The sequence below is a fragment of the Leptospira chreensis genome (assembly GCF_016919165.1).
GTDB classification, from domain to species: Bacteria; Spirochaetota; Leptospiria; order Leptospirales; family Leptospiraceae; genus Leptospira_A; species Leptospira_A chreensis.
The window spans coordinates 170,806-228,476 of sequence record NZ_JAFFPS010000008.1; the positions used below are offsets into that span (position 1 = coordinate 170,806).

Genomic DNA, 57,671 nt, shown 5'->3' on the forward strand with positions numbered 1-57,671 from the left:
GACGACGATCTACGGTTATGCGAAGAAAAAGGTGTAGACTTGGTGTTTTTACCGGACGTAAAAACCATGTATCCGGAAACCAAAACTCCTATTAGTTTGAGCATTCCTGAATTACAAAAACATCTTTGTGGTCGCACAAGACCTGGTCATTTTGAAGGAGTGTTACAAATTGTATCCAAACTCTTTCATTTGACAGAACCAAACAAAACTTTTTTTGGATTGAAAGACTACCAACAATTCCGAGTGATTTCGGCGATGGTTGAAAATTTGAATTTTCCTTTGGAAGTCATTGGAGTTCCAACTAGAAGAGAAGAGGATGGACTGGCGATGAGTTCGCGAAACGTCCGTTTGTCTAGAAAAGATAGAGAAACAGCAAGTCTCATCCCTCGTATGTTTGCCCTTGCAAAAAAGACCATCCTTGGGGGGGAAAGAGAGATTCGTCTTTGGAAAGAAATTCTAAGAGATTTTTTACTGACTGGGTCTTCTTTGCGTATTGATTATTTAGAAGTAGTCGATCCGATCGATCTCCAACCGAAAGAATCATTAGAAGGTGAGGTTCTTTTGGCCATTGCCGTATTTGTAGGGGACGTCCGCCTCATTGACAATCAAATCATCTCCATCCCTAATTAAACATTCATGTCCAAAGAAATAGAAGATCGTAAATTTAGTCCCAAACCAGTAATCGCTGATTCCAAGTCATCTTTAGTCAATTTAAGTGGAATTCCCGAATCGGCCCATTCCTTTGTCACTGGATCTTTGTATGAAACTCTCAGCGCTGATTCCACATACCTTGTGGTGCTTCCAACAAACCAGGATGCAGAAAGTTTTTCTCGGGAACTCCTTAGTTTTTTACCACAGGAAGAGATTTTCTATTTTCCAGGACCTGAAAATATTCCTTATGAATATACAAAATGGCAAATGGAATGGAAAAGAGATCGCATCCTTACTATCAATCGGATCTTATCGGGAAATCGTTGTTTGGTGGTCACTTCTGTTTCGGCATTATTACGAAAACTTCCCATCAAAGAAAGCCTCAAAGGGAAATCTATTTCCTTGCAGTTAGGGAAGGACTTTCCCTTAGAAAAATTATTATCGGAGTTAGTCCATTTGGGTTATCATAGGGAAGAGGTTTGCGAACAATTTGGCCACTTCAGTTTGAAAGGGGGTATCCTCGATATTTACACTCCTTATTTGGCAAACCCTGTGCGAATCGATTTTTTTGGGGATACCGTAGATGAAATCAGAACCTTTGATCCCAATACCCAAAAATCCATAACAAAAATTAAAGAAATCATCATCACTGCAGCTAACGAAACGATTGTTAGTCGAGAGGAAAAGGCCAAATACCAAGAAGTATTAGAAGAAAACAAAGACAAACGCCTTCCCATAGATTCGGAACTAGAGGTCATTGAAGAACATTTGCCTCTCGTTCGTAAACATGAAGGTTTCCTAAAATTCTTTCCAAAAAAACCAATTCTAATTTTTCCCAGGTTTTTTGATACGAAAGAACGTTCCTATGGAATGGAAAGGGAATACAACACTCTCTTTGAGAAAAAGAAAGAAGAGGCATTCTGTTTAAAACCAGAGGAACTACTTTCATTTGGAGAGGAATGGGAAACACTCACTTCCGAAGAAACTCCGGGAATTCGTTTTTCCCTTCTTCCCGATAACCAAAGAAATTATTCTTATGAACCAATCACTGAAGTGCGTGGGTTTCGAGGAAAGATTCGTGAGGCCAAAGAACATTTTTTAGAACTTCTATCAGAAGATCCAAAGAATAAAATTTTTATCACTTCCTCATTTTCTGCACAGATGATGCGACTGAAAGGCCTTTTTGCAGAAGATGAACTCGAGACCGTTCATTCCGATTCGGAAGATCCACTTCCCATTCCCTTTCACAATGTAAAACCAGGAATTCATCTTGTGATCTCGGATCTCAAACGAGGATTTCACGCTTTAGAAGAGAATGTTTATATTTTTACGGACAACGATCTATTTGGTCGCCAATACAAACGTAAAACTCGTTATAAAAAACAAGCCTCGCAAATGATCGAATCTTTCATTGATTTGAAAGAGGGAGATTATGTAGTTCATGTCAATCATGGTGTCGGTCGGTTTGTTAAAATTGAAAGGACCAAGGCCGATGGAAAAGAAAGAGATTTTTTAAAATTAGAATATGCTGGCGGGGATAGTTTATTTGTTCCTCTGGATCAAATTTCTTTGGTTCAAAAATACATTGGAGGAACCGATTCTCCGAAGCTCGACACTCTCGGAAAAAACTCTTGGAAAAAAGCCAAAGATAGAGTCCAGGAATCAGTCGATAAACTTGCCGAAGAACTAGTGTTACTCTATTCCAATCGTTTGAAACTCAATGGATTTGCATTCCCTCCAGATACCATTTGGCAGGAAGAATTTGAAGCTGCCTTTGAATTTGAAGAGACCCCTGATCAAATTTCTGCCATTGAATCCGTAAAACAAGATTTAGAATCGGCAAGACCAATGGACCGGTTGGTTTGCGGGGATGTGGGATATGGGAAAACAGAAGTTGCCATTCGGGCTGCTTTTAAAGTGATTATGGCGGGAAAACAAGTGATGCTTCTCACTCCCACAACCATCCTTTCCTTACAACATTTTAATACTTTTAAATCGAGATATGAAAACTATCCTGTAAAAATTGCCTTTGTATCGAGGTTCCGGTCTCCGGCAGAGATCAGAGAAGACCTAAAGAATTTTTCCGAAGGGAAAATTGATATGCTCATTGGAACCCATGCCATTTTGTCTTCCAAGGTAAAACCAAAAAACTTAGGGCTTCTCATCATTGACGAAGAACAGAAGTTTGGTGTAACTCATAAGGAAGCGATTAAAAAATTCAAAAACCTTGTGGATGTTTTGACTCTGACAGCGACACCCATCCCTCGTACATTACATATGGCCCTGACTGGAATTCGGGAATTGTCCATTATCTCTACGGCTCCTAAAAATAGACAAAGTGTAGAAACCTATGTATTAGAAGAAGATGATACTCTCATCCAAGAAGCCATTCGGAAAGAAATCGAAAGGGGTGGTCAGGTATTTTATCTCTATAACCGTGTGGAATCCATTGAAGAGGAAGCCGCTTACATTCGTTCCCTGGTTCCAGAGGTTTCTGTCGGAATTTTACATGGCCAATTGACAGAAGATGAAATTGAGGAAACTCTTGTTGATTTTTACGAACGTAAATATGATATTTTAGTCACAACTACAATCATTGAATCGGGAATTGATATGCCCAATGTCAATACTCTCATTGTCAAAAGGGCTGATATGTTTGGACTTTCCCAACTCTATCAAATCAGGGGCCGGGTGGGGCGTTCCGATAGAAAGGCCTATGCCTATATGTTCTATCCTTCCAAGAAACTCATGACAGAACTTGCGGAAAAAAGACTCAATACCATCTTCGAATATCAAGAGTTAGGTTCTGGTTTTAAGGTAGCCATGCGGGACTTAGAGATTCGGGGAGCAGGGAATTTACTCGGTAAAGAACAATCTGGCGACATTATGGAAGTTGGGTTTGATCTTTACGTGAAGATGTTGGAAGAGGCAATTTCACGGATCAAAGGAGAAGAGGTGCGGGTGGAAGTTCGTACTGCCGTGAATTTAAAAACAAACTTCTATTTACCGGATGATTACATTCCGGACACAAAACAAAAAATCGAATTTTACAAACGATTTGAAGGTTCTGCGAACCTGGATGAAATCGAGGAACTCTCCTTGGAGATGGAAGACAGGTTTGGAGAACTTCCGCAGATTGCCAAAACCTTTGTGGAATTAGAAAAAATCCGAACCCTGGCTTCTAATTTAGGGTTCGAGTTTGTGACAGAAAAACCCGAAGAAATCTTGTTTAAATGTGGAACCTATTTCCGTGGAGATCCAGATCGTGTGATCCAGGCGATGGCTAAATTTAAGGGACTTCTTATCTCTCCACAAGAACCATCAGTACTCCGTTATACGATTCCGGAACGGGAAGATCTGCAAAAAATCAAGAAATTGCTTTCTCTATTGGAATTCCTGGCCGCTTAATTTTTAGGCAATAGATTCAAGCTCCTGTGCCTAAAAAAGGATAGACATTGCGGGAATTGGCGAAACCATCATCACAAATCCTTTCAGGCACTAAAATAATATGACTAAAATCCTTCCTTTGTTTGTTTTTTTGGCATCCTTTTTCCTCGTTCAGTGTTCGGACTCCTCTCCAGTCATTGAAACTTTGGATAACCATAAAATTACCGTAAAAGACTTTGAAGCGGCTTATGATACAGCTCTTGATTCTATCAGCCGATTGCAAAATATTGAAAAAAAGACTCTTCTTGAGTTCATCGAAAAAGACATCAGCGAAGTTCCACAAAACTTCCAAGATTTAAACTACCAACTCCAAAAGAAAAACTTCTACCAAACTTACCGCCAGATGATCATGACTCGCCTTGTTGCTGAGAAAAACGGTTATATCTCTCGTCCAGATGTAGCAGAAGTAATCAAACAAGTAGAAATGCAAACCATTGCACAGATGTATGTTTCAGAACAAGTGGAGAAAAAAATCCAAATCACTGACGAACAAGCAAAAGCAGAATGCGAAAGACTTCGTGGATTGGATCGAAATATTGCAAACCTAACTATTGATAAATGCCTTACATTTGCAAAAGCACAAATCAAACAATTACAAACCAGAGAACAACTTCCTTTGGTAGTAGAGAGAATCAAAGAAGAAGTAACCATCAAACGTAACGATAAATTTGACTTGGATGCCTACCTTGCACCTAAGAAAAAAGTGGAAGAACCAGCCAACCAACAAAAATAAGTCGGAATGGACAATACTTTAAATGCGTTTCTCCGTGGCATCATCGAAGCTGCCACGGAATTTCTGCCCGTTTCTTCTACGGGACATCTTTTCCTCTTTAGTTACTTTTTCCCCTTTCAAAATCTAACAGTCGATCATGAAGCTTTTGAAGATTTGTTTGATATCTTTATCCAAACAGGGGCCATCCTTTCTGTTGTTGTATTGTACTTCCAAGTTCTCTGGAAACATACCAAGTCGGCAGCTTTATTTCTCACAAAGAAATCAGAAGACAAATCGGGATTTGCTTTCTACAGCAATCTCATTGTAGGTATCCTTCCCATCCTAATTCTCGGATTTGTTTTTAAAAATAGTTTGGACCAAATCAAAATGAGACCAGACCTTCTTCTCATCCTTGGGTTATCTTGGCTCGTAGGTGGACTTGTGATGGTATTTGTAGAGAGATGCCACTACGATGAAAGCGAAGGGAAAACCATCGGGATCAAAGAATCGATTCTTGTGGGTTTCTTTCAGTGTTTTGCATTGATTCCTGGTGTTTCCCGGTCAGCGGCAACCATCATCACAGCAAGAACTCTTGGTGTATCCAAAAAGGATTCTGCGGAGTTTTCCTTTTTTTTGGCGATTCCCGTTTTGACTCTCGCAGGGATTTATAAATTATACAAACACAGGTCCATTTTGAATTCAGAAACCATCGGCCTTCTTCTTTTTGGAAGTATCGTATCGTTTATCATTTGTTACTTTATCATCCGTTTGTTTATGGCTTTTATCCGTCGTAGAAGTTTTATTTCTTTTGGAATTTACCGAATTCTACTAGGTATCCTTGTTATCCTATACTTTGTTCGTAGTTAATAAATTCTAAATAAAATTCTTTTTTATCTATATTGTTTGTTCTATCTAGCAGATGCAAAAATAACTTTGTATTCTGCTGGTAGAGTTTATTTCGCAGAAACAATCGTTCCGACCAAATCACTGCCTCTCCCACCTGTTCATTTTTATACAAAGCTTTTGCTGTCATATAGAGATAGTCTTCGCGATTGGGATTTTCTTTAGCGGCTAGTTTGAGATGTTTTGCGGCCTCAGACCAATTCTTTAATTGAAAATACAACTTTCCCGCTAAGGCGTGAAACGAAGGATGAGGATAATTTTCCATAAGGAGCAGTAATTTCGCAATGGCTTCCGTAAAATTCCCGAGCTTCGAGGTGGATTTGATTTCTAAGTATTCTGTTCTGATGGCTTCCGGAAGAGACATCCTTTGGTTTTTTGGTTGGTATACAATTTTTAGAAAAGAAAGATCATCTGTGATTTCGCCACTAGATTCAATTTCATGAACAAGTTCCTTTAGGTTTCCTTCCGAACGTTCTACAAAACGTAAAATCAAAGTTTCATCTTCATTGATGAGACGTATGGATTCATCTTGTTGTTTCAGTTCAATATCATCTCTTCCATCCGATCCAATGAGTAAGGTATCACCTGCCTCTAAGGCAAAGGTTTTGATTTGGAAGTAATGATCGTTTTTTGGAAATCCTAACTTTCGCATGGAGAGTTCTGTTTCGATAAAAGAAGCCACGCCGTCCCGGTAAAGAATACTCCAAGGATGTTCTGCATTGATATAATAAACAAAACCGTCTTTAGCCATCATACCAAGAACCACACTGGATAACATGGACCCATCAAAACTAACGAATACGGATTGTAGTTCGACATAAAGATCCTTTAACCAAAGTTCGGGGGGCCTTGACTTGGTATAACTGGATTTGGCCCGGGAAAGAACGGCTTGAAACACAACGCCGAGTACCAAAGCACCACCAGCACCTTGGATGGATTTCCCCATTGCATCTCCATTGGCAAAAACAGTATAGTCACCAGAATCCAAATGGACCGTTCCGACAATGCAGATATCTCCACCGATCTCTCCATCTTTTCCCCGGAATTGAAACTTTTTCTTTTGGTCTACATAGGTTTCGATTTCTAGCTCCGAAATTTTGTTTTCGATGCGAGCTAAAGGTTGGATGAGAAGGGAAGTTAAAAAATAATCACCATCTTGTTTTTCTTTTAGAATCTGCAGTTGGCTTAAGGATTCGTTTAAGGCATCCGTTCTTTCTTCTACCTTTTTCTCTAGGTTTTTGTTTAAATCTTCGACTTCTTCGTTTAGTTTGACAAAGGAATTGGCAAGGATGATGGCAAGAGAGATATTAAATACAAGAAATGTATATCCCATAATACGTGGAAAGACCCAATAGTTTCTGTTGGTGGCTGAATCAATAATGGCAGCAACCAAAACAATGGAAATTCCAATCGTGATGTAAAAGGCTCTGCGTTCTTTCTTTTTTAAATTTTTGAATAAAATGGAAAAAATAAGAACCACATAAACGATCCAAGTGGGTTGGATAAAATTGGTGAGTAAAAAACTAAAAGTTTCTATGTCTTTTGAAAAAGCAAAGTAAAGAAAAAATCCCAGCTGTAATCCATCCAAAATTTTCCCTAAAATATGATATCGTTCCTCAAACAAAGTCCGAAGGAAGTGATACATGAATGGGATAAGAAGTAAAATCACCATATACTCAAACTTCTTCATTTCCAAAAAAGGAAATCCGAATTCGTATTTGAGTTGGTTTCTTAAAAAATTATAAATGACAAAGGAAAAGGAAAATAAGGCGAAGAAAAAGTTTTCTCTATCTTTTTGCCTTCGGATGAATAGAAATAGAAAATAACCACCAACTGTTGCATAGATGGTAAGAAAAATTAATTTTATAAATTCATCTTTATAAAATCTAGAATCGATTTTTTCAGAAGGCCCAAGAATGGTTTCATCTTGTTCAATCCCACCAGAATTTCCAAAGTAAGGTTGAATTTGAATGAGAAGTAAGTTCTTTTTTCCATATTGAATGAGATGAGAGGGAACTCTATAAATTCTGAGTTTGTCATAAGCTTGGGGGTCACTTGCATTCCATACACCTGTATGTCCGATCAAATGTCCATTGAGATAGGTTTTATCTCTATCATTGATGATCCCAAGTCTTAGGCTGTATTGGGTGGAGGGATCTTTTGTGATATGGATCCATTTCGCAAGAAAGACTGTTTGTTTTCTTTTGTTATCTTCCTTATTTTTGTATAAGTTTCCTGGAATGGCAATTCGTTTCCATTTCCTTTGGAGAAAGTTGGACTCTGTGAGAGACTGAATTTCTAAATCACTGAGGTCCTCTTCTGTCATATACCAGAAAGTAGTGGGGTCTTCCTTCTTTGTATCAAGTGAAACCAGCTCTTTGGAATTGGTTTCTGTAGTGGAATCTGGTAAGGTTTGTGAATGGAGTAGGGAAAAAGAAAAGACAAGAAAAATGAGTACGATTTTTATCATATATAGACGAACCCTTACGTTCTTAACTCTGTTACCTTTCCAAATGGATGTAAAATGGTCATTCGATTAAAAAAGACTAAAGAAAAAGCTGTATTAAATTTTCATCCGTGGATTTTTTCCGGAGCCATTGCTTCCGGAGAAACAGGCCTGGCTTCGGGAGATACTGTCCGAGTGGAATCCTCTTCCGGTGAGTTTCTTGCCTGGGGTCATTATGATCCTAAAAGTCAAATCCGTCTTCGTTTGTTCTCTTTTGATTCATCAGAAGATGGTTCCTTGGAATCTTATTGGACTTCTAAGTGGGCTGCAATCTATGAATCCAAACTCAAACTTCTTCCCAAAGACACAACGGGATTTCGTCTCTTCCATTCAGAAGGAGATTCTGTTCCCGGGATCATTGTGGACTGTTACCAGAAAACAGCTGTTATGCAATTGAAAACTCCTGGTGCCTTACGATTACGTGAATGGCTTGTTTCGTTTCTGACAACAAAAGGATTTGAAACCATATTTGAAAAAGGTGACAAACCGGACGAGAAATCAGGGGGAGATTCAATCTTTCATAAAGGAGAGGAATCGGAACCCATCTTTACAGAACACGGAATCCAATTCATCGCTGACATCTCCAAAGGACAAAAAACAGGATTTTTTCTCGACCAGAGAGACAACAGGGCTTTAGTTTCTCGTTACGCATCGGGAAGAACGGTTCTCAACACATTTGCCTATTCGGGAGCTTTTTCCGTTTATGCACTATTAGCTGGTGCAAAAGCAGTACATAGTTTAGATATTTCAAAACAAGCAATCGAACTTTGCGAAAGGAACTTAAGTTTAAATGGGCTTGGTTCCCCCAAAGAACTTTCTCGGCATAAAAGTTTGGTTTTGGATAGTTTCGACTATTTAAAAACAATGGACGCAGACTTTTATGATTTGATCATTCTCGATCCGCCTGCCTTTACCAAAAGCATTGCCACAGTCAATCAGGCCAGTCGGGGCTACAAAGACATCAATATGCGAGCGATGAAAAAAATCCAAACAGGAGGACTTATTTTTACCTTCTCTTGTTCCCAACATATTTCTTTTGATTTGTTTAAAAAAATTGTTTTCGGGGCGGCAAAGGATGCCAAAAAAAGAGTTAGAATTTTGCACCATCTAACCCAGAGCCCAGACCATGGATATTCCGTCTTCCACCCGGAAGGAGAATACTTAAAAGGCCTTGTGATTCAGGTTGATGGTGATACATGATCTCATACATTGGTGAAATCTTAGAATGAAATTTACATCCCTTAGTTTTCTTTTGTTCTTCCTTGTCGTATATTGTTTGCATTGGATCTTCCGTGGCAAATTGCGATTGGGATTTCTGTTTTTGGCATCGTTTGGATTCTATGCGGCCTGGTCGATCCCATTCGCCTTCCACTTCCTAACAATAGTTTTATTAAATCATTTTTTTAATAAACAAATCTTAAAAAATAAATCCACATACTGGTATCCCGTTTCTCTTTTTGTAAACTTTGGAAACCTTTTCCTCTTTAAGTATTTTTATTTTCTTTGGGCTCAGCTTTTCCAACTGACGGGAAATATTTATTTCGCACCAGAATCTGTCCAAAGTTTCCTTAACTCGCAATTTGGTGTTTCTTCGATTACTTTGCCTCTTGCGATTAGTTTTTATACATTCCAGATGGTTGCTTATACCATTGATATCAAACGAGGGAATGCCGAAGAAAATCCCAACTTCTTTCAGTTTGCTCTTTTTATCTTTTTCTTTCCGCAATTAGTTGCAGGCCCCATTGTTCGACACGGAGAATTCTTTTATCAATTAGAAGTTTGGAATGCAAAGAAAGAACAACTCTTTGAAGGTTACTACTTAGTATTTCTCGGACTTTTTAAAAAGGTAGTTCTTGCGGATAATCTCTCTCCAGTCATCGAACCGATCTTTCAGAATCCAGAGTCCTATGATGGACTTACCAACTTCATTGCGATGTTTGGATATGCGGCCCGGGTTTTCTGTGACTTCAGCGGGTATACAGATTTGGCCCGGGGACTTGGAAAACTTTTGGGAATCAATCTACCAGAAAATTTCCATGCACCGTATTTATCTGCTTCCGTTCGAGAACTTTGGACTCGTTGGCATATGACCCTGGCTACTTGGATTAAAGATTACATTTACTTTCCGTTAGGTGGATCTAGAGTTTTTGAATATCGTGGTTATTTGAATTTAATTGTTACCTTTACTCTTGCTGGTTTTTGGCATGGAGCCAATTTTACCTTTATCATCTGGGGATTTTTGCACGGACTGATGCTCAGTATTGAAAGAAAAATTGAACTCATTCGAAAACCAGACAAAACAATCAAAACTTCCCAGTGGAAAAAGTGGATCGGAGTCATTTACGCATTTGGTTTTTTTGTTTTCACCATTCCTTTTTTTAATGCGCCATCAGTACAGAACGCGGTCACTATGTATGTTCGATCTTTTACTGGCGCTGCGGGAGAAAGGACAAATAAACTCGAACTCATCCTTTATAGTTTGATCATTACATTTCTCTTAAACTATTTACAAACCAAACCTAGCTTTCCCAGGGAAAATTGGTCAACGAAAACCTCTCTTAGTTTTCTCCTTGGTTTTTCCTTAGTCGTTACTATTTTGTTAGGTTATCTTGCTCCGGGAGGAACGGAATTTATCTATTTCCAATTTTAATATGAAATACCAATTTAAATTTCCTATCGTCCTCTATCCGATCCTACTGGCACTCAGTCTCTTTCTTTTGGATAAAATTTTCTTTTTACCCATCATTGTAGAAAATACATATAGTTGGAAAAAAATCGAAAGAAAGTTTTATGAATTAAAAGAAGATCTTTTTGAAGTTATGTTGGAAGAGAGGGAAAAAAATCCTTCCAAAGAAATTGGACTCATTCTCGGGAGTTCTCGTTCAGGAGAATTCGATTCGGAGATGTTGGAGAAATTTTTCCCCAATACCAACTCCTTTAATTTTGCAGCTCCCTTTGGTCCACCTAGTTTCCAGGCCTATTGGCTAGAACGAACTCTTAGTTCCAAACTTCCTCTTCGTTATGTATTGATCGAAGTAGATCCGCTTTTATTTTCCCAAGCAGCCATTGATTATTCATTAAACGGATCCTATGACAATGGATACGTATTAAGCCAGATTGATTTTTATAGAATCAAATCGAAAGATCCTTGGGCAGTGGATGCGAAAGGATTTTCTGCCGATGAAGTCGAGATTTATCTCTTAAAAAAACTATTTGCTTTATACAAATATCCTTTAGATCCCACAGCAATCAAAGCGAACAATAAAGAAATTGAAGTTGGATTTTTCCCTGGTATGTCTGTGGGAATCACTGGGAAAGACCACAAACGCAATTATATTGACAAAATCAAAATGGTAAACCGGGTTAAGTTTGGTGCCCTACCGAACGAAATCAAGTTTGCGAATATGGATGTTTTTTTAGAAAGAGATGCAGAAGCCATGTACAATCAGTATCTAAGAGGACAGGCTCTCGCTCCGACACAAATCTATTTTTTTAAGAAGATGCTTACTCTACTCGAAGGAACAGGAATTCCTGTGATTGTTTATTTTCCTGCGGTTTCTGATGCACTTCGAAGAAGGATGTCGACGGATGGACTTCTGGAAGGATTCAATTTGGAAATCAGAAAAGCCGTAGAAAAATCACAAAAGATTCCGAATTCCAAATTTACAGTGGTAGATCCGAGTTCTGATCCTCGATGGGTTTGTAAGGATTTTGTGGATTCTCTCCATTTGAGTGGAGCTTGTTTTCCCAACCTTTTGCCTATTTTGTTTCCGAAAGACGTTCGTTAGGTTCTCCTTTCTTTCCGTTTTTCTAATTCTTTTTTTAGAAAACGGAAACGAAAGAATAGGTAACCAACCCCACTTAAGATAAGAAATAATCCAGATCCCCAACCCGAAGCCGAATCGGAGATTGTTTTTTCGGTTTCTGAGGTTTCATTCCAGAGGGAATGAAGGAGAACCAGTCCCGAATACAAAAGTAGATTGAGAACCATGTAGATGGTGGTTTTTTTTAAGATCCAAAGAGTATCTCCCATTTCTTCCCGGAACCTAGTGAATTCACTGATGATCTCTTGGTAGGTTTTATGATGGCCCAGTCGGTAAACATCGTAGGCTTCTTCCATTTCTGGATCTTTCGCCTTTCCATCCAAAAGCACAAATTCAAAGTCCAATTGGGAATCGTAATCCTTTCGTTTTTCGGGATCTGCCAAAGTCAAATAGGCACGTGTTAGCTCGAGGATTTTATCCTGGGCTTCGGAAACTCCCGCCGCCTGTAACCTCTCCCAAAACTCTAATTCCTTTAAATAAATGGCCTCGATGGTCTCTGGAGTGGATTCCTTAGTCACCCCTAGAATTGCATAAAATGTTTCCCGTTTTGTGCGAGCCATATAGTCTTTTTAGTTCCCATCTTCTTTGCTTTACAAGGAAATTTTCTGGAAAAACATATCATTATGAACCCATCCTTGACTGAAATCCCAACTACAGAAAGCCCCATCCAACTCGGAAAGGTCTATGTGGAGACCTACGGATGCCAAATGAACGAATACGATTCAGGGATCGTCAAGGAGCTGTTTCGTAAAGAGAACTATGAATCGGCAGAATCCATCGAAGAGAGTGATATCATCTTCCTCAATACCTGTGCGGTCAGAGAAAATGCCCATGCCAAAATTTATGGTAGATTACAATCTCTTGGGTATTTAAAGAAAAAGAATCCAAACCTAGTGATTGGAGTCCTTGGCTGTATGGCACAGAACCTAGGGGAAGATTTGTTCCACCAGGAACTTCCTTTGGATTTGATTGTTGGACCAGACAATTACAGAACTTTACCAGAACTCATTCAAAAAATCCGAGGAGGGGAACGTGATGTCCAACTAACACGCCTTTCTCGTACAGAAACATATGATGAACTAGAACCCAAAGTAGTCAATGGAATCCAAGCCTTTGTTACCATCATGCGTGGTTGCAATAATTTTTGTACTTTTTGTGTGGTGCCTTATACGAGAGGGCGAGAACGGAGTCGAGAGCCCGGTTCTATTGTGGCTGAAATCCTCCAACTCGAAGCGATGGGCGTAAAACAAATCACACTCCTTGGCCAAAACGTAAATAGTTATTCTCATGAAGAAACAGACTTTTGTGCCCTTGTGGAAAAGATCCTTGCAGAAACAACAGTGGAACGAGTTCGGTTTACAAGTCCCCATCCCAAAGATTTTCCGGACCACCTAATCTCTCTTATGGCAAAGGAACCGCGGTTCTCTTCTCAAATCCATATGCCTCTCCAAGCGGGAAGTTCCAAAGTCCTTCGGGATATGAAACGTAGTTATACCAAAGAAGAATATTTAGATTTAGTCGCAAGCATCCAAAGTCGAATTCCTGATATAGGAATCACTTCTGATATTATTGTTGGGTTTCCGGGAGAAACAGAAGAAGAGTTTCAAGAAACCTTAGAAGTGGTTAAAAAAGTTAAATTTGATATGTCCTATATGTTCAAATATTCGGAACGGGAAGGTACGATCGCAAAACGAAAGTTTATCGATGATGTTCCCGAAGAAGTTAAAAGTAAACGACTCATTGAACTTGTTGAACTCCAAACCAAAATTTCTCACGAAAAAAACCAATCCAAAATTGGGAATGAATTTTCTGTCCTTATTGAAAACACATCAAAAAAATCCAAACTCGAGTTATGTGGTAGATCTCATTGCGGAAGGATGATTGTATTCCCAATTCCGGAAGGTCTCTCCAAAGATCCTGCAGATTGGATTGGGAAAACCGTTACGGTGAAAGTAGAATCGGCAACCAGTGCCACTCTCAAAGGAAAACTCGTTGGCTAAACCAGTCGATTTACGAACCGTTCGAGTCTTCTCCAAGGATGACTTACCACCTGGATTTATGGTGGATACGGATCGTTTGGGCAAGTGGAAACGATTCAAACCGTCAATTCTTAGAATCTATATTCTAAAGGAAATCTTAAGTCCCTTCCTTGTTGCTTTATCCTTTTTTACCATGATCTATATGGCGGTAGCCATCCAAAAGATGATCGGACTCTTTGTCGGTAAGGGAGTTGATTTCTTTCGCCTTTTGGACTATATGGGTTACGTTTTTGGAAACACCCTTCCGATGACCATTCCCATGGCTTGTTTAATGTCTGGAATCATGGCTGCCGGTCGTTTGTCTGGCGATTCCGAAATCACGGCGATGCGAGCCTCCGGTGTTTCTTTTCCTTATATCTATTCCAACTTTCTGGTGTTTGGTTTTCTGATGACTCTCATTGTTGGTTACTTAAATTTTTATCTAGGTCCAGAGAACACCCGTAAGATGAAAGATTTTGATAACTGGATTGCCACTTACAATCCTTTACTTGCTATCCAACCAGGTCAGTTTTCGGGAGACAAAACCCAGGACTTTTTCTCTGAAAAGGGGAGGACTATGTATTCTGGTGGAATCGATGCCGATGGGAATTTGAGTAATGTCCAAATCCGTGAATGGGCTATCTCTGCCGATGGAACCGATTTTATTATGGTGAATAACTTGGCAGTCCCTATGGGGGGATCGCGGATGTTACAAATCATCAATGCGAAAGAAGGTTATTTAGTTGAGAAAAAAAATCTAACCGGCGAATATGAAAAGTCTGTACGTCTTAGGAAAGGTTATGTAATCGAATGGGATCCGGAAACGAGTGCTATTGGAATTACTAACTTTATGGATGGGGAGATGGACTATAATACCCCGGCAAAGAAGGAAACAAAGACATTGAGTATCAATGTAAAACCGGATACCTTTTCTTTGCCCATGCTCATTGAAATTCGAAATGCCATTGAATCCGAAGGACTCGAAAAAATTCCTGGGTTAGAGATTTTAAAAGAATATGGGCTTTCGATTAAGGGTGTCGGTGGTTTAAAACAAATGGTGGAGCAGTTTAAGTACGAACTAATCATGGGTGCGAGTTCGGGAAAACAAGAAGATATGGCTCAGAAATTTGCACTCTTCACTCAACTTTCCGAACTTCTCAATGAATCCAAAAAGACTCTCACCGGTTTCAATGTAGAAATCCACAAACGATTTGCCACTCCCTTGTCTTGCCAGATTTTTTTCTTTTTATCCTTTCCGCTGGGACTTGTCGTCAAACGATCCGGAAAAGGAATGAGTTTTACACTCGCTGTTATTTTTTTACTGATCTATTATACCTTTTTTATCTTTGGTTCCGGTATTTCTTACAAAGAGAATGTTCCTGACTGGGTGGGGCCTTGGTCTGCAAATATTGTGATTGCCACCCTATCCATATACATTATGATTTCACGCACTGATGCTAAATTGCCTGAGTCCATCCGGAGCCGATTGGGATTTTACTTTCGATTTCGGGACCTGTTGGAAGAGAAAGTGGAACTGGTAAAAAATCGGTTCCGAAAAGCCAAATAAAACAAAATTTGCTAGAAAATTCCCCTCATTGCAGTCCTATAGAATCAGTAGTTGTAGTTTAGGAGATATGGTTTGAAAACTTCTTACATTTGGAATATATCTAAAGGACGCCCCTTTCCGGTAGAACTTTGGAAACATTCAAAGATCAAAGTTCAAGTCAACCAAATGCAATTGGATGAGTTGGATCGTATTTCAATTACTGCCAACGACATTCATATTTTGTTCCTTCAGGTAACTTTTACCGAATGGAAACAAATCCAGGCAACCATCGTTTCAACTTTTGAAGCGAGTCCCTTTGTATCATTAATTTTAATTTCTTCCGAAGATGGAGTCGAACCAATCCAAGAGACAGTGCAAGGGCACTTGAAGTATTTGGTTTTAGAAAATCCACTCCATGTTCGGGAACTGCGAATGATTTTAGACAGAACCATCCAATCGGAATCTTACAAAGCGGCGGCTTTGGATATTGGAAATTCCTGTTTGGAGAATGTTGGATTTTTTGAAGGTGTTTTTTCTCTAGCACACCAAGAATACGAAGAATCTAAAAAAGAAAATGAAGCCCTCCGTTCTATTTTACAATACGAAGAACTAGTGAAACGTTCCCAAGCGGGTATCAGCACTGCTTTAGAAAAAGTAAATGATATGAAAAACCAAGAATTGATTGAACTTCATGAAAGAGTGAAGGCAAGCCAACAATTGGATGAACTCCGCGAAAAGGAACTAAAACAAGCTCTGGAATTACAAAAAGCTACCGAACAAGTTTTAAACTATTCGCGTATTGAAGAAATGAACTTAGATAAAATTCTAAGAGCGCAAGATCGGCTTTTCGAATATACCGAACAAGAAATCAAAGAACTAGTAGAAGAAAACAGATCTTTAAAAAAGAAACTGGGTTTGAGTTAAAAGTCCTTTCCTACCTTTTCCTCTATTTTCGCGTATTCTTTGGAATCGCGACCATAGTGAATCTCAGCAAATCGCAATAGATGTTTTTTCTTTAATTCTTTGAACTCGTAATAGAGTTCTTGGTTTTTAGAGCGGATTGCTGTTTGTTCCATTTTTTCATAAGAGAGGGCAAGGAGTCTATGTGGTTCCGCTTCTCCTTCATTTTTGGAAGAGAGTTCAATGTATTTTTCCGCAAAATCAATGACCTGGAGATAATTTTTAAAAGCTTCTTGGTGTTTGATATACTCTCTAAAGATTCCCGATTTTAAATCCAAATAAGGCGCACTTTCCTTAACTTTTGGGTTTTCGATTTTTTCGAGAAGGTTCATTCCTTTCACAAGTCTGCCGACCGTTTGTGATCTTAAATCAAAAAGTTGTTTTTGAAATTCCTTTTCTTTGTTTTCTTTTCTGATTTGTTTTTGCCATTCATATCGATCTTCATAATAGATTTCTTTTTTCGAGTCTTCCTTTCGTTTCTCTATGGTTTTCCTTCCTAACTCAAAATGGTCTATCGCAGTAGAGTATTCTTTACTGGCATCTTGCCACCGTTTTTGGGAATTCTTTTCATCGATCAAATTGAGGAGCGGGATTGTTTCCAAACGTTCGGAACTATCACCCCAAGGAGAGCCTGACTCTGGTGTTGTGGGAAGGATGGATTCCACCCGATTTTCTGTGGAGGATACCTGTTTTGTGTCTTTGGAGATTAGTGACAAAGAACAAAGGAAAATCAAAGAAATCCATAAAAATAGGATGGGAAATTTCATTTACAGGGAAACTTTCCTTGAATCCTGGATATTGGCAAGAACTATCAATCTATGATACTAATTCAAAGAAAAATGGATATCACCAAAAAGATCGTCCTCATTGCCCACGATAACAGAAAGGAAGATCTACTCGATTGGGTAAAATACAATAAAGGAACCTTAAGTAAACACCATCTATCCGCAACAGGAACCACAGGGAAACTGATCCACGAACAAATTGGACTTCCTGTGTTTCGATTCATCTCTGGTCCACTTGGTGGAGACCAACAGATTGGATCGAAAATTGTCGAAGATGGAATTGATTTTATGGTTTTTTTCTGGGATCCGCTTTCTGCCCAACCCCATGATCCTGACGTAAAGGCATTACTTCGGATTGCAGTATTGTATAATATTCCAATGGCTTGTAATCGTTCCAGTGCTGATTTTTTAATTTCATCTCCTCTGATGGCAACAGAATACAATCGACAGTTGATCGATTATGGATCAAGAATACCGGCAAAGAATTAGACTTTCCTTGACTCCAAAGTAATTCGCTGTTAGTTTATGTCTTTTTCGAAACATTAGGAATAAGATTGGAAAAAGAAAAATACGAGAAATGGGCCATAAGTAGTAGTTTATTTGAACTTCATCAGATAGAATGCTGAAGCCCTTGTCTTGTTTATCGTCAATAAAATGATGTGTGTGTTGGAATTTTAAGAAAGGACCTTTGATTTGGTCATCTTGAAAGAAATTGTTTTTGTTATAAGTTGTGTGTTTTGCAATCCAGATTTTTTTCCAAAAAGGTAAGATCGTAACTTTTAAAATCACTTCTTCACCTACTCGCAAAGACCTGGGCGGTTTGATCACCTTTATTCCTTTTGATCCACCTACTAAAGTTTCAAAACCAATGGGGGATTCATGAAATTTAAATAAAGTTTCTTTTGATAAAGGAAATTTTGATCGATAGATGAATGTATTCATAATGATTAGAAGGTAATTAACTGAAAATGACTTGGTTTCACTTTAAAAAAAAGAAGGTAGAACTACAGATTTCTATAGAGAGCCTCCAAAGACTGGAAGACGAATCGAAGAAGCTAAGCCGGCCTCAAGTTTTGGTTTTGGATTTAGAACGAAACAGAAAAGGTATAGGCAATGTCCTTGTTGGGTTTGCCGACAAAACTCCCGATGATTCCGGTTACATTCGTTGGAAAAAGAAAGAGGCAGAATCACTTCTTTCTTTTGGCGAGTTGCGATTCGAACTGGGGAAATTCTTTTTTTATCTGAACATTGATTTAGAATGGGAAAAAACACCACGTCCCCATATTCACAAAATTACCACCAATTACTTGTTTAGCGAAGAACCAGTATATTTAGAATCAAAAGACTTTTTTCGATTACGTCCGATTTTACATCTTTGTTTTCAAAGGGAAGGTGTATCTTCGTTATATTTAAAAGGAAATTTATGCCAATTAGAAATTCAGAGTCTCACAAAAGAGAAAGAAGAAAGAATTTCTGAAGATCTTCTTACTTATCTTTCGTCTCTTTACGAGAGTCCGTGGGAAGAATGACATCATCTCCTGTTGCCAGTTCTTTTTCCCATCCACGAACATTTGGTTTCACTGAAGAAATGGATTTTCCAAGTTCAGTGATCTCGCCTTGAAATAAAGGTTTTCCTTTTCTTTGGAATTCTAGTTTTGAATTCTTTTGTAATCCATCATCTTTCCCAAGAGAGACAATCACTTCATCCTTTTTGACTTTTAAGATTTTTCCTTCTTTGGGGAGTAAATCTTTGATCCGCTCTGCAATTCGGTGGATGATGGTGGGGAGACTATCCCTTCCTCTTTGGTTGGTTGACCAGGAGGCAATATCCCTTAAACTATCTCTATCATAAACCGAAACATCCAAACGAATGTCCCCGTCTTTGATTTGATACTTCCCATGAACCACATAACGAATCTTTGTGGCATTTCTTCTTTTGGAATCTAAAAGATGTAAGTTATCGATGGTAAAGGGAAGAGTTTGGGAAAAGGGATGGTAACTTGATTCTTTGAGTAGTCCCCGAATTTGTTTGAACTCATCACCCTCGACAACACGTACCGCTTGAATTTGTTTTAAATTATAACGAAATGCTTCGGATAAAAGCCTGCCCGCTTGTAAATGGTAAGGAAAAGGCAAACTCGATTCCATATCAAAGACATAAACTTCCGGACTATAACGGACTGTGTTTTCTTGGATGGAATTAGGATCGATTTGTAAGTAACCTTCTCGAAATTCCAGAGATTCCTTTAGGTTTTTAATAGAAAATTCCAGTTTATTTTGGAGTTTGAAGGAGTTCGGATCTTCTTCACGAAGACGGAGTAGTAAATTTGTATACTTAACAGCCTCTCCCGTTTGGTTATAGAAGTCTAATAATTCTCTTCGGATAACAGGTGTTTGTGAGCTTAAATCTTTTGCCCTTTTTAAGTGGAATAGAGAACTTTTGTGGTATAAAGAATGTTTTTCAGAATAAAAACGATCCCTTCTATAATCACCCAATTCTCTGCGTAATTTTGACTCTTCCTTTTCCTGCGCAATCGTATACTCTTCCGCTTCGAATCGCAATATTTCATCCAAATCATCTAACTGGAGAGCTCTTCGGTAATGGTAAGTTGCAAATTTTGGTTCTCCCAATTCCCAAGCCAGGTTTGCTTCTAAACTATGGTAGAGTTGGTTTTCCGGAAATTCTCTAGCCAGTTCGTAAATCGCGCGAAAAGCTTTCTTTTTTACATCTTTATCGGAAGTGAAATTAGCCAAAATGATATCATGATAAACGGAATAAAACCGAGCCTGTTCTCCCTTGGGATCTAGGTTGAGTGAGTTTTGCAAAGCTTCTTCCACCAGAGGTAGAACCGATTTTAATTGGTTGGGATGGAAATAGTTTTGGTACAAAAGGACTTTTGCTTTGAAGGCAAACCCTTCTGGATCATTTGGTTCTTTTTTAGTATAAGAGTCTATGGAGTTGTAAGCATCGCTATAGTTCTGCTTTGTAAAATAAAGCTCCGCTAACATTCGTAACAGGTCAGAAGGCTCATCCAACTTTGTTGTGAGTGTTTTGATTTTGTAGATGGCGGAATCTAGTTTTCCTTGTTTTTGAAGCGATTTTGCTTCCGCAATCCGTAAAGCTGTATGGTTTGGAAACTCAAGTAATAATGGATCAATTAACTTTGTTATGGCGGGGAAGTCAGAATCGAGTAAATAAATCTCAGAAAGCCCTGTGACAGCAGGGATATGTTTTGGTTCTCTATCTAAAATTTCTAAATAGAACTTTTTACTCTCTCTGTAGGCTGCGAGTTTGAAACTACAATCGGCAACACCTAATTTGGCATCGATCGAATTTCGATTTTTCTGTAATGCTGTTTGGTAGAACTGGATGGCCTTACGACAATTGTTTTCAGATTGGTATCTTTTTCCTTCAGCAATATCTTCTAAGGTGGTTGTCTCTGCATTTAAGAGAGAGACCGAGACCAAAAAACCAATGGTAAGGATAAAGATAAAAAAAGATTTAACGAGGTTCTGGAACAAAGTACCCTCCTTCATCTCGACCCTTTACACCTCGATGTTCCACACCAATGGCTAGTTTGATATAACGATTGATCAGTTCTGGATTTGTATCTGTTTTGTAGGAGAGAATGTATCTGTAATCAACATGTGATTTAAATTTTTTATATAGTTCTCTTTCTTCACCTTCGCCGTCGAGCACAATGTAGCGACCGTTTGTTGGTCCAGTCATGTCCGACCAAGATTCTTCCAATGCGATATTTGGATTTACTGTTAAAACATAAATAGGAATGGAATGCGCTTTCGCAAAGGAAACAATTCGGGATTTTTGGTATTGTAAAAAACTATCTTCTCTACCTTCCGCAGAAACCAAATACACTAGGGCCTTGGGACCTGTTTCTAGGGACAATTTTTGTAAGGCAGTAATACTTGCTTTTCCGAAATTGAATTTTTCTTCCGGAATACTATCTCTAATTTTGGCCAGAATGTCTCTAAGGGAAACTGTTTCCGGTAAAATCAAACTACTATCTTTGCCTGCACGATAGAGCGAAATTTTATCTGTATCACGAAGGGACCGAAAGAAAGGAAATAGCCCATCTTCCAATGCCAATTTCCCCTTTTTTAAACCTTCACTATTTTCATAGACCATAGCAACCGTGAGTTTGTCGTTCAGTTTGTTTTTGTTTGCCAATGAAAAAAGAGGAGTCATGTTTTCGTTTTCAAAAATACGAAAACTAAGTCGGTCAATACCTACAATTTCTTTTCCTGCACGGTTACGAACACGAGTATAAATATGTATGTCCGGAAATCCAGAGGTATCAATAGATTCAATTTTTAAATCTAAATTGGAAAGTAGGTGGTTCTTTTGTGAAAATATATCAACTCGATGTTTTCCGAAATCAATAAAATACAAACTTCCCGTGGAATCCATGTTCGTTGCAAACGGTCGGAACAAAACTCGGTAAACACCCTTTTTATCTCGAAATTTGCTCTGTTGTTTCCATTCACCATGTAACAAAGAATAGGTCCAAATCCCTGTCAGTTCGTCTGTTAAAAAGATTTGGTTGTCTAAGACACGAATGCTTCTTGGCTTTTTCCATTCCGGTTTTTCGATTGTACTAATCGTATTACCATCACCATCAAAAATCACTACTCGAAGATTTTCTTTATCTACTACGTAAATTTTGCCATCATGAATGGTAATTCCGGAAGGATTCCCTAGTTTGGAATTTCCTGAACCTTGAAACTCTAAAACAAATTTTCCATTGGAATTGAATTTTTGAATTCGTGCATTTCCCGAATCAGCGACAAAAAGATTTCCATTCGGATCAATGAAAATGGAAGAGGGACCTCGAAACTGACCTTGGCCTTTTCCTTGTCCACCGAAAGAGGAGATAAAACTTCCTGAAAGATCAAAGAGTAATACTTCATCACGTGCAAAATCGGCAACATAGATCTTTTGGTTATAATAAGCGAGAGATACCGGTCGATCCAGTTTTCTTGTGATTCCTCCGCGCCAATTGGAAATGGGGGAGCCAGCTGCATTGAATTTAATGATATTGGATGTATCGAAGCCGGCAACATAGAAGTTTCCGTCTTCATCGAAGGTAATGTCTACAGGATTACGAAACCGGTAGCCGCGAATGGAATCACCTTCAATCGTTTTGAAATAAACTTTCTCTCTATCGGTAACTCCACCGGCTATGGCAAGACGAAGTGCCTCAATTTTATTTACGATCAAAAGATCATTTTTGGCTTTAGTGGCAAGAATTTCTAATTCGTCGAGAGCTTCTTCCCATTCACCTAACAAATAGTAGTTGTTGGCTAGTTCTAACCTTGCTAGATGAAAATCTTTCTTTAAGTTTACGGCTTTTTGGAACCGTTCTTTGGCAGCAGAATATTCTCTTAAATTTTTATAGGTTAAGCCCCGTTTGAATTCTTCCTTGGCATTCTCTTCGCCCAAGGAAAAGTTGGGAAAGTCCAGAGGGAAAATTTGTGTGCTCACCAATAGAAAGAAAAACGATAGTAACTTTCTCAAAGACACTCCCTCCACCCCCAATCTAATGGGACATAATCTACAAGTCAACCCCTTCCTTTGGATTCGGAACCTAAGTTTTCTCTTTATTCTCGACAGAATCTCAAATTTAGACAATATGGAACTCAAGTTATGTCCCCTGAACTCATAGAAAAAGAAGTTCGTCGTCGAAAGACCTTTGCCATCATTGCCCATCCCGATGCGGGAAAGACCACACTCACTGAAAAACTCCTGCTTTACGGGGGTGCTATTCAACTTGCTGGAGCCGTAAAGGCCAAAAAGGAAGGGAAGTCGGCAACCTCCGATTGGATGGCTATGGAAAAGGAACGAGGGATTTCAATCACCTCAGCCGCTCTCCAGTTCGAATACAAAAATAGCATTTTAAACCTTCTCGATACACCGGGTCACGAGGACTTTTCGGAAGACACCTACAGAACCCTGATGGCAGCAGACACCGCTGTGATGGTGCTTGATGCGGGTAAAGGGGTCGAACCTCAAACCATCAAACTATTCCGTGTTTGTCGGGATCGGGGCATTCCCATCATTACTTTTATCAATAAAATGGACAGACCGACTAAGGATCTGTATGCGCTCCTGGATGAAATCGAAAAGGTTCTCGGGATCAAAGCTGTACCAGATGTTTGGCCCCTCGGAACGGGTTTTGATTTTAAGGGAGTGTACGACCTCCGCGACCAACAACTCTATTTGTTTGATCGGACTCCCGGCGGAAAACAAAAAGCCTTCTTTCGTATGGCAGGCCCCAATGATCCAAGTCTTGACGAACAATTTGATGAGGAGATAGTGACTGCTTTTCGCGAACAAATTGATCTAGTACAGAATGGGATTGGCCAGTTGGACAAAAACATGTTCCTACTTGGAAAAGAAACACCAGTTTACTTTGGTTCGGCGGTAAATAACTTCGGGATTGAACTTTTTTTAAATAAATTTTTAGAATTGGCTCCGGGTCCAGATCACATTCCTTTGCGAGATGGAAATTACCTAGATCCAATCAATGCGCCTTTTAGTGCCTTTGTTTTTAAAGTCCAAGCCAATATGAACAAAGCTCATAGAGACCGGATTGCTTTCTTACGTATTTGTTCTGGTGTCTTTGAACGGGGGTTAAACGTAAATCACAACCGGCTCGACAAAACAGTCAAACTCTCTTCCAGTTTTGCTTTTTTTGGACAAGATCGAAACACGGTCGATACTGCTTATCCGGGAGATATCATAGGGCTTGTCAATCCAGGAACTTATAAGATTGGAGATGTATTGTCGACAGGAAATACACCACCTCTACGTCCTCTTCCTAGTTTTGCCCCAGAGCTTTTTGCTACGATCTCTTGTAAGGATACATTACAACTAAAGTCCTTTAAAAAAGGCCTGGATCAATTGGCAGAAGAAGGAATCTTACATCTTTTCACCTCACGAACGATTGGTGGTGGTGTTCCCATCATCGGCGCTATGGGAAAACTCCAGTTTGAGGTCTTCCAACGCCGCCTAAAGGATGAATACGGTGCCGAAACTTCCATCCATATTCTCCCGTACGGAATTTCTCGTTGGGTAAAAAAAGAAGACAGATCCAAAATTCCATCCAATGCTAATTTGGTAGAGGATTTATTTGGGAATATGGCTCTTCTTTTTGATACAGAATGGGATATGAATTATTTCCATAAAAATAACGAAGGAATCGAACTTTTAGACAATCCTCCTTTGGAAGATTAGTTTAAATCACTTCAATCCCGATCCAGGTGATATCATCTAGGAAAGGGATTCCTTCGGAATAAGATCTAATTTTTAATTCTAACTCTTGTTTGATGAGAGACATATGGTTTTCTCCCATAGAAGAAAAGAACTGGAGGAGTTCCGCCTCCCATAATTTTTCCCGCTTCGAGTTTTCCACATCTTTCAATCCATCGGTAAAAAGATAAAACCGGTCCCCCTTTTGGATTGGATACTCTAAGATTTTAGGTTCCCTGTTCGAAATCATTCCAAACATAGGATTCAATTTTTCAGGACATTGTATCCCCGATGGAGAAAGGTATAACATACCCGGATGACCGGCATTTCCGTAATGAACTGTGTTCTCATTAAAATCAAATAACAAAAAGATAAAGGGAACAAAGGCATAGGGATCGGGGAAGTTCGTTGATACCCCTTCATTCATTTTACTTAGGATTTTTTTTGGATCGGATTCTGTTTTTACGATTTGATGAAAAAGCACGCGAAGTACAGTCATCATCATTGCAGCCTTCACCCCATGACCAATGACATCCCCAAGTGCAAATATATAACGATTGTTCCCTAAATCAATATAGTCATAATAATCACCGCCCACTTGAATGAGAGGTTTGTATAAAACTTCATAGTCTAGATGGGGAAGGATGAGGATTTTGTTCGGAAGGTATTTTTTTTGAAGGTCTTTGGCATAATCCATTTCCTTTTCAAATTCCAAACGTTTTTTAGTTACATTTTGAACAAGGACGATGGCCCCGCTAGTAAATTGATAATTTTGTTCTAAATACCAAAGTTGATAGGTGATATCGAGTAGATAAACAGATCCATCCGCAGAATAGAATTCGGATTCTTCTTTTCTAAGTTTTGTTTGCCCATTGGGATCCGTAGCGACAGCTTCTAAAAATAGAGTGACTTCTTTTTCAATCCATTCTTTTACCGAAAGTTGATCCCGAAAAAGTTCGGTTACTAAAATTTTCGGTTCAATTTCAGGATTTTCTAAAAGAATCTTTCCTTTCGGATCAAAGAGGATGGCAGCATGAGGGAATTCTTGTAATAACAGTCGCAGCTTTTGTTTGGATTCAATTTCTCTAAGAGAAATGAAAGTCGAAAACAAAAAGGATAAAACAAATAAAGAGAATAGGATGATAATATTTTTTTTTAAAGACTCTTTAATGGGAACAAGGACCAAATCCTTCGGGCTAACGATAAATAGGTGGAGAGGAAGTCCATACATGGGAAAACTAACCACAAAATAATTCATTTCATCCTTCCAAGCTTCGTGTAAGGCTGGAAGATTGGAATGGGTTTGGAGGGAGGACTGGACATCCGACTTCCAAAAATCAGAAACTAAAAAATCATCTTCAATGAATCCGGAAATTCCAAAATTTCCGTCACTATTCAAAACAAAGAGACCTTCATTCGGATCACTAAAGGGAGAATCTAGAAGTGCATCTTCTAAAAACTTAGCAGAATGAATCGTTATGTGACTTCCATCCAGAACAAGAAGATAGGATTTTTTTTCAGAATCCCAGTCACAATGTGCCAGAGTCAACTCTTGTAGTCCTTTTCGATTTTGACGTACTGGTTGGCAATGATTCGTAATTCTTTGGAGTTCAGAAATGGGAAGGCTCCCAAGGATTCGCTTTTCGTTGATATCAGAATTGATTTGTTCCCGAATTTGATTTTCTAAGTCAATAGCAAGTAATTGGATTCGAATCAATTGGAATCTTTGGTTCCAATCCAGTGCTTCTTTATACTGGGAATGGATCATGGAAGCTACGAGTAGGAAATAGGGAATAATTAGAAAGCTGACAATGGATAAAAATAATTTAAGAAAGGATTTGGTTTGGATGACAAAGAGAAAATTCCCATACAATTCCCGTAACCAATTGGCATTGTACACAGATTAGTTTCCTGGATTGGGTTTTTGGATGCGAATGATTTTGGGAATTTCTTCATTTCCTAACCTGTCGGTGGCAGAAATTTCTACTTCCAAATCTTTCGAACAAGATTGGATTAATGTAGTCCAAGAAGATTTTGGATCCCAAAGATACCAGTCACTCCTAACTCCGGTGCCACATCTACTCCGAAATCTGATCGTATCCACCCCAGAACCATTGTCATCCGATTGAACCTGGAGAGCCGTCCTTGAAGATATAAAATACTTACCTTTGTTTCTATGAGTGATCGGTTCAAAATGGAGTTCCGTATTCGGTGGGGTATTGTCCACACTGAAATCCCAAATCTGCATGGAATCAGAAACACCAAGTTCATTGGTCACTTGGTATTCCAAGCGGTAGTCCCCGTCTTTAGAAAAAGAAAGTTCGGGAACCCCGGTCACTTTCCATGGACCATGATTGATACGATAGCGGACCGAAGTTTTTATTTTTTCTTTGGCCAAGGGCCTTACTTGGATTTTATTTTCCGTTAAGAAGAAATGATTGGTTCCTTCTTTGGTAGGGATTGGGACAAGCACATCCGTTTTATCTGTTTTACGTGGAACGGCCTTAGTTACTTCTTTTGGTTTGGATTTACCAAAGGAATTCACTTCGAATAAATCCGTCCAGAATCCACGCACTTGGCGTTTGGCAACCGCACGAATGCGAAAGTATTCATATCCATCGGGAATATGGAGTTGGATTTTGCCTGGATTCGAGACAACTCGAAAAGGAATTTCTAAATCAAAGGAAGTTCCTTTCCATAATTCCATTTCGTATTGGATGATATCATCTCGTTCTGGCTCTAAAGTAAAACGTATGGTTTTGGAATCCGAAAAAACGGAAGAGGTAACTCCACAGAACAGTAGTAGATAGAGAGAGATTCCCGTTTTTAATTTAGTTCTCATTCTTCTTTTGGTTTTGGTGGATCGGGAACAGCAAATGGTTTTAAAGGTGGTTTTCCTTTTTCGACAAAGGTAGCAAAACCTGAGGCAACGTTGACTGTGACATTCTGTGCGCTTACGGCAACCAAACCCTCGTAACAACTGAGAGTTGTGTTTCCTTGTCCGTCCACTTCAGTAATAAAGTCTGTGCCTTTCACTTCAGAAACAGCAGCATCTGTTTTCAAAAGAAACATCCTTTGGTTCGAGGTAGGTTTTTTCAATACGATAGAGCGAATCCGCCCTCGACGAAGATAAAGTTCATCGGGTTCCGTGTCGGATTTTCCTTTTTCCATAATGACATGGCTATTTTCTGTAATTTCAAACCGTGATCCCGAGAGCAAAAGAAATTGTGCTTCGGATTCTTTGAAGGTTCTCACTTCATCTTTGGCATAAAGTCCTTCCCCCACACTGGCTCCGGTCCAATCCAATTGTTTTTGCGAAACTTTAAGAACTTCTGTTTTCCCCGAATATCTTTGGATGTCTGCCAGTGGCTTTTTTCCTAAACTTTTCGGAATCCAAAGTTTCATCCCAGGAATGATGAGGTTGGGATTATCAATTTGGTTGGATTTGAGTAGTTCCTTCCATTTCCTGGGATCATCCAAATAGGTTTTAGATATGATACTTAAGGTTTGTCCCTTTTCCACAACGATAGTGATTCCATCACCTTCGGGAGGATGAATGAGATTCTGTTTGGTTTGCGAGATAAGGGGTGTTAGGTTAAAAAAGGTAATAAAAAAAACAAGATAAAAAGATAAATTAGAAAAAGAGGGAGTTGTAAATAAGAAGGTGGGGGAATGATCCCACCTTCTTATTTGAAAAAAAGAGAGTTGTTTGAGGAAATTATGAATCTTCATTTTCTCCTCAAAGAATCTTGTTAGTCGATGTTCTCGGCTACAAGTTCCGCAATGTCTTTTACTTTTACGGAGTCAATTTTTTCTGCCGCTTTGACACCGTCTGTAATCATTGTGATACAAAATGGACAAGCAGTAGCGATCGTTGTAGCACCCGTATCGAGGAGTTGTCCTGTACGTTTGCTATTGACACGAGTACTTTCTGGATTGGATTCATCTACGTGTTCTTCCATCCAATACTGCGCACCACCCGCACCACAACAAAGTCCTTTGGAGTGATGGTCGACTGCTTCTTCGATTTTTCCACCAGATACTTTTTTCACAACATCACGAGGGTTCTCATAATTATTGTTATAACGACCAATGTAACAAGAGTCATGGTAAGTATATTTTCCGGTGCTCGCATCATCAGCAACTTTTACATCAATTTTACCGTCTTTAGAAAGTTGGTTGATGTATTCCGAGTGGTGGATGACTTCAAAATTTCCGCCGAACTGAGGGTATTCGTTTTTGATTGTGTTGTAGCAGTGTGGACAAGCAGTTACGATTTTTTTGATTCCGTAACCGTTGATTGTATCCACGTTGGTTTGTGCTAATGTTTGGTAGAGATATTCGTTACCACCGCGGCGTGCCGAATCTCCCGAACATCCTTCTTCTGTTCCAAGGATACCAAAGTTAACATCTGCTTTTTGCATAATTTTAACAAAGTCACGAGAGATCTTTTTGTTTCTTTCATCAAAAGCACCCGCACAACCTACCCAATAGAGTACATCTACGTTTTTGTCTTCTGCTTCTGAAAGAACTTTTACACCAAGTCCGTCTGCCCAATCTGCTCTTGTATGAGCTCCCACACCCCATGGATTCGAGTTGTTTTCCATGTTTGTGAAGGCTTTTTGAAGTTCTGGACTCATTTTTGATTCTGCAAGAACTAAGTGACGACGCATCTCAATGATGGCGTTGACTTGGTTGTTTCCCACAGGGCATGCTTCGACGCACGCATAACAAGTAGTACATCCCCAAAGTGCTTCTTCACTAAGGCCCTCATGTGAATTGATCACACCGGTGTCTAATGCCGCCACTGCTTCTGCACCTTCTTCAGGAGTTTTTCCTGCACGTGCTGCTGCTACTTCTGGCATCTTCTCTAACATTTGGTGTTTGAGTTCTACGATGATAGCTTTAGGGTTTAGAACTTTTCCTGTTCTGTTGGCAGGACATTCTACTTGGCAACGACCACATTCAATACAAGACATACCGTCGAGTAGGTTTGGCCAAGGGAAGTCTTCTACTCGGTTGGATCCCCAAACGGCATTTTCATCATCTAAGTTGAGCTTGGAAAGTTGGCCTTTAGGAGTGTCAGTTGCAAGGAAGTAGTTAAATGGAGCAAAAATTAAGTGAGCGTGTTTTGATGTAGGAACATACAACATAAACGAGAACACAGTAATGATATGTCCCCACCACATAATTTGAAATACAACGTCTGCAGTAGAGTTGGAAACACCAATGGATTCCCAAAGGTTTCCAAGAAGTCCGTCAATCAAACCTGCATGTGTGTAATAGGTTGCCGCAACAGTCTTTGCACCATTACCGAGTAAGGTGGTGACCATTAGAGTTGCAATCATACTGATTACTATGGCAGAAGCTGGAGAGTGAACATCCAAACCTTTTGCTTTTTTGATCCAACGTCTCCATGCGAAGAAACCGAGACCGGTCAGTACAAGGATGGATACATAGTTCACTGCTTGTTCGTAGATATGGTTTGCTGCTTCGCCAAAAAGAAAATTGGGGAGGGCAAACTTATACGGGTCGTCCATTACGTAACCAAAAATACCGGCTACCATTTGGCTTGTTGTATGGATGGTGTATACGAGGAATCCGTAGAAAACAAATGCGTGCATGATTCCACGTACAGGTTCCCGGAAGTTTTTCTTTTGAAGGACTACGTTGATTAGAAAGCTTTTCAAACGGAATCCAATGTTTAGGTTCTTTTTTGCATCTTCATTGAAGAATGCAGGACGACCGTTGAAGATCAGTCCGAGCCTGTAAAGGATGGCGCGGACAAACACTACGTTTGCCACGACGAAAAAAGCTGTGAATAATAGGTGAAAGAGTATTCTTCCGATATCCATTTATGTTTATGCCCTTAAGGTGTTTGGTATTTCCTAGGATTTGTATAGAAAAATGAATGTCCAGGAAAATTCGGTTTTTACAGGGATCTGTAGGCAGATTTCCTGTCCAAGTAGGTAGATCATGAACTTAGACTCGTTTTCATTTAGCCCGAGTGACCCCAGTGATGCCATCCTTTTGCGTGCCGCAGAGGGAAAACGCATCTCTCCAGAAGAGGCCATTGTCCTCTATAAGGAAGGTGATTTTTTAAAGATCCAAATGGTGGCCCGGTCCTTACGAGAAAAAATAAGGCCCCATACCCAGGCCAGTTACACAATGTTCCGAGTTGTGAATTATACGAACTATTGCAACGTAGAATGTAGTTTCTGCTCCTTTATGGACGAAATCGGAAATGGAAAAGGTTACGTTCTCTCCAAAGAAGATATTTTGCAAAAAATGGATTATGCCGTGGAAGAAGGAGCCGACCAAATGTTCCTCCAAGGTGGGGTCTATCCAGACCTTCCTTTCGATTATTACTTGGATGTGATTCGAACCGTAAAATCCAAATACCCGAAGATGCACATTCGTGCCTTTTCCCCAGTAGAAATCATCAATTTAGAAACCATTACCGGAAAACCATTGAAAGAAGTGCTTTTGATTTTAAAAGAAGCAGGCCTTGATTCGGTTCCCGGTGCTGGCGCGGAAATTCTAACCGAAAGAATGCGCCAAATCATCTCTCCTAAAAAAGCCACTGTATCCGAATGGGTGCGTGCTATGGAAACCTGTCACGAAGTGGGACTTCTCGGATCAGCCAACGTAGTCTTTGGTTCGGAAGAAACAGAAGAAGAAGTGATCGAACATCTATCTGTCGTTCGTGATCTCCAAGACCGCACCGGTGGATTTTTGTCCTTCATTCCTTGGACTTTCCAACCGCAAACCAAACGATTCAAAGTGAGACCAGTTCCTACGCATGAATACCTAAAGGTTTTGGGAATCTGTCGGATCTTTTTGGATAATATCAAACATATCGAAACCTCCGTAATGGTGCTTGGGAAAGGTGTCGGGCAACTGGCTCTTTATTCGGGGGCTGATGATATTTCTTCAGTGGTGATTGAAGAAAATGTCCTTCGTTCCTTTGGACTAAAAACAGAAAAAGAAGCTAGGAAATTTCTCACCGAGGGCGGATTCCAACCCATTCGCCGGAACTTACTCTATACAGAAGAATACGACTGCAACCAAGTAGGAGTGGACTAAGATTATAGAATTCTTTTAGGAAGGCCTCTGCCGGTGCGGAGGCAAAAAAAAAGATGGGGCTTTCACTCCCATCCTTCGAAATTTTACACCTTATCCGTAATGGACATAAACTGAGAATCAGTCTCAATTTCAATACTACAGATTTTCATAAAACTTGTCGATCATTTTTTTACGATTCAATCAGGGTAATTCGGTTTCTGCCCTCATTTTTTGAGGTATAGAGAGCCGTATCGATTTTGTGGTAGAGTTCGTCAAAACTCGGGTCGTCCTCTGGGCGAAAGAGTGTGGCTCCAATGGAAACCGTGAGTGTGAGTGATTCCCCAGGTTGGTTGTAAATTGGGATCTGCAAACGTTCCAATTTTTCCCGGATGGATTCGGTAAGGATATGTAATCCTTCTTTATCAATCGGTGAAACAAGCAAACAAAATTCATCCCCGCCGATCCTTGCGGCAATATCTGTAATCCTTGTCCTTGACTTTACGGTTTTTGCAAAGGCTTGAATCGCAAGGTCTCCCTGTTTATGACCGTATTTGTCATTGATGGCTTTCAGGCGGTCCAAATCCAAAATCACAAGCCCAATGATGAATCCTTCGCGGTTGGATCTTTTTTTATAGAGATCAAACTGTTCTAACAAATGACGCCTGTTAAAGAGCTCTGTCATCGAATCCACACGAGAAAGATCTTCTATCTTTTGGTTGATGCGAAGGAGTTTGCCTACTGTGATTCGTAATCTTGATTTGACTCGGTATTCTTCAAACCGCCAATAGTTGATGAGAAGGTTTGCGACAAATCCAAAGGCCAGCAAAAATAAAACAATGAGTATGTCTTGGTAAAAGACAAAACGATCAAAACCTTGGATTCTTGAGAAGTTTAAATGTAAGGGAATGAAAACAGCAATATACAAAATAGATAATAATAAAATGCGAATGGGCTCGATCCATAATAGGATGGAGGCACTCGCAATGACAATGGCAGATCCAAAGAGATAATAAGCATGGTTTGGTTTGTCATAAACCATCATGGGGATATAAATTAAAATCAGACCAATGAGTACGATACTTGTGATACCATAGATATGCCTTTCGTAGAGTTTAATTCTTTTTTTTCCAAAAAGATAAACAAAGAAACAAATGGCCAGCGAAGAAATTCTAAAAAAGGCAATCCAGAAACTGGCTTCTTTGGTGCGAACCAGTGAATCCACGAAAAGAAGAGAGATGATGGAGGTGAAGGCTGTCATCACACTAAAGATCTGTAAGGAAGATCCAATATCAGAAAGGTTTGTGGATGTGAAACTGGGATGGTAGGCTCGTAAAAACAATTTACGAAATACAAAAAAATATCTTTTGAATGTATACCTACGCATGAGGGAGCCGGAATTCAGAATACAGGAAAAATCCTGCCTGTAAACCATTTACTGGACTAGAAAATGATTACCTTTCTTTGGGATTTGGCCAGAACCTCAGGAATTGTCAAACCATCACTTCCTAAAGTGCGAATGCGTTCTCCATTGGTGTAGAGAACCACACCTTTGATTCCAAAATTACCAACCAAGGTAAAGGAGATTTGATCCAAACGGTCTTTTAGAATTTCCATACTTCCCCCGTAACTGATATCTTCCGAAACGGAAATATGCAGGATTCCATTTTCCAATCGGTAGTTTGGCTCCATACGAATTCGTTTGGAGAGAGCCGAAAGAACACCTTTTCCTTTTTCTTCTGGGTTCGGACCTTTCGTGAGTTCCTGGAACAAAAAGGGAATAGGATCTCCACCCTGAAACTCGCGAGATAGTTTCACGAGTTGGGACTGGCTATTCTTTCCCGTGCCATAGAATTTTAAGAAATAGACGGGTAAGTATCCGGCGTCAGCTTGCAGGCGTTTGCCGGCACCAGGAAAACGATCTTCGGGAAGTGTGATTTCGGGAATGGTATCATCTACCAATTTTGTGCGGTTTTTTTGTTTTGGTTCGGAATCAGGAAAGGTCTGTGTGAGAACTTCTTCTTCCCAATTCAAATCATCTTCCCAGGTCTCTTTGCTGAAAGGATCTGAGGGTTCTGCAAATTTGGATTTTTCTTGGGACTTACCGATGTTTCGAAAGCCTTGTTTGGGAAATAAATTTCCACCTGCCTTCGGATCAAATCCCATCGACTTTTCAATGAGAACCAGTACAAGGAAAATCCCGCCAAGCAAATAGCGCAAAGATTTCCATTTGTCTTCTTGGATTTGGGGAAGTACCGCCACACTAATAATGTCGGAGAAGGGACAAAAAGGGAATTTAAAAAAACTCTTTTAAAGCAGGTAAATCGTCAAATTTCCAATGGAAATCGGGAATTTCGCCGGGAACTCCGTGGCCATAGGTGCAGAACCCAAAAGGGCAACCGTTTTGTTTGGCAGCTTCCCAATCGCTAAACCGGTCTCCGATCATGGCGATGGCAGTCGGTTCTAAATTGTATTTACGAACATACTCAGCTAAGATCTCACCCTTGGTATGGATGGTGTCTTGGTTGATGACAACAATGGGTTCAAAGTATTGCAAAACACCGGCTGTGTCTAAAACCGTTTCAATATAAGCCTTTCTGCCGTTTGAAGCACAAGTGATGGTATAACCTTTTTCTTTTAGGTAGTGGATGGTAGAACCCACGCCGGCGTAGAAGTCTCCACCGCCGCTACGGATGGCATCACAAAGAAGATCGAGGACTCTTGCGGAGATGGTATCCCGTTCTGTTTCGGGTAAACTCGGGAATAGGTTCGCAAAGATCGTTCGCACCGGTTTCCCAATTTCATTCATAATCTGGTCATGGGTCGGTAAGGACGTGATTTTTCCCGTCTTGCCAGCAAACTCTTCGATTGCCTGCACATAGGTCTTAAAGATTATGGATTCTGAGGAAAATAAGGTCCCGTCGACATCGAAGGCGACCATTCGGATTTCCCCCAGGCGGTTTTCTTGCATTACCACCAGAAAAGAATTTGGTGGTCTCTTGGCAAGTAAGGAATTGGAAGTTATGCTCGTGCAAAGCAGTTTAAAAGAAGTACTTCGGGCGCGCGAAGAGTTGTTTTCCCGGACAAATTGGACGGATCCAACCTCTCAGTTGCAAAACCGAGTGAAAGGCGAAGACCTTTCCCAATACTTTGTACTCACCGAATCCGAGACCATTGGAATCAGGGAAACGATTCGTCTGCATGTATCCACAACTCCGTATTATCTTTCTCTTTCTGATCCCAGTGATCCCAATTGCCCCATCCGCCGAATGATTGTTCCTAGGTCAGAAGAAGCAGTTCTTTCTTCTGAAGAAAGCTCCGACCCATTAGATGAAGAACGACTGAGTCCTGTTCGTGGGCTCACTCATATGTATCCCAATCGGGTTCTTTTATTTTCGAATCATTCTTGTAGTGTGTATTGCCGCCATTGTATGCGCGGTCGGAAAGTTTCTTCGAGTGATGAAAGAATGGAAAAAGGAGATTTGGAAAGAGCCTTCGAATACATTCGAAACCATTCTGAAATTGAAGATGTTGTGATTAGCGGGGGAGATCCTTTAAATCTTGCTGACTCTAGATTAGAGTGGATTCTTTCTGAACTAAATTCCATCCCCCATGTAAAAATCTGTCGGTTGGGAACAAGAAACCCGGTCACTCTTCCCTTTCGCATAACAGATGCATTATGCAAAATCATTGAAACTTATAACGATGAGAATCTATCCATTTTTTGTAATACGCAGTTCAACCATCCGAAAGAATGTACGAAAGAATCGAAAGAAGCCATCCTTCGGTTATTAAAGGCCGGAGTATCTGTCGGAAACCAATCCGTACTTTTGAAAGGAATCAATGATGAGGAAGAGGTCATGCTCACTCTTCATAAAAAACTCTTAGAGATGCGAGTTCGTGCTTATTATTTATATGATCCGGAACTCATTCCTGGTTCCAGAGGATTTCGAACACCACTGGCACGGGGGATTGAAATTGTAGAGTATATGCGGGGAAAAATTGGAGGAATGGGAATTCCTCAATTTGTAAATGACCTTCCTGGTGGCGGTGGAAAGATCACCATTGCACCTAACTGGTATTTAGGGTATTATCCCAAAACACGCCAACACGCTTTTCGTTCCGCAGTCACAAAAAAAATCCATCTCTCCTTTGAACCTGTTGGATCGGATAGAGAATCCTATTATCCTACAATCAGCGATTCCGATTGGGAGAAACTCACTTCATGAAACGGACTGTGATTCTTGCCTGTGATCTCTATGACCCGAATACGCCGGAACTTTGCCAAGAATGGGAATCGGAAGAAACTGTTCAAAATATGGAGAAGGTCATCCGGGAACTGGGTTATGATGTGGCCATCTTATCCCATCCTTCGGAGATTGCTTCTGTTTTGTCCGGAATTCCGAGAGGTGAAAGGGAAAACTGGATTGTATGGAATTTGGTCGAAGGATATCATTCTCCCAACAGAGAAGCCTACATACCAGCGTTATGCGAATATTTAGCAGTTCCCCATACCGGTAGTTCTGCCGCAGTCCAAACTTTAACTTTGGATAAATACAAAACCAAGCTATTTTTGAAATCCTTTGGAATACCTACCACCGAATCTTGGTTGGTTACAGATCCTGAATGGATTCCGAAAGACCAGTTTCCTTTGTTTGTGAAACCGAATGGAGAAGGTTCCAGTCTTGGAATTGGGGAAGGAAACCGGATCGATTCCTTATCGGATTGGGCAAGAGTAACTCCTCCGCTTTTAGAAAAATACAAAAGTTTACTTTTAGAAACCTATCTGTCGGGCAGAGAACTTACTATTGCCGTTCTTGGAAACCAAGGGAATTACAAAGTCACACCGCCTGCATTTGTGGACTATCCAGGTTCTGTTTACAGTGATCTTGTGAAATCCAAAGAAAGTTTTGTGGAGTCTTTGGATTTTTCGGTTCCCGAAGACTTATCAAACTCTTTGAAAGATTACTCCTCAAAAATAGCGGAACTTCTTGGATGTTCGGGTTACATTCGTTTGGACTTCAAACTAGAAAAAGATTTACCCTTTCTTTTAGAAGTCAATGCCACACCTGGATTTTCTCATATTTATTCCACCTTGCCCCTGTTATGGGAAAAAACGGGGCAAACTTACTCCGAACTTCTAAATCATTGTTTGGATTTGGGATTCGAAGAATACCATCATCATTTTCGTTATCAATATGCAAAGGATCGAAACCTATGAACATCGTCGAAACTTTAAAAAAGGATGTGGAAACCCATCCAGTCCTTAAGTCGCAGTGGTTATTAGAACGGAATCTTTCTATGAGTTTTAATGACTTAATTTTATGGCTGAGCCAAGAATACTTTGTATCCATTGGCTTTGTAGATTGGTTTTTGCAAGTGGCGGCCAAAACAAGAGACCAAAATGCAAAGATTGTCCTTGTGGAAAATATTTGGGGGGAACTTGGGGAAGGAAAAATTGCGGATACCCATGTTTCTATTCTCATCGAATTTTTAACCAAATTGAATTTTGATTTTTCAAACCATAACTTACTTCCAGAAACCAAAACCTATTTGGATAAAATGGAAACCATCATTGGAAAAGGTTTTTTCTATGGGCTTGGGGCACTTGGACCTGCCAATGAATACCTTCTGAAACTAGAATACTCGCAAATCTCCGATGCTTATCAAAAACTAAAAACAGAAATGACTCTTCCGGAAGGGAAATTCTTCCAAGTGAATTTGGATGCTGATGAAGGCCATAGCCAACGAATGTTTGAGTTGATTGCAGAAACCGCAGTGACGGAAGAATCCAAGAGCCAAGTGATCGAGGGGAATTTACTCGCTCTTGCGGCCAGGGAAGATTTTTATATAGGGCTCACAAGGCTCGACCGCGAACGGTTGACTAAAGTTTAGAGCGAAAACGTTTTAAAAAATACATCGTCGCCATCCCCAAAAAAGGAATTAAGGGCAAATACAAAAGAAAGGCAAAGTATTTGTATTTGTCCACTTTCCAAAGGATCTGCCTAACAGCAAAAAAACCAGGATAGCGATTTCCTTCTGTAATGAATTGAACCTCACCTGCGCAAAGTTCTCCTGATAGCTGTTTGTGGATCGATTCTAATTCAGTCTTTGATAGTTTGTGGTAGGAAACAATGGCGATCTTTTCGTTTGATTTTTCTCGGATGGACTTAGCAAGCCGAGTACAAAAGTCACAGTTCCCATCATAAACAAGTATCGAGTCTTGGGATTGCATAGAATTCTTATTTAGGAAAAAAATCTTCCGGTTGGTCTTTTAATATTTGTATGGTGGCAGGAATTAAGGACTGATCGAGTCCTAACCAATAATAAAACCAACTTTCATCTTTTTCAATTCCTTGGGCCACAGACATATACCATTTATTGATATTGTTATCTGGTTTACTGCGCCAAAAAAGAGGACGGCAATGGGTAAGGATCTGGTCCCAGATATCACGTCCAACGCCTGCCCCGCGTGCCACACCATTCACTGCAAATTTAGAAAGTAGGTATCCATGTTCTGTTTTTTGCATCCAAGCACAGGCCCTATAAGACTCTTCTAAAAATAAAACATCGAATTTGGTTTGATAGAACTCTGGTTTTAATGGTTTTCCGAAAGATTCTTCGATGAGTTGAAACACTCGTTTCATATCCACATCCTCTGGGGAATGGCAAACTTTGATTTTGTTTTTTCGCTTAACGAGAGTTCCGCTTCCCTTAACCGTAAAAAGTTCGGTAAGTAAAGTAAAGGGGGATGTGAGTACAATACTGAACTTTGGATCTTCAGTTTTGGAAAGTAATCCTTCCGACAAATTGACAAACTCTTCCTGGGAACGGGAAAGTGAAATTCCTTCAGGTAGAGAAAAGGACTGGTCTCTTTGTAAAATGGATTTTACTTTTCCTGTGGTTGGATCTTTTAATGGACCATCAATGGAAACATAAATGACCTTGGAAGAATGTAAAATGGAACGACAACGGTCCAGGAGAGCCGAAAGTTTTTCCGAGTCATCATCCCAAAGTAAGATGGGAATTTTTTTCTGGCGGATACTTTCTGTGACTTCTTCTTTCAAAGGAAGGTTACGGTCAACGACCTGGTAAGAAAAACCAAGGCTTCTTTCGCCTTCGGCATTCAATTGTTCTAATGGAAAAAAAAGTTTTAAATATTGGAAACTGTCTACTTCCAAAACAACAAAGGGAAATAAATCCAATTGGTAGAGTAGTTTTAGATCAGAGAATAGGGCTTCGGAACTATTAAAAATGGTTTCGGAATCTGCATAAAGAATGGCAAACGATTCGGGAGAAAGAGATTGGAATTCCTTTAAGAATAGAAGTCCATCTCTTGGATCTCTCGTGATTTCAAAAACTCGGCTGAGTACGTCTTTTGAATTCATTTCCCCCCTCGGATTTCGTAGTCCACAATCTTTGCCTTTAGATTCGCATGTTTCAAACTTAAATGAGAATTTTCTTTTAAACCGAACTTTCCTAAAAGAGAAAAATCGGCAGAGAGAACGGTAAACTTCCAACCACCAAATTCGTTTTTGATGACCCTTCCAAATTGAAAGTACATCTCTCTCAAATCTTCCATTGGTTTTCCAATTCTATCCCCATAAGGTGGATTTGTGACTACGTGGCCATTGTTTCCAAAATTGTTTTTTAGTTCCAAACAATTTCCGACTTCAAATTGCACAAAGTCTTCCACTCCTGCCTCATAAGCATTTTCTTTTGCTATGCGAATGGCTTCTGGATCCACATCAAATCCAAAGAGATGAGGTGATTCCGGTTTCTCTTTCTTTTTTTCCGAAAATACATAGGTCGGAAATAGAATTTGGAAAACCGGGGATTCTGCAAATAGAAACCGATTGATTTCGCCGTAGAGACGTTCTCTAAGGGCAGCCTCAATGAGGATGGTTCCGGATCCGCACATAGGATCCACTAAGGTGTTTCCTTCCTTCCAACCAGAGGTTTCTAACATAGCTTGTGCTATGGGTTCTCGCACGGGAGCGTTGCCTGCAAATAAGCGGTAACCACGTCTTCCTACCGGATCCCCGGAAAAAGAAAGTTCAATGCTAAACCGGTCGGTATGGGAACGAACCACAATGGTGACATCTGCCATTCGTTTTTCAATTTCAGGTAGGGGAATTTTTTTACTGCGAAGTCTGTCGAGAACCGCATCTTTCATTCGATGCATGGTAAATTCAGAATTTCTTAGTTTGTCTTTTGTTTCTGCATCAATGCGAAAACTCACTTCCGGGCCAATGTATTTTTCCCAGGGAAGTTCACTTGCTTTGGCATAAAATTCATCGTAATCATCTGCGTTATCATGTAGCAGCTGTAAGTTGATTCGCGAAGCAAATTTTGTATGGATGGCAAAATTGATTACATCTTCTTTTTTTCCAGAAAAGAAGACTCCACCTCGGTTCGAACTATCAATTTTGAGATGGTGAGTTTTTAATTCGGATTCCAAAAGCGGAGAAAGACCTTCTCCGCAAATGGCATGGTAAGTAGGGTGAGTAGGTTTTATTCCGAGTCTCCTAATTTCTGTGACAAGTAGTTTTGGATACTGATCGTTTCGATAATGGATTTTTGAGTTTCAATCCAATCAATATGTTCTTCTTCGGAAACAAGGATTTTCTCTAAGAGTTCTCTGGTTCCGTTGTCTTTAGCAGCAACACAAATATCGATTCCTCGATTCAGTCTTTCCACAGCACCATATTCCAACTGTAAGTCATGGTCCAACATTTCTGGGACAGTTTGTCCTACATTGATTTTTGAGTATTTTTGTAAGTCCGGAATTCCATCGAAATACAAAATCCTTTCGATGATTTCGTCGGCATGTTTCATCTCTTCAATGGACTCTTTTCTGAGGTAGTCCGCAAGTTCCAAATACCCCCAGTTTTTACAGAGTTTTGCATGAATAAAATACTGATTGATGGCTGTGAGCTCTGCTGTGAGAACTTCCGCTAAAATGTCTATTACTTCTTTCTTTCCCTTCATATGGGTGGCCTCATTTTATTGCGTTCAAATGGAAAGATAATTGGTTTTCATAGAATAGGCAAGCTTAAAGTATATTCGTATGAATAAAGTTTACATTCACAATCCTGCATTGAGTGTATTCGGAAAACACAAAGGATCACAGTTAGATTTATCCTTTGCGACCGCAAAACAATCTGTACATGAGTTTCAATCTCACAAGATTCAGTTCATTATCTATGCAAGTTTCTCTCCTGATTCTTATAATAAGGAATATCACTTATCTGCAAAACTTGCCGCTAGGCTTGGACTTCGTGATTTGTATTCCGTACGAATGGAAACAGCATCTTCTTCAGGAGCTGCTGCCTTTCAATTGGGAGTGAATTTAATTCTCAGTGGCAGATTTGATCATGGTTTGGTGATTGCCACGGAACTCATGTCAGCACTCAGTCGAGAGGAAAGTAATCTTTTGTTAGGTTCTGTTTTATCCGATTCACAAAGAGCACTGGGAATGTCTATGGCACAGGGTGGGGCCATGATCACTCGTAAGTATTTAGATGATTATGGATACAAAGACGAAGACCTTTATGCAATCGCAAAGAAACTTCATGACAATGGGCTAAAGAATCCAAAAGCCCATATCAAAAAGAATCTAACTTGGGAAGAATACCAGAACCAACCCAAAATCACAAGTCCCTTAGGATTGTATGATATCTCACCACTATCAGATGGATCAGCAGCCCTCATCCTTTCCAAGGATCCGAGTTCAATTGTTGTGAAAGGAATGGGTTCGGGAACAGCTCCCTTCTTATCTTCTGCCGATCCCAGTTTTCTTGCCAATCGCATCGCTTTTGAAAAAGCTTACAAGGAAGCAGGAGTCAGTCCCAGTGACATTGATTTTGCCGAATTACACGATGCCTTCACTCCTTTTGAGCTTGTGGGTGCCGAAGATGCTGGATTTTTCAAACGAGGAGAGGCCCTGTTCCAAGTGAAGGCGGGTCTCACCCATCCCAAGGGCAAAATCCCTATCAATTCTTCGGGAGGCCTCAAATCGAGGGGCCATCCGGTGGGTGCCTCGGGGCTCGCACAAATTGTAGAACTTTGCCGGTTCTTTGAGGAATGGCCGGAAAAGCAGTTGGCAGTAGCACAAAGTATAGGTGGACTTGCTACAAACAACTTTGTGTCGATACTAGAAAGAGAGTGATGCCCGAAAAAATACTGATCATCCAAACCGCCTTCCTCGGAGACCTGATTCTATCGACTTCGTTTTTTCATGCAGTAAAAACAGAACATCCGGGAGCAGAACTTCATGTGTTAGTGAATGCTGGCACGGAGTCTGTTTTGGAGAATAATCCCGATATAACAAGAGTTTGGTCTTTAGACAAAAAACGGATCAAAAAAAATCCGTTTGCGTTTTTACATTTTGCCGGTTTGTTAAAAAAAGAAAATTTTAATAAGGTATACTCTGCTCATTTTTCTTTCCGCTCGAGTTTACTTTCTTATCTTACGAAAGCTCCTATACGTATCGGATACAAAGAGTCGGGATTTTCTTTTTTACATACCAAAACAATCCAAAGACCCAAACAAGGTCCACACGAGGTAGAAAAACTTTTTTCATTGTTATTCGAAGCCTATGATTTTCCCAGTGGTAGGGAAAGAAGACCTTATCTATTTCCTGGAGAAACAGAGGAAGGTACTTTTCTTACTAAAAAAAAGGCGATCCTTTCCAACGAAGAAGGTTATATACTAATCGCCCCATCTTCTCTTTGGGAAACCAAACGAATGCCTGAGGAAAAATTTGTCAGTGTCATCACACAAATCCTTCGCAAACGAAAAGAAACTGTGATTTTGATTGGAAGTAAGGCTGATTTAGAAATTGAAAATACCATATTCCGTCTGATGAAAACAGAACCCTTACAACTTCGGGAAAGGGACCGTCTCTTATCCCTTGTGGGAAAAACAAATCTAAAGGAACTAATGGTTTGGATTCGGAATGCAACAGCAATCATTTCCAATGATTCCAGTCCCATCCATTTTGCATCTGCCTTCAATACACCCACTGTCATGTTGTATGGGGCAACCATTCCTGCTTTTGGTTATGGAAGTCTTTCTGATAGACATAAAATTATGGAAGTCCAAGGTCTAAATTGTAGGCCTTGCGGAATCCATGGAGGACGAATTTGTCCAGAAGGACATTTCCGTTGTATGATGGACCAAAACCCTGTCCGCATTTTTGAAGCCCTAGAGGAAGTCATCAAACCATGAAATTGCCTGATAAAAAAACAAAAGAATACAATTCGAAATTATACCGCAGCCGGATCCAACACATCCAAAAGAAGTTAAAAAAAGGAGAGATCTTTTTACTCTTTGCCGCAAGCCATAAAATTAGAAATCGAGATGTAGAGTATAAGTTTCGCCAGAATTCAGATTTTTATTATTTAACGGGAATCACAGAAGAAGATTCCATCCTTGTCATCACGAGTGAAGTTGCGGGAATGTTCTGTTTGCCTAAGGACAAAGAAAAGGAAATTTGGACCGGAATTCGTTTGGGAAAGGAAAAAATCAAATCCATGTTAGGTTTGAATTTTTCTTATGACTTAAGTGATTGGGAAAAAGAAAGACCAGCTATACTCATTGGAAATCATACCCTCTATTATTTTTTTGGAGAGAACCCAGACCGGGACCGGGAACTGATTACAGAATGTCGTAATCTTTCGGAACGCGCTCGGGAAGGAAAGTTTGGTCCTCATCGCATCGAACACCCCAATTTTTTACACGAAGAAAGGTTAATCAAATCCAAAGAAGAAATTGCACTTTTAAAAAATGCAGCAGAAGTGACAAAACTTGGCCATATGCGCATTATGCGAGAAAGTAAACCAGGGATGTATGAATACGAATTGGAGGCACTTCTCGATCAGGAGTACTTAAAGTATGGGTCGATTGGTGGTGGTTATGGTCATATCGTAGCCGCGGGAAAAAATGCCTGCATCCTTCACTATGTGAGTAATGACGATGTCCTAAAGGATGGAGACTTGGTTCTTGTGGACTCAGGGGCCGAATGGAATTATTATACTGCCGATGTGACTCGTGTTTTCCCAGTTGGTAAAAAATTCACCGAAGCCCAAAAGACGATTTATGAAATTGTCCTCTATGCCCAAAAGAATGCCATCCGTAGTTCCGTTGTCGGAACTCCTTTTAATGAAGTACATGAAAAAACAGTTCGATTCCTTGCGGATTGTCTCAGAGACATGGGATTTTTAAAAGGAAGTTTAGAAGAAATCATCGATAAAGGCACGTACCGAAAGTTCTATATGCATAGAACAGGCCATTATCTAGGAATGGATGTCCATGATGTGGGAAGGTATTTTTTAGAAGGAAAGTCAAGACCACTAAAAGACGGTCAGGTGGTCACAGTGGAACCTGGTTTGTATTTTGATCCTTCCGACGATTCCATTCCTAAGGAATACCGAGGGATTGGAATTCGTATCGAAGATGATATTTTGATACATGGAAAAAATCCAATCAACCTAACCGAATCCATCCCTAAAGAAATTGCCGATATTGAAGCCTTAAAAGCCTGATTTGTTTTCTTTGGTAAATTTTAATTCTGCTTTATGACTAGAGAACTTCCTAAACGCTTTCGCTCGGTTCGGTATTTTGATCGCATCAGTTCGGAAATTGCTGAAATCGTTCGTTTAGAGATGGAAAGATTAGGGTATCCGGGCCTTACTACTTCCCATTTTGAAATTCTCACCTTTCTTTTACGAAGTTCTGTTCCCATCAACATGACTCAAATTGCCAAAACGATTGAGAAAACAAAACCAACTTGTACGGTTCTTGTGAATCGATTGGTGAAGGAAGGTCTTGTGGAAAGAAATCCCTCACCGAGTGATGGAAGGGAATGGGCATTACTATTGTCAAAAGATGGGAAAAAAATACGAAAGAAGATCGTTACCATTTCGGCAAAACTCCTTTCGTTACAAACATGGGGAATCTCAAAAGAAAACGAGGACATTTTGTATCCTATCCTCGATCAAATTTATAAACATATCCGTAAGGAAAAAGAAAGTTAAACGAAAACCTTCTCCTTAAGAAGTAAATACAGGTCTTCTGACTTGAACGGAAGCAGAGATTCCTTCTTGTGCATCTTTGGATTGGATGCTTTGGATGGTAGCTTTGATATCTGTTTCAATTAATGCCAAAAGATTTTTTTGAACGCTCAAAATTCCCGCTTTTGTATCTTTCATTGCAGACAGGGAATTTTTTTTCAGTTTGGTTTGTAAGGATTTGGATTTTTTTCTTAGCTCTTCTTCATTCGACGCGATTTCTTCAAACAAAGCGGGCATTTCCTTTGCTTTGAAAGCATCACCTAACAAAACATGTCTTTTGGCAGCATCATTTCCAATAGCTTCTCCAAGAAGGGCATAAATAAAAGAAGGAACTTGGATTCCGATTTTTACTTCGGGAAGTCCAAAACGAATGTCTTCTGTGACATAGCGGTAATCACAAACAAGAGCAAGCATGGCACCGTATCCAAGAGCATGACCAGAAATTTCTGCGATGGTGGGAACCGGAAGTATGAACAGGTCTTTTAAGTTTTCATAGAATAAATTTAAGAAGGGTGCCAGATCTTTTGACATGTCCATTGTGCTGACAGTGGTTAGGTCGAGTCCCAAGGAAAATGTTCCGGGTGCATCACTTTTTAAAACAATGGCTTTGGAGTTTGATTCCTTTGCGGATTGGATTGTTTTCTTCAAAGCCAAAAACGATTCGTTAGAAAAACTGTTCTTGTCATTGATTCCCAATCGGATAAACCCGATTCCGTCTACTTGTTCGAATGAAATCATTTGGATCCTCTAAATTTGGTTAGATATCTAACTAATGAGACGGGGAGAAAAACCGGCAAGAGGAATTTTTTTATTTGGAATTTAAAAGATAGGTTTTAATGACTTCTTTCATGACAGAAAGGCCAATCGGGAGGGCATCTTCATCAAAATCAAAAAAAGAACTGTGGTGCGGGTGGACAAGGCCTTTGGATTCATTCCTTGAACCGATAAAAAAATAACATCCAGGACGCTCCATTAGGAAGGCAGAAAAATCTTCACCACCCATTGTCCTTGTATTTTCTTCTGTAAGAGAGTCCGCTCCAAGAACATTCTTTGCCGCCTCTCTCACAATATCTGCCATCGCTGGATCATTGATGGTAGGTTTGTCGATCCGGTTGTACTCAAACTCAATGTCGGCACCGAACCCAGAAGCCACTTGTTTGACAAGAGACTCCATTCGTTTCGGAACCATTTCATAGACTGATTTGGAATAAGTTCTTACGGTTCCGTGTAAAATCGCATTTTCTGGAATCACATTGAAGGCATTCCCGGAGTGGAAAGAACCTACAGTCACCACACAAGGCTCTAGCGGGTCTACATTCCGAGAGACCAGGGTTTGCAGAGCTGTCACTAAATGAGAGCCCACAACAATGGGATCTACCGTATGTTGGGGCATCGCCCCGTGGCCTGAAGTTCCTTTCACGGTGATTTTGAATTCATCCACAGAAGCCATCATGGTTCCGTTCACCACACCGACTTTTCCGAGATCAATATGATTCCAGACATGGAGGGCAAATACAGAATCCACTTTGTACCGTTCCAAAATTCCGGAGGCAATCATACGATCAGCACCCGAGCCACCTTCTTCCGCCGGTTGGAAACAAAGAAGGACACGACCTTTCGGAACAAATTCAGAAAATGCGGTTTTTAATTCGGAAGAAAGAGCCATAAGGATGCTCGTGTGTCCGTCATGGCCACAGGCATGCATCTTTCCGGGAGTTTTACTTTTGTATTCGTGGGTATTTTCTTCATGGATGGGGAGAGCATCCATATCGGCTCGGACAAGGACTGTTTTTCCAGGAATTCCTGAATCAAAAAGAGCGACAAGGCCTGTTTCCGCAATCCCTGATTCCACCTGAAATCCTAAAGATTCCAAATGGGCCTGCACATAAGAGGCAGTTTCCTTTTCCTCATATTTGAGTTCTGGGAACTGGTGGAAGGTTCGTCTGTAACGAACCATTTCCTCTTTGCGGTTTGTAGGATAGGGTTTCATAACTTGTCAGTTTCTTGTTTGGCTCTCTTTTCGACTTCTTCCAAAATGGAATAGAGATCGAGTCCATATTTCTCAAAAAGAGAATTTTTTGCCAACTCATAACGAACTAAATTAATATTAAAATTGATCTTGGCTTGGGTTACCGCAAGCTCCACATTCGCCAAACTATCCAGGGCATTTTTTACGTTAACAGCCGTGTAACGACCTTGGCGGAATCGTTCCATAAGCCCATTGTAGAAAATTTCCGTTTCCCTTCTTGTTTTTAACAGGTCTTTGAGAAGGGCGTGACTTGACTCCAATGCTTCATATCGATTGTCAATTTCTTGAGTAATCTCTTGTTCCAAATTCTGGATTTTCATCTCGTTTACTTTGAGATTGGTTTCCGCATCCCGAATTCCCGCTTTGATTCCTAAATCCCAAAGAGGATAGGACATCTTTAATTCAGCAAGAATTTGTGGATGGTTGAAGGAAGTGATTCCCCTTTGGCGTGCAATGAAATTGTCTTGAGGAGAAATAAAATTTTGTCCAATGGAACTATAAGAAAAAGTAGCGAGTAACGAAGGATCATCTTCGGCAAGAGCAGTATTCAAAGCAAGTTTTGCGATCTCTCTTTCTCTTTTTAAGATGAGATAGTCGGTTCTTCGAGAAAGCGCATATTCTTTGTCCGCTTTTAGATTAATTCCTGTGGGAAGGATTTCACTTAAATCAGTAACACCTTCGATGGAAGATCCTGTATCCACGTTTAAGATCCGAACTAAATTTCTTTCTGCTTCAATGCGGTCCACTTTTGCTTTTTCGAGTAGGGACTGCGTGCGTAAATAGGCCTGGTTCCATTGGTTGACTTCAAATCCTTCGGAAAGTCCAAGACCTGTTTTCCGTAAAGTGAGACGTCGGATCTCTTCTGTATTTTTGGAAACTTTTTCGTAAGTGGCAATGCGAGAATCCACAATACTGAGTGACCAGTAGTCCACGAGAATCTTAACCACAAGTTGTGTTAGGATATTGATATAGTTTTCACGAACGAGTAAGGTTTGGTTTTTTAGAAGTTTTTCTTTGTCTTCTTCGTTTTTACCAAAACCATATTTAAGAAGTTCCTGGGATAGGGTCGCAGAAACGGCTCCCGTGTACATAGGGGGAGCTGCTAGTAAACTTCCAAAACCAGCCGCCTGGTTGGGATTTTCAAATGCGTTTACGTCATAACGAATGGTGCTGATTTCTGTTTTGAAATAGGTTCCCGTTCGGAACTGTTTTTCGATACCCGCAGAGATTTTGTCTTGGGAACGAATTGTTCCGGCAAAGATGTTGTTTCGGTTATCAGGAAAAAGTTGTTTGGAGGACTGGATACTTGCCAAGGCCTTCCAAGTGTATTTGGACTCGTTTTTCCATTCGGGGCTGTCTGCCTTCACAATCTCCAATTTGGCATTTTGAACAATCGTATTGTTCTCAATGACCTGCTCAATTGCCTGGGCAATGCTCAATCGAAGTTTTTTCGGGCCATTTCCCGATTGGAGAGAATCTGGCACTGTATTGCCGTTTTCCCACTGGGAAAGCTGCATCCGTTTTACATCCTCATCAAAATCAGAATCCGCAAAAATTGGGAAACTGAGAAGACTAAAAGATATTAACCAACTGGTCAACTTTCGAGGATTGATGCTAAAATACGGGGAAGAAATATTATGACTGTTCAATGGAAACTTCTTAAACCCCTTACTCAGACAAGATGAAAAAATCAATGTTGTCAATCAACCTAAAATGTAAAAAGCTACGTGGAGAAACGTTAGTTTCTGGGAGTGCAATGTGGCAAATATGTCGAAAAAACCGAATCGTTTGGTTCATGAAAAAAGTCCTTACCTGTTACAACATGCACACAATCCCGTGAATTGGTTTCCCTGGGGAGGGGAAGCTTTCGAAAAAGCCAAAAAAGAAGATAAAATCATCCTTTTGTCCATTGGCTATTCAACCTGTCACTGGTGCCATGTGATGGAACGCGAATCATTTGAAGATGATTCTACAGCAGAAGTTTTAAACCGTGATTTCGTATGCATCAAGTTAGACAGGGAAGAACGTCCCGACATAGATAAAATTTATATGGATGCACTCCATGCGATGGGAACCCAAGGTGGTTGGCCACTCAATATGTTTTTAACTCCTAGTAAAGAACCTATCCTTGGGGGAACTTACTTTCCTCCTGAAAACCGCTACGGAAAACGTAGTTTTAAAGAGGTTCTACGTTTGGTTTCCGAGGCTTGGAAGAACCAAAGAGAGGAACTCATTCAAGCCGCCGGTGACTTAACCCAGTATTTACGAGACAATGAAACAAGAACCAATGGCGGAAAGGTTCCTGGAACAGAAATCATTGAAACCAATTTTGAACGTTACCTCCAAGTGTACGATAAAGAGTTCTTTGGATTCAAAACAAACACAGTGAATAAATTTCCACCCAGTATGGCACTAAGTTTCCTTGTGGAATATAGTTTACGAAAAGAGGAACCAAGGGCTCTCGAAATGGCCTTTAACACGGCTTATGCCATGAAGTTTGGGGGAATTTACGACCAGGTGGGGGGAGGGATTTGCCGTTATGCGACCGATCATGAATGGCTTGTTCCCCATTTTGAAAAAATGTTGTACGATAATTCCTTATATGTGGAATCGCTTTCGCAATTGTATCGAGCCACAAAGGATCCCTTTTTTTTAGACGTGATTCGTGAAATTGCAACTTATGTTCGCAGAGATATGACTTTGGAATCGGGTGGGATTGCCAGTGCTGAAGATGCCGATTCGGAAGGTGAGGAAGGAAAGTTCTATCTCTGGAAACATTCGGAATTCCAGGCAATCGTTTCCGACGAGGAGATCCAAGGGTTTTGGAACGTAACCGAAGATGGAAATTTTGAACACCAAAATATCCTCAATGTCTATTGGAAGGGGAAAAACCCTTTCGTCGATGGAATCCAATTCAAACCCGAATTTTTAGAGAAGTTAGAGTCAGCCATAGGAAAGTTACTTTCCGAACGAAGCAAACGGATTCGCCCTCTGCGGGATGACAAAGTTTTAACTTCCTGGAATTGCCTTTGGATTCGAGCCCTTCTATCTGCCTATGAAGTTTCGGGAGATCAGGACTATCTAATCGACGCAAAAAAAGTGTATCAATTCATCACAAAACAATTGGTAGGGGAAGACGGATCCATTCTCCGACGTTTCCGGGAAGGGGAAGCCAAATACTTCGGAACACTCCCCGATTATGCGGAATTCATCTGGGTTTCCTTCAAACTCTTTCAGTTGGATGAGGATCTGGATGCCTATACAAAGGGAAAACAATCTTTAGAATATTTACTTTCTCACTTTGCCTCCCAGGTCGGTCCGTTTTACGAATCCTTTCATGGAAATGAAGATTTGATTGTGAGAACTATGGAAGGTTACGACGGAGTGGAACCTTCGGGTAATTCCACCGTCTTACATTTGTTCCACTTTTTACACTCTTTGGGTTTCAAAAATCACGACTTGGAAGCAAAAGCCAATTCGATTTTTGCCTACTTCCTCCCGGAGCTCACTACCAATTCTTTGAGTTATCCTTCAATGATTTCAGCTTTCCAAAAATTCCAATACCCATCGAAGGAAGTCCTTGTGGTTTATAAGGATAAGGATATGGCAGAAGTCCGATCCATTCGAAAGAAATTAGGGGAACTAAAAGATCCGGGCCTCGTTTGGTTGGTTTTAGAGGAATCTAAGGCAAAGGCTTTGGTGCCGGAACTAGAACTTCTTATGGGAAGGGGTGCCGGTTCCGGAATGATGTTCTATGTATGTCGTAACTTTAGTTGTGAATTGCCAAAAGACAATTGGGAAGAAACACTCACTCTTATACAGCAATAGGAGTGGCATCACCCCAAAGACGATCTAACGAGTAGTAGGTTCTCATTTCGTCAGTCATGATATGAACACAAATTTCACCGTAATCCAGAAGGATCCATCCTGTAGCATCTTTCGGAAGGTCGGCGAGGTTTTGTCGTTTTACTGCGAGTTTCAAAGGTTTCATATACTTATCAATGTCCTTAGCACAAGACCTTCCTTGTGTTTCGGTTTTGACAGTCGCGAGGACAAATAAGGAAAGATAACTATGGACATCTTTTAAATCCAGAAACTGGATGTTTTCACATTTTTTATCAATTAATGTCTGTTTAATTTTTTTGAGATGTTCTAATGTCTCGGCACTGATATTCGGCATTTTAGTCCTTGGAATTTTGAAAATCTTCCCCGAGGATCACAGTGGCATCGAGTCCCAGATCTTTCCTAAGAGCGAAGTAAACCCTTCGTCCTTGGAAGGTATCGGAGATGATATCCGTGTACTGTGTGTTTCCGGAGCGGTTTAAGATGATACTGGATTTAAAACTAGAATCCCAGGCATTGTCAACGGAGAGAACTTTCAGACCCTTATCATTCAGAAGCACCTTCCCGTATCTGGCAAGCCCATTTTTTGGGGTTCCATTCAGGACTTCAATCCGGGCCCGCTCCCCTTCGCTAAAGGAAAGAGACCGAAGTTCACTGGAAAATTTATGAAAGGCAACTTTGACGGTTTCTTCATTCGCCTTTAAAACTTCGTCTTTGAATTTGGGTCGACCAATGGGTTCGCCTGGCACTTCGGAGACACCAAAGTTGATTTTTTCTTTTTTTAGAAAATCGACTAGTGTTTCCCACTCTTTCAAAGAGAGGTTCGTTGTCATCTGAGAGTGGAGATAGGCGACGCGTTGTTTTCCGAGTAAGTCCTTTTTTTCATGGATGGCTTCGAGGACAGTCAATAAAACAGTCTCTTGAATTTCCAAACGACGGATATGGGAAATCATAGAATCGTCCGCAAGCGAACTCATCCAATCAAAAGTATCTTCCCCATCTAAAATATAAGTTTGTTTGTTTCTTGCGTAATTCTTTGTTATATGAAGCGACTTCGGTTCAAAAAAAAGATTGAGTCCACCCAGTAAATTAACCCAATTCTGGAATTGCTGTTTTGTCCAAACAATTTTAAAAGGGATATTGGAATCCAAAGTATCTTCCAAAACCGATTCCACGTAAGATGGTGCCGAACTTCCTTTTTCTTTGAGTGATTTATCCCCATCATCAAAACTTGTTTTGGGATTTACAAAGAAGAGGGCTGCCTTTTTTTCATTTGGATAAAATTCAGCATAGAGTGAGAACAAATATTCATCTTTTTCACCTAACACCGAGAATAAGATTGGGAGTCGTTTGCTCTGGGAAAACTTTTGGTCTAGGGAAAATCCCGCTTTGGAGCGAAAGATTAGAAAAAGTAATGCAATTAAAAAGAAGGACCCTGCCGCAATCAAAAGTGTTTTTGCAGGGATGGTTTGTTTTTTCGGAGCTTCACGTAACATCTATTTGGTTTCCTTTAGATTATTCGCAGATTGATTATACGTATGAAACGTATAGGGATGAATGACTTCCTTTTTTTCCATCAGAAAGAAAATGGTTTGGAAGGCTTTCATAAAAACGCCGTAGTCCAGGTTTTCCTCTGTTTTCTCTACCCACTCAGAAAGTGCCGGTTGGCGCAAGGCATAGTCCGAACCCAAAAAATCCGCGGCATAGAGAATTTTGTCCAAAAGGGAAGGATCCAGGTTTCCCAATGTATGGGAAGAGATGGCTTTTGCAATCTCGGAATCCAAAAATCCATATTCTCTCTCAAGCCATAAAGGAGCCGAAAAAGCATGAAGGGCTTGGGAGGGAATTCCCGTAGTATCTACCGAATACTTTTGAAATAACTCCGAGTGGATTTCCATTTTTTTTTGTTTGGTGATGTCGTGACAAAGTCCAGCAAGATAAGCTTTTTTGGGAACAGGGTAGTTATGAATTTTTGCTAAGGATTCTGCATAGTTTGCCACTCGCAAGATATGTTGGAACCGGGTTTCTGTGACATGGTTTGGGACTTCCTTTTGGAAGAAAGCAGTCCAGTCCTCTAGGTTTGCCGATGGAGAAGGAATCATTCGAATCCTTTCCCTTGTTTTTCTTTTAAAAACTGCATGGCAAGCTCTCTTGTTTTTGGCGAAACGAATTGGTTCTCCCAGTCTCCATTCGAAATCTTTCGAATTTCCGTGCTACTCATCGGGAGGATCGGATTCTCCAAAATTTTAACTTGGGACTCCGAAAGAAAAGGAGGAATCAGGATTTCTTTTGGGTAAGGAGTCTCTCTTCGCACCACTAGGATCTGTTTGGTGGAACTTAAAATTTCAGAATAGGACTTCCATTTGTCAAAAAATTCTAAATTGTCCTCCCCGATGACGAGAGAAATCTCAGAATGGGGATGCAGCGACTTTAAAGTCTTCAAACTATCAACCGTATAACTGATATTTGTCTGTTTGATTTCCTCGTCCCAAAGAATGACATTTTCGGAAAGGAGTCCTTCAAATTCTGCTAAACAAAGATTCCAAATTTCCTCTGGGGTAAAAGACTTTTCCCCAACTTTAAAAGGAGAAACAAAGTTCGGACAAACATAAAGAAGGGCATGGGGATACAACTTGGAAACGGTTTCAATCACATGGCGATGTCCCCGGTGTGGGGGGTTGAAACTTCCTCCAAAAAAGAAAACTTCCATCTTAGCCGCGAACTTGTCCACTTCCCGTTACATAGGTAGTTGTCGTAGTTAGGTGGATAAGCCCCATCGGTCCCCGTACATGGAGTTTCCCTGTAGAGATTCCCACTTCAGCTCCAAGACCATACTCACCACCATCATGAAACCGAGTGGAACAATTTACAAAAATAGCAGCACTATCGAGTTCCTGTTGGAATTTGCGAATCTCCGAAGCATCTTCGGATAGAATGCATTCCGTATGACCCGAGCTGTACTTTCGAATGTGTTCCATGGCTTCAGAGACGGAGGAAACAATCCGAACACTGAGTCTTGTGTCTAAAAATTCTGTATAAAAATCTTCCTCTGACGCTAGTTTGGCGGAAGGAAGTATGTTTTGAATGGAAGCGTCACCCAGAACTTGAATTCCGGAGGCCTCTAATTTGGAGAGTAATCCAGAAATATCCGCATAATCCTTATGGATGAATAAATTCTCTAAGGCATTACAAACCCCAGGACGTTGTACTTTAGAATTCACAAGAATCGGAAATACAATCTCGGGATTCGCGTGGTTCGAAAGATAAAGGTTAGTCACACCTTTATCATGTTTAATGACAGGGATTTTGCTGTTTTCCGATACAAACCGAATCAGAGCTTCACCTCCGCGGGGAACAATCACATCAATCAGATCATCCAATTGAAAGAAAGGAACCATTGCCTCTCTATTTGTATTTTCCACAAAGGTCACACCATCTTTTGTCACACCTGGGATTTTTGCTTCTTCAATGGCTTCATGGAATAAAGAAGAAAGAATTAAATTGGAATGAAAGGCCTCGGATCCACCTCGCAAAATACAAGCGTTCCCTGATTTAAAAGAAAGTGAGGCAATATCAATGATCACATTGGGTCTAGATTCAAAAATGGTCATCACCACACCGATGGGCACGCGTTTGGTGAGAAGTTCTAGTCCATTGGGTAAGATGGTCCCGCGAACCACTTCGCCTATAGGATCCGGAAGGTTACGAATCTCTTCGATACTTTTTGCCATTCCCTTGATTCGTTTGGAATCCAAAAGTAGGCGGTCCATCATCGCCAAAGAGAGACCTTTTTCCTTTCCGCTCTTTATATCCAATTGGTTTTTTTCAATAATTGCGGATTCGTTCTTTAGAAGAAGTTCTTCCACACGCAAGAGGACGGCATTTTTTTGAATGGTGTTTAGGCCTTTCAGACCTCGACTCGCTAGTCTGGCTTTCGTTGCTAGGTCTTTCGCGTAATTTGTCAATTCATTTGCCATAATTCACTCCGAAGGTAAAGAAAAGAAATGGGATTGGATTTCAGAAGCATTAGGAATTCGGTGAGGGAAAGCACTATCGGCAATTAAAGTTCCGAAACTTTCTGTTTCAAAAAATTGAGAGATGGCATGTTTTTTTTCGCCATTCACAATTCCTGTTTTGATACCGTAAGGTAATAAAAGTTTTGCGGCATTGATTTTGGTAAACATACCACCAGTTCCAGGGCCAGAAGGTCCTGTGGCCAAACTTTCTGTTTCTCTTGTGATCTCTGTGAATAAATCAATTTTTGTATTCTCTTTTAAGAATCCATCGACTCCCGTTAGGATGAGGAGGAGGTCAGCACCCACAATGGAGGCCACAATCGCAGAAAGAATGTCGTTATCACCCAAATTGATTTCTTCGGTAGAAACAGAATCGTTTTCATTCACAATTGGTAAAATTCCCCAATCCAAAAGTTGGCGGAAGGTTTGTTTGAGATTGGTAAAACTTTTTTCTTCGTTTAGGTCCTTTCTTCCAAAAAGAATTTGTGCCATCGGGATATTGACTCGGCTAAAAAAACTTTCATATAGATTCAGAAGTTTGTTTTGGCCCATCGCAGCAAACGCCTGTTTTTCGGCTAATGTTGTTTTTCCATTGGGAACATTTCCGTTTTTTTCTCCCAAAAGTTTTTTTCCTTGGGCAATGGCACCAGAGGAAACAAGAATGACTTCTTTTCCTTGGTCCCGAAGAGTGCGAATGTCACCGACTAAATCATATAAAAAATCATTGATCTTGGATTCTTCACCGGAGACGCGAGCACTTCCGATTTTTACAACGATGAGTTTGGCTTTTTGAATGGAGTTTAAAAATTCCTTACGTGTTTTCATAAACTAACTTCGATTTTTCAGGAAAGAATACTTTATCAATTCGTTCGAGTAGGTAGTCTAGGTTTGACTCCTTATCTGCCGAAATACAAATGATTTCTCCTAGATGAGAATAGTTCTTTTGAATCTCCGCAGTGAATTCGGGATCATTATCCCAGATGTCCATTTTGTTAATCACAATTAAGAATTTTTTACTGAGTAGGGACTCATTGTAATTTCCAAGTTCACTTCGGAGCATTTCCAATTCTTCTTCTAATTGTAAATTCCCACCATCAAACAAAAACAAAATCCCTTGGACCCTTTCAATGTGTTTGAGAAAACTGATTCCAAGACCCACACCACGAGAAGCCCCTTCAATGATTCCCGGAATGTCTGCTACCGTATAACGAAACAAATCTTCATGTCGATGCACTACACCGAGGTTAGGGGAAAGCGTAGTGAAGGCATAACCTGCAATTTTGGGATGGGCATGAGTGATTTTTGCGAGAAGGGTCGACTTACCGGCGTTAGGGAGTCCGACAATTCCAATGTCTGCGAGTAGTTTTAATTCTAATAATAAGGAAAGTTCACCACCTTCCTCTCCTGGTTGGCTATATCTGGGAGCTTGTTGTATGGAAGTTTTGAAAAATGTATTTCCTTTGCCGCCTCGTCCCCCAGTGGCAATGGTAAAACTTTCGCCGTCAAAATTGAAATCGTAGAGAAGTTCCATGGTCACAGAATCAAGAACTTGAGTTCCTACAGGAACCTTTAGGACTAAGTCTTCGCCATTTTTTCCATGCCTGTTTTGTCCAAGGCCTGGTTCACCGTCATTAGCTGCATACAAACGATCGGGCAAATAGTTTTCCAAAGTCATCATTCGCCCTTCGGCTAAAATGATCACATCTCCTCCTTTGCCACCGTCTCCCCCGTCGGGACCACCAAATTCGACAAACTTTTCTTTATGGAAATGGACAGAACCTGCCCCTCCGTGTCCGGCTCGAATTCGAATGGGTACTTCGTCTATAAATCCGCTCATAATATCCTTTGGTCAAAAAAAAACCCGTTTAAGGAAATCCTAAAACGGGTTTTGCCTCTTCTCTGTAAGAGAGAGGATTATACTTTCGGGTAAACGGAGATTTGTTGTCTTTCTCTCGTTACGTGTTCGAAAGTCACAATCCCGTCAACTAAAGCAAATAGAGTATGGTCACGTCCAATCCCGACGTTCTTTCCGGGTTTGTATTGTGTTCCTCTTTGGCGAACGATGATATTCCCTGCAATGGCAAGTTGACCACCGTAAACTTTTACACCAAGTCTTTTCGATTCCGAATCACGACCGTTCTTTGTGGATCCACCACCTTTCTTTGTAGCCATTGTTTACCCCTTTATGATTACGTCTTGGATAGAAATCGCATCGGAATGAGAATCGGCTAAACTTTTTAGTCCAAACTCAACCATGGAAAGTAGGCTTTGGTAGCCATCCCTTTGGTCTCGTTTCACTAAAAACTCTAAGTGTCCTTCTCGTTTGTCTTCCGATTCCAAACTGTTTTGTGATGCTAAATAAGAGTGTGCACTCTGTATCAGAGTGGAGACTCCAGCACACAAAAGGTTTTCGCCTTTTGAACCTAAGTTCTTGGGAGAATGTCCTTCCAGTTGGATTCCTGCGATTTTCCCTCCTAATTCTTTAAAAATCTTACTATAAATCAATTATCCGTTGATCGATACTACTTGGAGTTTTTGGAGTTGTTGTCTGTGACCCCAAGATCTCTTGTAATTCTTTCTCTTTTTGTATTTAAAGCCGTGGATTTTTTCACCCTTACAGTCTTCTAATACCTTTAAAGTCACTTTTGCACCGGAAAGCGCTGGCGATCCAATGTTTACTTTATTGTTATCGGAAAGGAGTAGGACTTTAGTTTCTACTGTACTTCCGACCGAGTTTCCTGTTTTTTCTGCGACGAATACCTGGTCAGGAGACACTTTAAATTGTTTGGCTCCAAGTTCAATGATGGCGAACATATAACTATCCTAATCTCTTTCTCGAATGTAGTTCTTACCAGGATTTCTGATAGGCACCTCTTGTCAAACGTAAATCCCCATTTACAGCCTAACTGGATTAGAATTTCTGGTAAAAACAATGGAAATTCGCAACATCGCCATCATCGCACACGTCGACCACGGTAAGACGACACTCACAGATTGTATCCTTCGCCATACGGGCGCCGTAA

Annotated in this window: 51 protein-coding genes and 1 pseudogene (2 of these 52 only partly in view); 23 read left to right on the top strand and 29 right to left on the bottom strand. The window is 40.2% G+C overall.

Going from position 1 to position 57,671, the window contains the following annotated elements:
* The 4 genes and pseudogenes from panC to JWG41_RS02600 all read left to right on the top strand — a co-directional run.
* Positions 1-630 carry the 3' portion of a pantoate--beta-alanine ligase gene (gene panC / locus JWG41_RS02585; RefSeq protein ID WP_205268390.1) on the top strand. Its footprint begins 225 nt before the window's first position, so only the last 630 of its 855 coding nucleotides appear in the window; its start codon lies beyond the left edge, outside the window; it ends in the stop codon at positions 628-630.
* A 78-nt stretch (positions 631-708) separates the two neighbouring features.
* Positions 709-4,059 (top strand): annotated as a pseudogene (mfd, locus tag JWG41_RS02590) (transcription-repair coupling factor); the annotation flags it as partial.
* Between the two features lie 100 nt (positions 4,060-4,159).
* Positions 4,160-4,831: a lipoprotein LipL31 gene (locus JWG41_RS02595; protein ID WP_205268392.1), complete on the top strand. Its 672-nt coding sequence runs from the start codon at positions 4,160-4,162 to the stop codon at positions 4,829-4,831.
* A 6-nt stretch (positions 4,832-4,837) separates the two neighbouring features.
* A complete protein-coding gene (locus JWG41_RS02600; RefSeq protein ID WP_205268393.1) occupies positions 4,838-5,677 on the top strand; it encodes an undecaprenyl-diphosphate phosphatase in 840 nt (279 codons plus the stop codon).
* Here the strand turns inward: JWG41_RS02600 and JWG41_RS02605 are convergent.
* Positions 5,652-8,183: a SpoIIE family protein phosphatase gene (locus JWG41_RS02605; protein WP_205268394.1), complete on the bottom strand. Its 2,532-nt coding sequence runs from the start codon at positions 8,181-8,183 to the stop codon at positions 5,652-5,654. The genes JWG41_RS02600 and JWG41_RS02605 overlap by 26 nt on opposite strands.
* 54 nt (positions 8,184-8,237) lie before the next feature.
* On the opposite strand from JWG41_RS02605, the gene JWG41_RS02610 reads away from it, so the two are divergent.
* From JWG41_RS02610 to JWG41_RS02620, 3 genes are read left to right on the top strand one after another with little or no spacing between them, the layout of a single operon-like run.
* Positions 8,238-9,419 carry a class I SAM-dependent rRNA methyltransferase gene (locus JWG41_RS02610; RefSeq protein ID WP_205268395.1) on the top strand — a complete coding sequence of 394 codons (1,182 nt, stop codon included), beginning with the start codon at positions 8,238-8,240 and terminating at the stop codon, positions 9,417-9,419.
* Positions 9,420-9,444: 25 nt separating this feature from the next.
* A complete protein-coding gene (locus JWG41_RS02615) occupies positions 9,445-10,869 on the top strand; it encodes an MBOAT family O-acyltransferase (RefSeq protein ID WP_205268396.1) in 1,425 nt (474 codons plus the stop codon).
* A 1-nt stretch (position 10,870) separates the two neighbouring features.
* The gene (locus JWG41_RS02620; RefSeq protein ID WP_205268397.1) at positions 10,871-12,007 is read left to right on the top strand and encodes a DUF1574 domain-containing protein; all 1,137 of its coding nucleotides are present in this window, start codon (positions 10,871-10,873) and stop codon (positions 12,005-12,007) included.
* Here JWG41_RS02620 and JWG41_RS02625 read toward each other — a convergent pair.
* Complete coding sequence (locus JWG41_RS02625; protein WP_205268398.1) at positions 12,004-12,603, bottom strand: J domain-containing protein; 600 nt, start codon at positions 12,601-12,603, stop codon at positions 12,004-12,006. The two genes, JWG41_RS02620 and JWG41_RS02625, sit on opposite strands and share 4 nt — an antisense overlap.
* Before the next feature lie 63 nt (positions 12,604-12,666).
* Between JWG41_RS02625 and miaB the strand changes: the two genes are divergently transcribed.
* From miaB to JWG41_RS02640, 3 genes are all read left to right on the top strand, one after another.
* Complete coding sequence (gene miaB / locus JWG41_RS02630) at positions 12,667-14,043, top strand: tRNA (N6-isopentenyl adenosine(37)-C2)-methylthiotransferase MiaB (protein ID WP_205268399.1); 1,377 nt, start codon at positions 12,667-12,669, stop codon at positions 14,041-14,043.
* Entirely contained in the window at positions 14,036-15,628 is a 1,593-nt protein-coding gene (locus JWG41_RS02635; protein WP_205268400.1) for an LptF/LptG family permease, read from the top strand. The genes miaB and JWG41_RS02635 overlap by 8 nt, the downstream gene beginning before the upstream one ends.
* Before the next feature lie 72 nt (positions 15,629-15,700).
* Complete coding sequence (locus JWG41_RS02640) at positions 15,701-16,531, top strand: hypothetical protein (protein WP_205268401.1); 831 nt, start codon at positions 15,701-15,703, stop codon at positions 16,529-16,531.
* Here JWG41_RS02640 and JWG41_RS02645 read toward each other — a convergent pair.
* Positions 16,528-17,334: an FcpA-related putative periplasmic flagellar protein gene (locus JWG41_RS02645; RefSeq protein WP_205268402.1), complete on the bottom strand. Its 807-nt coding sequence runs from the start codon at positions 17,332-17,334 to the stop codon at positions 16,528-16,530. The genes JWG41_RS02640 and JWG41_RS02645 overlap by 4 nt on opposite strands.
* Positions 17,335-17,385: 51 nt before the next feature.
* Between JWG41_RS02645 and JWG41_RS02650 the strand changes: the two genes are divergently transcribed.
* Entirely contained in the window at positions 17,386-17,841 is a 456-nt protein-coding gene (locus JWG41_RS02650; protein WP_232373630.1) for a methylglyoxal synthase, read from the top strand.
* 479 nt (positions 17,842-18,320) lie between these two features.
* Positions 18,321-18,881, top strand: a complete 561-nt coding sequence (locus JWG41_RS02655) for a hypothetical protein (protein ID WP_205268403.1) — start codon at positions 18,321-18,323, stop codon at positions 18,879-18,881.
* Here JWG41_RS02655 and JWG41_RS02660 read toward each other — a convergent pair.
* Together JWG41_RS02660 and JWG41_RS02665 are read right to left on the bottom strand one after the other, a co-directional pair.
* Entirely contained in the window at positions 18,838-20,874 is a 2,037-nt protein-coding gene (locus JWG41_RS02660; protein ID WP_205268404.1) for a tetratricopeptide repeat protein, read from the bottom strand. The genes JWG41_RS02655 and JWG41_RS02660 overlap by 44 nt on opposite strands.
* Positions 20,855-22,888, bottom strand: coding sequence for a 6-bladed beta-propeller (locus JWG41_RS02665; RefSeq protein ID WP_205268405.1), 2,034 nt, complete (start codon positions 22,886-22,888; stop codon positions 20,855-20,857). The genes JWG41_RS02660 and JWG41_RS02665 overlap by 20 nt, the downstream gene beginning before the upstream one ends.
* A gap of 129 nt (positions 22,889-23,017) precedes the next feature.
* Here JWG41_RS02665 and JWG41_RS02670 point away from each other — a divergent pair, with 129 nt between their 5' ends.
* Positions 23,018-24,607 (top strand): peptide chain release factor 3, encoded by a 1,590-nt coding sequence (locus JWG41_RS02670; RefSeq protein ID WP_205268406.1) that lies wholly within the window; start codon positions 23,018-23,020, stop codon positions 24,605-24,607.
* A 1-nt stretch (position 24,608) separates the two neighbouring features.
* On the opposite strand, the gene JWG41_RS02675 is transcribed toward JWG41_RS02670, so the two are convergent.
* The 4 genes from JWG41_RS02675 to JWG41_RS02690 are packed head-to-tail and all read right to left on the bottom strand — an operon-like array spanning position 24,609 to position 30,477.
* The gene (locus JWG41_RS02675; RefSeq protein ID WP_205268407.1) at positions 24,609-26,522 is read right to left on the bottom strand and encodes a SpoIIE family protein phosphatase; all 1,914 of its coding nucleotides are present in this window, start codon (positions 26,520-26,522) and stop codon (positions 24,609-24,611) included.
* 3 nt (positions 26,523-26,525) lie between these two features.
* Positions 26,526-27,464 (bottom strand): LBF_2017 N-terminal domain-containing protein, encoded by a 939-nt coding sequence (locus tag JWG41_RS02680; protein WP_205268408.1) that lies wholly within the window; start codon positions 27,462-27,464, stop codon positions 26,526-26,528.
* Positions 27,461-28,354 (bottom strand): FecR family protein, encoded by an 894-nt coding sequence (locus JWG41_RS02685; RefSeq protein WP_205268409.1) that lies wholly within the window; start codon positions 28,352-28,354, stop codon positions 27,461-27,463. The genes JWG41_RS02680 and JWG41_RS02685 overlap by 4 nt, the downstream gene beginning before the upstream one ends.
* Positions 28,355-28,374: 20 nt before the next feature.
* On the bottom strand, positions 28,375-30,477 hold the full coding sequence (locus tag JWG41_RS02690; protein ID WP_205268410.1) for a (Fe-S)-binding protein: 2,103 nt from the start codon (positions 30,475-30,477) through the stop codon (positions 28,375-28,377).
* Positions 30,478-30,598: 121 nt separating this feature from the next.
* Between JWG41_RS02690 and mqnC the strand changes: the two genes are divergently transcribed.
* Complete coding sequence (mqnC, locus tag JWG41_RS02695; RefSeq protein WP_205268411.1) at positions 30,599-31,708, top strand: cyclic dehypoxanthinyl futalosine synthase; 1,110 nt, start codon at positions 30,599-30,601, stop codon at positions 31,706-31,708.
* Positions 31,709-31,877: 169 nt separating this feature from the next.
* Here the strand turns inward: mqnC and JWG41_RS02700 are convergent, their stop codons facing one another.
* Genes JWG41_RS02700 through JWG41_RS02710 form a run of 3 tightly spaced genes read right to left on the bottom strand, consistent with a single transcriptional unit; the run spans position 31,878 to position 34,625 of the window.
* Complete coding sequence (locus JWG41_RS02700) at positions 31,878-33,071, bottom strand: GGDEF domain-containing protein (RefSeq protein ID WP_205268412.1); 1,194 nt, start codon at positions 33,069-33,071, stop codon at positions 31,878-31,880.
* A 56-nt stretch (positions 33,072-33,127) separates the two neighbouring features.
* Positions 33,128-33,946, bottom strand: coding sequence for a GerMN domain-containing protein (locus tag JWG41_RS02705; protein ID WP_205268413.1), 819 nt, complete (start codon positions 33,944-33,946; stop codon positions 33,128-33,130).
* 34 nt (positions 33,947-33,980) lie between these two features.
* Positions 33,981-34,625, bottom strand: coding sequence for an HAD family hydrolase (locus tag JWG41_RS02710; RefSeq protein ID WP_232373631.1), 645 nt, complete (start codon positions 34,623-34,625; stop codon positions 33,981-33,983).
* A gap of 82 nt (positions 34,626-34,707) precedes the next feature.
* On the opposite strand from JWG41_RS02710, the gene JWG41_RS02715 reads away from it, so the two are divergent.
* From JWG41_RS02715 to JWG41_RS02725, 3 genes are read left to right on the top strand one after another with little or no spacing between them, the layout of a single operon-like run.
* Positions 34,708-35,913, top strand: a complete 1,206-nt coding sequence (locus JWG41_RS02715) for a KamA family radical SAM protein (RefSeq protein ID WP_205268467.1) — start codon at positions 34,708-34,710, stop codon at positions 35,911-35,913.
* Positions 35,910-36,905 (top strand): D-alanine--D-alanine ligase family protein, encoded by a 996-nt coding sequence (locus JWG41_RS02720; protein WP_205268415.1) that lies wholly within the window; start codon positions 35,910-35,912, stop codon positions 36,903-36,905. The genes JWG41_RS02715 and JWG41_RS02720 overlap by 4 nt, the downstream gene beginning before the upstream one ends.
* Positions 36,902-37,579: an iron-containing redox enzyme family protein gene (locus tag JWG41_RS02725; RefSeq protein ID WP_205268416.1), complete on the top strand. Its 678-nt coding sequence runs from the start codon at positions 36,902-36,904 to the stop codon at positions 37,577-37,579. The genes JWG41_RS02720 and JWG41_RS02725 overlap by 4 nt, the downstream gene beginning before the upstream one ends.
* Here JWG41_RS02725 and JWG41_RS02730 read toward each other — a convergent pair.
* The 4 genes from JWG41_RS02730 to bfr are packed head-to-tail and all read right to left on the bottom strand — an operon-like array spanning position 37,569 to position 40,675.
* Positions 37,569-37,919 (bottom strand): DCC1-like thiol-disulfide oxidoreductase family protein, encoded by a 351-nt coding sequence (locus tag JWG41_RS02730; RefSeq protein WP_205268417.1) that lies wholly within the window; start codon positions 37,917-37,919, stop codon positions 37,569-37,571. The two genes, JWG41_RS02725 and JWG41_RS02730, sit on opposite strands and share 11 nt — an antisense overlap.
* A gap of 7 nt (positions 37,920-37,926) precedes the next feature.
* The gene (locus JWG41_RS02735) at positions 37,927-39,072 is read right to left on the bottom strand and encodes an acetylglutamate kinase (protein WP_205268418.1); all 1,146 of its coding nucleotides are present in this window, start codon (positions 39,070-39,072) and stop codon (positions 37,927-37,929) included.
* The gene (locus tag JWG41_RS02740; RefSeq protein WP_408611700.1) at positions 39,069-40,262 is read right to left on the bottom strand and encodes a THUMP domain-containing class I SAM-dependent RNA methyltransferase; all 1,194 of its coding nucleotides are present in this window, start codon (positions 40,260-40,262) and stop codon (positions 39,069-39,071) included. The genes JWG41_RS02735 and JWG41_RS02740 overlap by 4 nt, the downstream gene beginning before the upstream one ends.
* A complete protein-coding gene (gene bfr, locus JWG41_RS02745; RefSeq protein ID WP_205268420.1) occupies positions 40,199-40,675 on the bottom strand; it encodes a bacterioferritin in 477 nt (158 codons plus the stop codon). The genes JWG41_RS02740 and bfr overlap by 64 nt, the downstream gene beginning before the upstream one ends.
* Positions 40,676-40,754: 79 nt before the next feature.
* Between bfr and JWG41_RS02750 the strand changes: the two genes are divergently transcribed.
* From JWG41_RS02750 to JWG41_RS02765, 4 genes are read left to right on the top strand one after another with little or no spacing between them, the layout of a single operon-like run.
* Positions 40,755-41,855, top strand: a complete 1,101-nt coding sequence (locus JWG41_RS02750; RefSeq protein WP_205268421.1) for a thiolase family protein — start codon at positions 40,755-40,757, stop codon at positions 41,853-41,855.
* Complete coding sequence (waaF, locus tag JWG41_RS02755; RefSeq protein ID WP_205268422.1) at positions 41,855-42,916, top strand: lipopolysaccharide heptosyltransferase II; 1,062 nt, start codon at positions 41,855-41,857, stop codon at positions 42,914-42,916. Before JWG41_RS02750 ends, waaF begins: the two co-directional genes overlap by 1 nt.
* The gene (locus tag JWG41_RS02760; protein ID WP_205268423.1) at positions 42,913-44,232 is read left to right on the top strand and encodes an aminopeptidase P N-terminal domain-containing protein; all 1,320 of its coding nucleotides are present in this window, start codon (positions 42,913-42,915) and stop codon (positions 44,230-44,232) included. Before waaF ends, JWG41_RS02760 begins: the two co-directional genes overlap by 4 nt.
* A gap of 33 nt (positions 44,233-44,265) precedes the next feature.
* The gene (locus JWG41_RS02765) at positions 44,266-44,724 is read left to right on the top strand and encodes a MarR family winged helix-turn-helix transcriptional regulator (RefSeq protein WP_205268424.1); all 459 of its coding nucleotides are present in this window, start codon (positions 44,266-44,268) and stop codon (positions 44,722-44,724) included.
* Between the two features lie 15 nt (positions 44,725-44,739).
* On the opposite strand, the gene JWG41_RS02770 is transcribed toward JWG41_RS02765, so the two are convergent.
* The 3 genes from JWG41_RS02770 to JWG41_RS02780 all read right to left on the bottom strand — a co-directional run bounded on the left by JWG41_RS02770 (position 44,740) and on the right by JWG41_RS02780 (position 48,306).
* Entirely contained in the window at positions 44,740-45,498 is a 759-nt protein-coding gene (locus JWG41_RS02770) for an enoyl-CoA hydratase/isomerase family protein (protein ID WP_205268425.1), read from the bottom strand.
* A gap of 70 nt (positions 45,499-45,568) precedes the next feature.
* Positions 45,569-46,750 carry a M20 metallopeptidase family protein gene (locus JWG41_RS02775; RefSeq protein ID WP_205268426.1) on the bottom strand — a complete coding sequence of 394 codons (1,182 nt, stop codon included), beginning with the start codon at positions 46,748-46,750 and terminating at the stop codon, positions 45,569-45,571.
* Positions 46,747-48,306, bottom strand: a complete 1,560-nt coding sequence (locus JWG41_RS02780) for a TolC family protein (RefSeq protein WP_205268427.1) — start codon at positions 48,304-48,306, stop codon at positions 46,747-46,749. The genes JWG41_RS02775 and JWG41_RS02780 overlap by 4 nt, the downstream gene beginning before the upstream one ends.
* A gap of 250 nt (positions 48,307-48,556) precedes the next feature.
* Between JWG41_RS02780 and JWG41_RS02785 the strand changes: the two genes are divergently transcribed.
* The gene (locus JWG41_RS02785; protein ID WP_205268428.1) at positions 48,557-50,617 is read left to right on the top strand and encodes a thioredoxin domain-containing protein; all 2,061 of its coding nucleotides are present in this window, start codon (positions 48,557-48,559) and stop codon (positions 50,615-50,617) included.
* On the opposite strand, the gene rsfS is transcribed toward JWG41_RS02785, so the two are convergent.
* The 10 genes from rsfS to rplU form a co-directional block, all read right to left on the bottom strand.
* A complete protein-coding gene (gene rsfS, locus JWG41_RS02790) occupies positions 50,604-50,969 on the bottom strand; it encodes a ribosome silencing factor (RefSeq protein WP_205268429.1) in 366 nt (121 codons plus the stop codon). The genes JWG41_RS02785 and rsfS overlap by 14 nt on opposite strands.
* Position 50,970: 1 nt before the next feature.
* On the bottom strand, positions 50,971-52,128 hold the full coding sequence (locus JWG41_RS02795) for a LytR C-terminal domain-containing protein (RefSeq protein ID WP_205268430.1): 1,158 nt from the start codon (positions 52,126-52,128) through the stop codon (positions 50,971-50,973).
* Positions 52,129-52,734, bottom strand: coding sequence for a bis(5'-nucleosyl)-tetraphosphatase (symmetrical) YqeK (gene yqeK / locus JWG41_RS02800; RefSeq protein WP_205268431.1), 606 nt, complete (start codon positions 52,732-52,734; stop codon positions 52,129-52,131).
* A complete protein-coding gene (locus JWG41_RS02805) occupies positions 52,731-53,342 on the bottom strand; it encodes a nicotinate-nicotinamide nucleotide adenylyltransferase (RefSeq protein WP_205268432.1) in 612 nt (203 codons plus the stop codon). The genes yqeK and JWG41_RS02805 overlap by 4 nt, the downstream gene beginning before the upstream one ends.
* A 1-nt stretch (position 53,343) precedes the next feature.
* Positions 53,344-54,609 (bottom strand): glutamate-5-semialdehyde dehydrogenase, encoded by a 1,266-nt coding sequence (locus JWG41_RS02810; RefSeq protein ID WP_205268433.1) that lies wholly within the window; start codon positions 54,607-54,609, stop codon positions 53,344-53,346.
* A 3-nt stretch (positions 54,610-54,612) separates the two neighbouring features.
* The gene (proB, locus tag JWG41_RS02815) at positions 54,613-55,473 is read right to left on the bottom strand and encodes a glutamate 5-kinase (RefSeq protein WP_205268434.1); all 861 of its coding nucleotides are present in this window, start codon (positions 55,471-55,473) and stop codon (positions 54,613-54,615) included.
* On the bottom strand, positions 55,460-56,485 hold the full coding sequence (gene obgE, locus JWG41_RS02820; RefSeq protein ID WP_205268435.1) for a GTPase ObgE: 1,026 nt from the start codon (positions 56,483-56,485) through the stop codon (positions 55,460-55,462). The genes proB and obgE overlap by 14 nt, the downstream gene beginning before the upstream one ends.
* A 77-nt stretch (positions 56,486-56,562) precedes the next feature.
* Positions 56,563-56,820 (bottom strand): 50S ribosomal protein L27, encoded by a 258-nt coding sequence (rpmA, locus tag JWG41_RS02825; RefSeq protein WP_205268436.1) that lies wholly within the window; start codon positions 56,818-56,820, stop codon positions 56,563-56,565.
* A 3-nt stretch (positions 56,821-56,823) separates the two neighbouring features.
* Entirely contained in the window at positions 56,824-57,153 is a 330-nt protein-coding gene (locus JWG41_RS02830; protein WP_205268437.1) for a ribosomal-processing cysteine protease Prp, read from the bottom strand.
* Complete coding sequence (rplU, locus tag JWG41_RS02835) at positions 57,154-57,462, bottom strand: 50S ribosomal protein L21 (protein ID WP_002982882.1); 309 nt, start codon at positions 57,460-57,462, stop codon at positions 57,154-57,156. It lies immediately after the preceding gene.
* Positions 57,463-57,580: 118 nt separating this feature from the next.
* Here rplU and typA point away from each other — a divergent pair, with 118 nt between their 5' ends.
* Positions 57,581-57,671 carry the beginning of a translational GTPase TypA gene (gene typA, locus JWG41_RS02840; RefSeq protein ID WP_205268438.1) on the top strand. 1,718 nt of this gene lie beyond the right edge of the window, so the window shows 91 of its 1,809 coding nt (coding positions 1-91); the start codon lies at positions 57,581-57,583; its stop codon lies off the right edge, out of view.

What these genes read in the sequence shown, in the direction of transcription:
- miaB (WP_205268399.1), top strand. Translation starts at nt 12,667, where the DNA reads ATGAACCCATCCTTGACTGAAATCCCAACTACAGAAAGCCCCATCCAA.
- rplU (WP_002982882.1), bottom strand. Translation starts at nt 57,462, where the DNA reads ATGTTCGCCATCATTGAACTTGGAGCCAAACAATTTAAAGTGTCTCCT.
- JWG41_RS02655 (WP_205268403.1), top strand. Translation starts at nt 18,321, where the DNA reads ATGACTTGGTTTCACTTTAAAAAAAAGAAGGTAGAACTACAGATTTCT.
- JWG41_RS02760 (WP_205268423.1), top strand. Translation starts at nt 42,913, where the DNA reads ATGAAATTGCCTGATAAAAAAACAAAAGAATACAATTCGAAATTATAC.
- mqnC (WP_205268411.1), top strand. Translation starts at nt 30,599, where the DNA reads ATGAACTTAGACTCGTTTTCATTTAGCCCGAGTGACCCCAGTGATGCC.
- obgE (WP_205268435.1), bottom strand. Translation starts at nt 56,485, where the DNA reads ATGAGCGGATTTATAGACGAAGTACCCATTCGAATTCGAGCCGGACAC.
- JWG41_RS02605 (WP_205268394.1), bottom strand. Translation starts at nt 8,183, where the DNA reads ATGATAAAAATCGTACTCATTTTTCTTGTCTTTTCTTTTTCCCTACTC.
- JWG41_RS02720 (WP_205268415.1), top strand. Translation starts at nt 35,910, where the DNA reads ATGAAACGGACTGTGATTCTTGCCTGTGATCTCTATGACCCGAATACG.
- JWG41_RS02780 (WP_205268427.1), bottom strand. Translation starts at nt 48,306, where the DNA reads ATGCAGCTTTCCCAGTGGGAAAACGGCAATACAGTGCCAGATTCTCTC.
- JWG41_RS02650 (WP_232373630.1), top strand. Translation starts at nt 17,386, where the DNA reads ATGATACTAATTCAAAGAAAAATGGATATCACCAAAAAGATCGTCCTC.
- JWG41_RS02765 (WP_205268424.1), top strand. Translation starts at nt 44,266, where the DNA reads ATGACTAGAGAACTTCCTAAACGCTTTCGCTCGGTTCGGTATTTTGAT.
- JWG41_RS02795 (WP_205268430.1), bottom strand. Translation starts at nt 52,128, where the DNA reads ATGTTACGTGAAGCTCCGAAAAAACAAACCATCCCTGCAAAAACACTT.
- bfr (WP_205268420.1), bottom strand. Translation starts at nt 40,675, where the DNA reads ATGAAGGGAAAGAAAGAAGTAATAGACATTTTAGCGGAAGTTCTCACA.
- JWG41_RS02645 (WP_205268402.1), bottom strand. Translation starts at nt 17,334, where the DNA reads ATGAAATTTCCCATCCTATTTTTATGGATTTCTTTGATTTTCCTTTGT.
- waaF (WP_205268422.1), top strand. Translation starts at nt 41,855, where the DNA reads ATGCCCGAAAAAATACTGATCATCCAAACCGCCTTCCTCGGAGACCTG.
- JWG41_RS02725 (WP_205268416.1), top strand. Translation starts at nt 36,902, where the DNA reads ATGAACATCGTCGAAACTTTAAAAAAGGATGTGGAAACCCATCCAGTC.
- JWG41_RS02670 (WP_205268406.1), top strand. Translation starts at nt 23,018, where the DNA reads ATGTCCCCTGAACTCATAGAAAAAGAAGTTCGTCGTCGAAAGACCTTT.
- JWG41_RS02615 (WP_205268396.1), top strand. Translation starts at nt 9,445, where the DNA reads ATGAAATTTACATCCCTTAGTTTTCTTTTGTTCTTCCTTGTCGTATAT.
- JWG41_RS02595 (WP_205268392.1), top strand. Translation starts at nt 4,160, where the DNA reads ATGACTAAAATCCTTCCTTTGTTTGTTTTTTTGGCATCCTTTTTCCTC.
- JWG41_RS02700 (WP_205268412.1), bottom strand. Translation starts at nt 33,071, where the DNA reads ATGCGTAGGTATACATTCAAAAGATATTTTTTTGTATTTCGTAAATTG.
- JWG41_RS02810 (WP_205268433.1), bottom strand. Translation starts at nt 54,609, where the DNA reads ATGGCAAATGAATTGACAAATTACGCGAAAGACCTAGCAACGAAAGCC.
- JWG41_RS02735 (WP_205268418.1), bottom strand. Translation starts at nt 39,072, where the DNA reads ATGAATTCAAAAGACGTACTCAGCCGAGTTTTTGAAATCACGAGAGAT.
- JWG41_RS02785 (WP_205268428.1), top strand. Translation starts at nt 48,557, where the DNA reads ATGTCGAAAAAACCGAATCGTTTGGTTCATGAAAAAAGTCCTTACCTG.
- JWG41_RS02680 (WP_205268408.1), bottom strand. Translation starts at nt 27,464, where the DNA reads ATGAGAACTAAATTAAAAACGGGAATCTCTCTCTATCTACTACTGTTC.
- JWG41_RS02610 (WP_205268395.1), top strand. Translation starts at nt 8,238, where the DNA reads ATGGTCATTCGATTAAAAAAGACTAAAGAAAAAGCTGTATTAAATTTT.
- JWG41_RS02805 (WP_205268432.1), bottom strand. Translation starts at nt 53,342, where the DNA reads ATGGAAGTTTTCTTTTTTGGAGGAAGTTTCAACCCCCCACACCGGGGA.
- JWG41_RS02750 (WP_205268421.1), top strand. Translation starts at nt 40,755, where the DNA reads ATGAATAAAGTTTACATTCACAATCCTGCATTGAGTGTATTCGGAAAA.
- yqeK (WP_205268431.1), bottom strand. Translation starts at nt 52,734, where the DNA reads ATGATTCCTTCTCCATCGGCAAACCTAGAGGACTGGACTGCTTTCTTC.
- proB (WP_205268434.1), bottom strand. Translation starts at nt 55,473, where the DNA reads ATGAAAACACGTAAGGAATTTTTAAACTCCATTCAAAAAGCCAAACTC.
- JWG41_RS02625 (WP_205268398.1), bottom strand. Translation starts at nt 12,603, where the DNA reads ATGGCTCGCACAAAACGGGAAACATTTTATGCAATTCTAGGGGTGACT.
- JWG41_RS02770 (WP_205268425.1), bottom strand. Translation starts at nt 45,498, where the DNA reads ATGATTTCATTCGAACAAGTAGACGGAATCGGGTTTATCCGATTGGGA.
- JWG41_RS02600 (WP_205268393.1), top strand. Translation starts at nt 4,838, where the DNA reads ATGGACAATACTTTAAATGCGTTTCTCCGTGGCATCATCGAAGCTGCC.
- JWG41_RS02710 (WP_232373631.1), bottom strand. Translation starts at nt 34,625, where the DNA reads ATGGTCGCCTTCGATGTCGACGGGACCTTATTTTCCTCAGAATCCATA.
- JWG41_RS02690 (WP_205268410.1), bottom strand. Translation starts at nt 30,477, where the DNA reads ATGGATATCGGAAGAATACTCTTTCACCTATTATTCACAGCTTTTTTC.
- rsfS (WP_205268429.1), bottom strand. Translation starts at nt 50,969, where the DNA reads ATGCCGAATATCAGTGCCGAGACATTAGAACATCTCAAAAAAATTAAA.
- JWG41_RS02620 (WP_205268397.1), top strand. Translation starts at nt 10,871, where the DNA reads ATGAAATACCAATTTAAATTTCCTATCGTCCTCTATCCGATCCTACTG.
- JWG41_RS02775 (WP_205268426.1), bottom strand. Translation starts at nt 46,750, where the DNA reads ATGAAACCCTATCCTACAAACCGCAAAGAGGAAATGGTTCGTTACAGA.
- JWG41_RS02715 (WP_205268467.1), top strand. Translation starts at nt 34,708, where the DNA reads ATGCTCGTGCAAAGCAGTTTAAAAGAAGTACTTCGGGCGCGCGAAGAG.
- JWG41_RS02685 (WP_205268409.1), bottom strand. Translation starts at nt 28,354, where the DNA reads ATGAAGATTCATAATTTCCTCAAACAACTCTCTTTTTTTCAAATAAGA.
- JWG41_RS02730 (WP_205268417.1), bottom strand. Translation starts at nt 37,919, where the DNA reads ATGCAATCCCAAGACTCGATACTTGTTTATGATGGGAACTGTGACTTT.
- rpmA (WP_205268436.1), bottom strand. Translation starts at nt 56,820, where the DNA reads ATGGCTACAAAGAAAGGTGGTGGATCCACAAAGAACGGTCGTGATTCG.